Source organism: Gemmobacter aquaticus (genome assembly GCF_007859075.1).
In the GTDB taxonomy this organism is placed as follows: domain Bacteria; phylum Pseudomonadota; class Alphaproteobacteria; order Rhodobacterales; family Rhodobacteraceae; genus Gemmobacter; species Gemmobacter aquaticus.
Window position 1 is genome coordinate 112,329 of the sequence record NZ_VOAK01000021.1, and the last position, 55,906, is coordinate 168,234.

At 64.8% G+C, this 55,906-nt stretch carries 52 protein-coding genes and 1 tRNA gene (2 of these 53 only partly in view); 26 read left to right on the forward strand and 27 right to left on the reverse strand.

The features are described 5' to 3' along the window. The 5 genes from FQU74_RS12255 to FQU74_RS12275 form a co-directional block, all read left to right on the forward strand. On the forward strand, positions 1–303 hold the final stretch of the coding sequence (locus FQU74_RS12255; protein WP_170246238.1) for an NAD(P)/FAD-dependent oxidoreductase. The gene continues 1,095 nt to the left of window position 1, outside the view; 303 of the gene's 1,398 nt are visible here — the last part of the coding sequence; its start codon lies off the left edge, out of view; the stop codon is at positions 301–303. A gap of 24 nt (positions 304–327) precedes the next feature. After that, entirely contained in the window at positions 328–2,109 is a 1,782-nt protein-coding gene (xsc, locus tag FQU74_RS12260) for a sulfoacetaldehyde acetyltransferase (RefSeq protein WP_146286760.1), read from the forward strand. Between the two features lie 65 nt (positions 2,110–2,174). Then, a complete protein-coding gene (locus FQU74_RS12265; RefSeq protein ID WP_146286761.1) occupies positions 2,175–3,185 on the forward strand; it encodes a YeiH family protein in 1,011 nt (336 codons plus the stop codon). Between the two features lie 3 nt (positions 3,186–3,188). Next, on the forward strand, positions 3,189–4,190 hold the full coding sequence (pta, locus tag FQU74_RS12270; protein WP_146286762.1) for a phosphate acetyltransferase: 1,002 nt from the start codon (positions 3,189–3,191) through the stop codon (positions 4,188–4,190). Next, complete coding sequence (locus tag FQU74_RS12275) at positions 4,187–4,909, forward strand: sulfite exporter TauE/SafE family protein (protein ID WP_146286763.1); 723 nt, start codon at positions 4,187–4,189, stop codon at positions 4,907–4,909. The genes pta and FQU74_RS12275 overlap by 4 nt, the downstream gene beginning before the upstream one ends. Positions 4,910–4,917: 8 nt before the next feature. Here FQU74_RS12275 and FQU74_RS12280 read toward each other — a convergent pair whose 3' ends face one another. Next, entirely contained in the window at positions 4,918–5,604 is a 687-nt protein-coding gene (locus FQU74_RS12280) for a GntR family transcriptional regulator (RefSeq protein WP_146286764.1), read from the reverse strand. Positions 5,605–5,777: 173 nt separating this feature from the next. Between FQU74_RS12280 and FQU74_RS12285 the strand changes: the two genes are divergently transcribed. Then, positions 5,778–6,413, forward strand: a complete 636-nt coding sequence (locus FQU74_RS12285) for a flavin reductase family protein (protein ID WP_146286765.1) — start codon at positions 5,778–5,780, stop codon at positions 6,411–6,413. Between the two features lie 3 nt (positions 6,414–6,416). After that, a complete protein-coding gene (locus tag FQU74_RS12290; protein ID WP_146286766.1) occupies positions 6,417–7,142 on the forward strand; it encodes an aspartate/glutamate racemase family protein in 726 nt (241 codons plus the stop codon). A gap of 162 nt (positions 7,143–7,304) precedes the next feature. Here FQU74_RS12290 and FQU74_RS12295 read toward each other — a convergent pair whose 3' ends face one another. The 8 genes from FQU74_RS12295 to FQU74_RS12330 all read right to left on the reverse strand — a co-directional run bounded on the left by FQU74_RS12295 (position 7,305) and on the right by FQU74_RS12330 (position 16,913). Then, positions 7,305–8,324 carry an ABC transporter ATP-binding protein gene (locus tag FQU74_RS12295; protein WP_146286767.1) on the reverse strand — a complete coding sequence of 340 codons (1,020 nt, stop codon included), beginning with the start codon at positions 8,322–8,324 and terminating at the stop codon, positions 7,305–7,307. Next, entirely contained in the window at positions 8,321–9,307 is a 987-nt protein-coding gene (locus tag FQU74_RS12300) for an ABC transporter ATP-binding protein (protein WP_146286768.1), read from the reverse strand. The genes FQU74_RS12295 and FQU74_RS12300 overlap by 4 nt, the downstream gene beginning before the upstream one ends. Further along, positions 9,285–10,793: an amidohydrolase family protein gene (locus FQU74_RS12305; RefSeq protein WP_146286769.1), complete on the reverse strand. Its 1,509-nt coding sequence runs from the start codon at positions 10,791–10,793 to the stop codon at positions 9,285–9,287. Before FQU74_RS12305 ends, FQU74_RS12300 begins: the two co-directional genes overlap by 23 nt. Then, positions 10,790–11,992, reverse strand: a complete 1,203-nt coding sequence (locus FQU74_RS12310; RefSeq protein ID WP_146286770.1) for an amidohydrolase family protein — start codon at positions 11,990–11,992, stop codon at positions 10,790–10,792. The genes FQU74_RS12305 and FQU74_RS12310 overlap by 4 nt, the downstream gene beginning before the upstream one ends. 3 nt (positions 11,993–11,995) lie before the next feature. Then, positions 11,996–12,928 carry an ABC transporter permease gene (locus FQU74_RS12315; protein WP_146286771.1) on the reverse strand — a complete coding sequence of 311 codons (933 nt, stop codon included), beginning with the start codon at positions 12,926–12,928 and terminating at the stop codon, positions 11,996–11,998. Between the two features lie 3 nt (positions 12,929–12,931). Further along, positions 12,932–13,903 (reverse strand): ABC transporter permease, encoded by a 972-nt coding sequence (locus FQU74_RS12320; protein WP_146286772.1) that lies wholly within the window; start codon positions 13,901–13,903, stop codon positions 12,932–12,934. A gap of 69 nt (positions 13,904–13,972) precedes the next feature. Continuing rightward, the gene (locus FQU74_RS12325) at positions 13,973–15,535 is read right to left on the reverse strand and encodes an ABC transporter substrate-binding protein (protein ID WP_146286773.1); all 1,563 of its coding nucleotides are present in this window, start codon (positions 15,533–15,535) and stop codon (positions 13,973–13,975) included. 355 nt (positions 15,536–15,890) lie between these two features. Beyond that, positions 15,891–16,913, reverse strand: a complete 1,023-nt coding sequence (locus FQU74_RS12330; protein WP_146286917.1) for an AbrB family transcriptional regulator — start codon at positions 16,911–16,913, stop codon at positions 15,891–15,893. Between the two features lie 90 nt (positions 16,914–17,003). Here FQU74_RS12330 and FQU74_RS12335 point away from each other — a divergent pair, with 90 nt between their 5' ends. Beyond that, the gene (locus tag FQU74_RS12335) at positions 17,004–17,672 is read left to right on the forward strand and encodes a GntR family transcriptional regulator (protein ID WP_146286774.1); all 669 of its coding nucleotides are present in this window, start codon (positions 17,004–17,006) and stop codon (positions 17,670–17,672) included. Positions 17,673–17,713: 41 nt separating this feature from the next. Here FQU74_RS12335 and FQU74_RS12340 read toward each other — a convergent pair whose 3' ends face one another. Then, entirely contained in the window at positions 17,714–18,103 is a 390-nt protein-coding gene (locus tag FQU74_RS12340; protein WP_146286775.1) for an acyl-CoA thioesterase, read from the reverse strand. A gap of 369 nt (positions 18,104–18,472) precedes the next feature. On the opposite strand from FQU74_RS12340, the gene FQU74_RS12345 reads away from it, so the two are divergent. Next, complete coding sequence (locus tag FQU74_RS12345) at positions 18,473–19,366, forward strand: CPBP family intramembrane glutamic endopeptidase (RefSeq protein WP_229704392.1); 894 nt, start codon at positions 18,473–18,475, stop codon at positions 19,364–19,366. A 107-nt stretch (positions 19,367–19,473) separates the two neighbouring features. Here FQU74_RS12345 and FQU74_RS12350 read toward each other — a convergent pair. The 3 genes from FQU74_RS12350 to argE all read right to left on the reverse strand — a co-directional run bounded on the left by FQU74_RS12350 (position 19,474) and on the right by argE (position 22,942). Then, positions 19,474–19,550: transfer RNA gene (locus FQU74_RS12350), tRNA-Met, on the reverse strand. An 84-nt stretch (positions 19,551–19,634) separates the two neighbouring features. Beyond that, positions 19,635–21,641 carry a hydantoinase/oxoprolinase N-terminal domain-containing protein gene (locus FQU74_RS12355; RefSeq protein WP_146286777.1) on the reverse strand — a complete coding sequence of 669 codons (2,007 nt, stop codon included), beginning with the start codon at positions 21,639–21,641 and terminating at the stop codon, positions 19,635–19,637. Between the two features lie 152 nt (positions 21,642–21,793). Further along, complete coding sequence (gene argE, locus FQU74_RS12360; protein WP_146286778.1) at positions 21,794–22,942, reverse strand: acetylornithine deacetylase; 1,149 nt, start codon at positions 22,940–22,942, stop codon at positions 21,794–21,796. A gap of 128 nt (positions 22,943–23,070) precedes the next feature. On the opposite strand from argE, the gene FQU74_RS12365 reads away from it, so the two are divergent. Continuing rightward, the gene (locus FQU74_RS12365; protein ID WP_146286779.1) at positions 23,071–23,679 is read left to right on the forward strand and encodes a hypothetical protein; all 609 of its coding nucleotides are present in this window, start codon (positions 23,071–23,073) and stop codon (positions 23,677–23,679) included. 16 nt (positions 23,680–23,695) lie between these two features. Here the strand turns inward: FQU74_RS12365 and FQU74_RS12370 are convergent, their stop codons facing one another. After that, entirely contained in the window at positions 23,696–26,209 is a 2,514-nt protein-coding gene (locus FQU74_RS12370; RefSeq protein WP_146286780.1) for an ABC transporter permease, read from the reverse strand. Then, positions 26,206–26,892 carry an ABC transporter ATP-binding protein gene (locus tag FQU74_RS12375; protein ID WP_146286781.1) on the reverse strand — a complete coding sequence of 229 codons (687 nt, stop codon included), beginning with the start codon at positions 26,890–26,892 and terminating at the stop codon, positions 26,206–26,208. The genes FQU74_RS12370 and FQU74_RS12375 overlap by 4 nt, the downstream gene beginning before the upstream one ends. On the opposite strand from FQU74_RS12375, the gene FQU74_RS12380 reads away from it, so the two are divergent. Next, positions 26,891–27,583, forward strand: a complete 693-nt coding sequence (locus FQU74_RS12380) for an arylesterase (RefSeq protein ID WP_146286782.1) — start codon at positions 26,891–26,893, stop codon at positions 27,581–27,583. The genes FQU74_RS12375 and FQU74_RS12380 overlap by 2 nt on opposite strands. A gap of 31 nt (positions 27,584–27,614) precedes the next feature. Here FQU74_RS12380 and FQU74_RS12385 read toward each other — a convergent pair whose 3' ends face one another. Together FQU74_RS12385 and FQU74_RS12390 are read right to left on the reverse strand one after the other, a co-directional pair. Continuing rightward, positions 27,615–29,198, reverse strand: coding sequence for a D-alanyl-D-alanine carboxypeptidase family protein (locus FQU74_RS12385; protein WP_146286783.1), 1,584 nt, complete (start codon positions 29,196–29,198; stop codon positions 27,615–27,617). Between the two features lie 213 nt (positions 29,199–29,411). Then, positions 29,412–30,116, reverse strand: a complete 705-nt coding sequence (locus FQU74_RS12390) for an HAD family hydrolase (RefSeq protein ID WP_146286784.1) — start codon at positions 30,114–30,116, stop codon at positions 29,412–29,414. A 136-nt stretch (positions 30,117–30,252) separates the two neighbouring features. Between FQU74_RS12390 and clpS the strand changes: the two genes are divergently transcribed. From clpS to FQU74_RS12415, 5 genes are read left to right on the forward strand one after another with little or no spacing between them, the layout of a single operon-like run. Further along, entirely contained in the window at positions 30,253–30,573 is a 321-nt protein-coding gene (gene clpS / locus FQU74_RS12395; RefSeq protein WP_170246243.1) for an ATP-dependent Clp protease adapter ClpS, read from the forward strand. 23 nt (positions 30,574–30,596) lie between these two features. Further along, positions 30,597–31,589 carry a class I SAM-dependent methyltransferase gene (locus FQU74_RS12400; protein WP_146286918.1) on the forward strand — a complete coding sequence of 331 codons (993 nt, stop codon included), beginning with the start codon at positions 30,597–30,599 and terminating at the stop codon, positions 31,587–31,589. A 3-nt stretch (positions 31,590–31,592) separates the two neighbouring features. Continuing rightward, complete coding sequence (locus FQU74_RS12405; protein ID WP_146286786.1) at positions 31,593–32,399, forward strand: SDR family NAD(P)-dependent oxidoreductase; 807 nt, start codon at positions 31,593–31,595, stop codon at positions 32,397–32,399. Between the two features lie 30 nt (positions 32,400–32,429). Further along, the gene (gene hemF / locus FQU74_RS12410) at positions 32,430–33,284 is read left to right on the forward strand and encodes an oxygen-dependent coproporphyrinogen oxidase (protein WP_146286787.1); all 855 of its coding nucleotides are present in this window, start codon (positions 32,430–32,432) and stop codon (positions 33,282–33,284) included. 10 nt (positions 33,285–33,294) lie between these two features. Beyond that, entirely contained in the window at positions 33,295–33,636 is a 342-nt protein-coding gene (locus FQU74_RS12415; RefSeq protein ID WP_146286788.1) for a hypothetical protein, read from the forward strand. Between the two features lie 3 nt (positions 33,637–33,639). On the opposite strand, the gene FQU74_RS12420 is transcribed toward FQU74_RS12415, so the two are convergent. The 3 genes from FQU74_RS12420 to FQU74_RS12430 form a co-directional block, all read right to left on the reverse strand. Continuing rightward, positions 33,640–34,845 (reverse strand): aminotransferase-like domain-containing protein, encoded by a 1,206-nt coding sequence (locus FQU74_RS12420; protein ID WP_146286789.1) that lies wholly within the window; start codon positions 34,843–34,845, stop codon positions 33,640–33,642. 93 nt (positions 34,846–34,938) lie between these two features. Then, positions 34,939–36,267 (reverse strand): sigma-54-dependent transcriptional regulator, encoded by a 1,329-nt coding sequence (locus FQU74_RS12425; protein ID WP_146286790.1) that lies wholly within the window; start codon positions 36,265–36,267, stop codon positions 34,939–34,941. Further along, entirely contained in the window at positions 36,264–37,907 is a 1,644-nt protein-coding gene (locus FQU74_RS12430; protein WP_146286791.1) for a sensor histidine kinase, read from the reverse strand. Before FQU74_RS12430 ends, FQU74_RS12425 begins: the two co-directional genes overlap by 4 nt. Before the next feature lie 200 nt (positions 37,908–38,107). Here FQU74_RS12430 and FQU74_RS12435 point away from each other — a divergent pair, with 200 nt between their 5' ends. Next, entirely contained in the window at positions 38,108–39,472 is a 1,365-nt protein-coding gene (locus FQU74_RS12435; RefSeq protein ID WP_146286792.1) for a dicarboxylate/amino acid:cation symporter, read from the forward strand. 72 nt (positions 39,473–39,544) lie between these two features. On the opposite strand, the gene hemE is transcribed toward FQU74_RS12435, so the two are convergent. Continuing rightward, positions 39,545–40,585, reverse strand: a complete 1,041-nt coding sequence (hemE, locus tag FQU74_RS12440; RefSeq protein WP_146286793.1) for a uroporphyrinogen decarboxylase — start codon at positions 40,583–40,585, stop codon at positions 39,545–39,547. 126 nt (positions 40,586–40,711) lie between these two features. On the opposite strand from hemE, the gene hemC reads away from it, so the two are divergent. Continuing rightward, positions 40,712–41,656: a hydroxymethylbilane synthase gene (hemC, locus tag FQU74_RS12445; protein ID WP_146286794.1), complete on the forward strand. Its 945-nt coding sequence runs from the start codon at positions 40,712–40,714 to the stop codon at positions 41,654–41,656. Positions 41,657–41,668: 12 nt separating this feature from the next. Here hemC and FQU74_RS12450 read toward each other — a convergent pair whose 3' ends face one another. Next, complete coding sequence (locus tag FQU74_RS12450) at positions 41,669–42,223, reverse strand: YqgE/AlgH family protein (protein ID WP_146286795.1); 555 nt, start codon at positions 42,221–42,223, stop codon at positions 41,669–41,671. 139 nt (positions 42,224–42,362) lie between these two features. Between FQU74_RS12450 and FQU74_RS12455 the strand changes: the two genes are divergently transcribed. Further along, a complete protein-coding gene (locus FQU74_RS12455) occupies positions 42,363–43,163 on the forward strand; it encodes a protein-disulfide reductase DsbD domain-containing protein (protein ID WP_146286796.1) in 801 nt (266 codons plus the stop codon). Here FQU74_RS12455 and coaBC read toward each other — a convergent pair. Together coaBC and FQU74_RS12465 are read right to left on the reverse strand one after the other, a co-directional pair. Then, positions 43,127–44,347 carry a bifunctional phosphopantothenoylcysteine decarboxylase/phosphopantothenate--cysteine ligase CoaBC gene (gene coaBC, locus FQU74_RS12460; RefSeq protein WP_146286797.1) on the reverse strand — a complete coding sequence of 407 codons (1,221 nt, stop codon included), beginning with the start codon at positions 44,345–44,347 and terminating at the stop codon, positions 43,127–43,129. The genes FQU74_RS12455 and coaBC overlap by 37 nt on opposite strands. Before the next feature lie 81 nt (positions 44,348–44,428). Continuing rightward, positions 44,429–45,304: an RNA polymerase factor sigma-32 gene (locus FQU74_RS12465; protein WP_146286798.1), complete on the reverse strand. Its 876-nt coding sequence runs from the start codon at positions 45,302–45,304 to the stop codon at positions 44,429–44,431. 57 nt (positions 45,305–45,361) lie between these two features. Here FQU74_RS12465 and cobU point away from each other — a divergent pair, with 57 nt between their 5' ends. From cobU to FQU74_RS12485, 4 genes are all read left to right on the forward strand, one after another. Further along, the gene (gene cobU, locus FQU74_RS12470; RefSeq protein ID WP_146286799.1) at positions 45,362–45,910 is read left to right on the forward strand and encodes a bifunctional adenosylcobinamide kinase/adenosylcobinamide-phosphate guanylyltransferase; all 549 of its coding nucleotides are present in this window, start codon (positions 45,362–45,364) and stop codon (positions 45,908–45,910) included. Further along, positions 45,907–46,470, forward strand: a complete 564-nt coding sequence (locus FQU74_RS12475) for a histidine phosphatase family protein (protein WP_146286800.1) — start codon at positions 45,907–45,909, stop codon at positions 46,468–46,470. Before cobU ends, FQU74_RS12475 begins: the two co-directional genes overlap by 4 nt. An 84-nt stretch (positions 46,471–46,554) precedes the next feature. After that, the gene (locus tag FQU74_RS12480; RefSeq protein ID WP_146286801.1) at positions 46,555–47,427 is read left to right on the forward strand and encodes a glutathione S-transferase; all 873 of its coding nucleotides are present in this window, start codon (positions 46,555–46,557) and stop codon (positions 47,425–47,427) included. A gap of 44 nt (positions 47,428–47,471) precedes the next feature. Beyond that, on the forward strand, positions 47,472–48,992 hold the full coding sequence (locus FQU74_RS12485) for a YifB family Mg chelatase-like AAA ATPase (protein WP_146286802.1): 1,521 nt from the start codon (positions 47,472–47,474) through the stop codon (positions 48,990–48,992). Between the two features lie 3 nt (positions 48,993–48,995). Here FQU74_RS12485 and gshB read toward each other — a convergent pair whose 3' ends face one another. Genes gshB through rsmI form a run of 3 tightly spaced genes read right to left on the reverse strand, consistent with a single transcriptional unit; the run spans position 48,996 to position 51,223 of the window. Next, a complete protein-coding gene (gene gshB / locus FQU74_RS12490) occupies positions 48,996–49,940 on the reverse strand; it encodes a glutathione synthase (protein ID WP_146286803.1) in 945 nt (314 codons plus the stop codon). Positions 49,941–49,994: 54 nt separating this feature from the next. Next, the gene (locus tag FQU74_RS12495; protein ID WP_146286804.1) at positions 49,995–50,357 is read right to left on the reverse strand and encodes a YraN family protein; all 363 of its coding nucleotides are present in this window, start codon (positions 50,355–50,357) and stop codon (positions 49,995–49,997) included. Next, complete coding sequence (gene rsmI / locus FQU74_RS12500) at positions 50,357–51,223, reverse strand: 16S rRNA (cytidine(1402)-2'-O)-methyltransferase (RefSeq protein WP_229704380.1); 867 nt, start codon at positions 51,221–51,223, stop codon at positions 50,357–50,359. Before rsmI ends, FQU74_RS12495 begins: the two co-directional genes overlap by 1 nt. A 93-nt stretch (positions 51,224–51,316) precedes the next feature. Between rsmI and FQU74_RS12505 the strand changes: the two genes are divergently transcribed. The 3 genes from FQU74_RS12505 to murJ all read left to right on the forward strand — a co-directional run. Further along, entirely contained in the window at positions 51,317–52,495 is a 1,179-nt protein-coding gene (locus tag FQU74_RS12505; RefSeq protein WP_146286805.1) for a penicillin-binding protein activator, read from the forward strand. 61 nt (positions 52,496–52,556) lie between these two features. Further along, positions 52,557–55,286: a [protein-PII] uridylyltransferase gene (locus FQU74_RS12510; RefSeq protein ID WP_229704381.1), complete on the forward strand. Its 2,730-nt coding sequence runs from the start codon at positions 52,557–52,559 to the stop codon at positions 55,284–55,286. Positions 55,287–55,295: 9 nt separating this feature from the next. After that, positions 55,296–55,906: the start of a murein biosynthesis integral membrane protein MurJ gene (gene murJ, locus FQU74_RS12515; RefSeq protein WP_146286807.1), read on the forward strand. The gene runs 946 nt beyond the window's last position; only the first 611 of its 1,557 coding nucleotides appear in the window; the start codon lies at positions 55,296–55,298; the stop codon falls past the right edge of the window.

The following is a 55,906-nucleotide window of genomic DNA, read 5'->3' on the forward strand; positions in this document are numbered from 1 at the left end:
ATCGATCTGGACTACAGTTGGTGGGGCTGGGTCGATGTCAGCCATGACATGATGCCGCGCATCACCGCCGTGCCGGGCCTGCCCAATGCCTTCTACGCGATGGGCTATGGTGGCAACGGGGTGATGTACTCGGCGCAGGCCGGGCGCCGGATGGCCCAGCTTGTGGCCGGACGCGCGGCCGACGTGCCGCGCCTGCCGATCTTCCATCAGGAACTGCCTCACGAGGGCTGGAAGACACCGTTCCGACGGCTCGGCCAATGGGGCCTCTACAAGCTTTACCACTTTCAGGACGAACGCGGCTGACCCCCGCGAACAAGGAGACATGCAATGAAAATGACCACCGAAGAAGCCTTTGTGAAAGTGCTTCAGATGCACGGGATCGAACATGCCTTCGGCATCATCGGTTCCGCCATGATGCCGGTTTCGGACCTGTTCCCCAAGGCGGGGATCACCTTCTGGGACGTGGCACATGAAACCAACGGCGGCCTGATGTGCGACGGCTTCATCCGCGCCACCGGCAAGATGGCCATGGCAATCGCCCAGAACGGTCCTGGCGTGACCGGCTTTGTCACCGCCGTGAAAACCGCCTACTGGAACCACACGCCCATGCTGCTGGTGACGCCGCAGGCCGCCAACAAGACCATCGGTCAGGGCGGTTTCCAGGAGATGGAGCAGATGCGGCTCTTCGCCGACAGCGTCTGTTACCAAGAAGAGGTCCGCGACGCCTCGCGCATCCCCGAGGTGCTGAACCGCGTGATCCTGCGTGCATGGCGCAACTCGGCCCCGGCGCAGATCAATATCCCGCGTGACATGTGGACCCAGGTCATCGACGTCGACCTGCCGCAGGTCGTGCACTTCGAGCGCCCCGCCGGCGGCGAGGATGCCGTGGCCGAGGCCGCGCGGCTTGTGTCAGAGGCGCGCTTCCCTGTCATCCTGTCGGGCGCGGGCGTCGTGCTTTCGGGGGCGATCCCCGATGTCGTGGCACTGGCTGAACGACTGGATGCGCCGGTCTGTTCCAACTACCAGCACAACGACAGCTTCCCCGGCTCGCACCGTCTGGCCATGGGTCCCCTGGGCTACAACGGCTCGAAAGCCGCGATGGAGATCATCGCCAAGGCCGATGTGGTTCTGGCGCTTGGCACCCGTCTCAATCCGTTCTCGACCCTGCCGGGCTATGGCATCGACTACTGGCCGCGCGAGGCCAAGATCATTCAGGTCGACATCAATGCCGACCGGATCGGATTGACCAAGAAGGTCTCTGTCGGAATTCAGGGCGATGCGGGCAAGGTGGCACGCGGGATCCTCGCGCAGCTTTCCGGCACCGCGGGCGATGAAGGCCGGACTGAGCGTCGGGATCTGGTTTCGCAGACCAAGTCTCGCTGGGCACAAGAGCTTTCCAGCCTCGACCACGAGCAGGACGACCCCGGCACCGTCTGGAACGAAGAGGCCCGCGCCCGTGACTCTGGCCTCATGTCGCCCCGTCAGGCCTGGCGCGCCATTCAGGCGGCCATGCCCAAGGATGCGATCATCTCGTCCGACATCGGCAACAACTGCGCAATCGGCAACGCCTACCCGGCCTTCGAGAATGGGCGCAAATACCTCGCTCCCGGCCTCTTTGGTCCCTGCGGCTACGGCTTCCCCGCGATCCTCGGCGCCAAGATCGGCTGCCCTGATACCCCGGTGATCGGCTTTGCCGGCGATGGCGCCTTCGGTATCTCGATGAACGAGATGACAGCCTGCGGCCGCGAGGACTGGCCTGCCGTCACCATGGTGATCTTCCGCAACTACCAGTGGGGTGCGGAAAAGCGCAACACGACGCTTTGGTACGCCAACAACTTTGTCGGCACCGAACTTGATCGGGACACGAGCTACGCCGGTATCGCCCGCGCCTGTGGCGCACATGGCGTGCAGGTCCGATCGACCGAAGAACTGACGACCGAGCTGCGCCGGGCAGTCGAGCGTCAGATGAAGGATCGCGAGACCACCTTCATCGAGGTCCTGCTCAATCAGGAACTGGGCGAACCCTTCCGCCGTGACGCGATGAAGAAGCCTGTTCCGGTTGCGGGGATCAACCGCGAGGACATGCGTCCGCAGCGCGGCGCGCTGTAACCGCCCGACCGGCGCGGCCCCGTTAACCGGGCCGCGCCATCCTTCTGCTTCCCGAGGTTGATCCCATGCTAGCCACCGTTACGCGCGCACCATCGCAGATCCGGCTGTTGTTTCCGGGCCTCATCACAGCCACGCTGGTCGGGGTGACGGCACAGTTCCTGTCGGAACACTACGGCGCACCCGCCATGCTGATGGCGCTGCTGCTTGGGCTTGCGCTCAACTTCCTGTCAGAAGAGGGCAGCCGCACTGCCCCCGGCATCGCGTTTACCGCCCGCACAGTGCTGCGCCTTGGGGTTGCGCTTCTGGGCGTGCGCATTTCGGTCGAGATGCTGGGCGCGCTTGGACCGGGGCTGATCGCACTGACCGTGGCCGGGGTTGGGGCAACCATCCTTTGCGGGCTGGTGCTGGCACGGCTGACTGGTCGCGACTGGCGCTTTGGCCTTCTGACCGGCGGATCGGTCGCGATCTGCGGCGCCTCTGCTGCGATGGCGATTTCGGCTATCCTACCACGGCACGAAAAGTCCGAGCGCGACCTGGTCTTTACCGTGCTCGCAGTGACCGTGCTGTCGACCGTCGCGATGGTGGTCTATCCGATGATCTCCAACGCCATGGGCTTTACGGCGCTGGAAAGCGGGGTGTTCCTTGGCGGCACCATCCACGACGTCGCCCAGGTGGTTGGCGCAGGTTTTTCGGTCGGACAAGAGGCGGGCGAGACCGCAACGCTTGTCAAGCTGATCCGTGTGTCGATGCTGGCGCCGGTCGTGCTGGTGGCGTCGCTTGCAATCCGCGCGCGCGGCGCCGCGACTGAAGAGGCCCGCCCGCCCCTGCTGCCGGGCTTCGTGCTTGGCTTCGTGGCCCTTGCCGCGCTCAACTCGATGGGTCTGATCCCGGCCGAGGTCGCGCTGGTCGCATCAGGCCTCTCCCGCTGGGCACTGCTCATCTCGATCGCCGCGGTGGGCATCAAGACCTCTCTCGCCCGGATGCTTGAGGTGGGCCCCCTCGCCATCGGGCTTCTGGTGGCCGAGACCCTGTTCATTGGCAGCTTCGTGCTGACCGGCTTGCATCTACTGGATTAAGACATGAAACCGCTGGACCGTATCTTCGAAGCCTGTCGCGCTGCCCCCCGCCACATCCTTCTGTCTGAAGGCGAGGACCCGCGCGTGCAGACCGCCGCTGCCCGCGCCGTGGCCGAAGGGCTGGCGCGCATTACCCTGCTGGGTGATCCGGCCCGTATACTTCCTGCACTTGCCGACCTGGGCAGCACGCCCGGCGCAGTGTCAGTGATCGATCCCGTCCACGCCCCCGATCTGGATCTGCTGGCGGCGGAATGCCACCGGCTGCGCGCCCCCAAGGGCGTGACACTGGACGAGGCACGCAATCTGGTGCGCGATCCCCTGGTGCAGGCGGCACTGCGGGTGCGTCTGGGCCAGGCCGATGGCACGGTCGGCGGCGCGGTTGCGACCACGGCCGATACGGTGCGGGCTGCGCTGCACTATATCGGTCGCGCCCCTGGCATCACCACGGTGTCGAGCTTCTTCCTCATGCTGTCTTGCGCCAAGGATGCGCCGATCAAGGGCGGCATGGTCTTTGCCGACTGCGGCCTGGTCATCACGCCGACCGCTGCCGAGCTGGCCGACATCGCCCGCGCCTCTGCTGCCTCGGCACGCGCCCTGTTGAAGGAACCGCCGCGCGTGGCGCTTTTGTCATTTTCGACCGCCGGCTCGGCCGAGCATGACAGCCTTGCCCGCATCCGCGAGGCGCTGGAGCGTATTCGCGAAAGCGACCCGGAACTGGAGATCGATGGCGAAATCCAGTTCGACGCGGCGATTGACGATGCCATCCGCAGCCGCAAGGCGCCCGGAAGCCGGCTGTCAGGTCGACCGAACGTCTTCGTCTTTCCTGACCTCGCATCCGGCAACATCGGCTACAAGATCGCGCAACGCCTTGGCGGGCTCACGGCAATCGGCCCGGTGCTTCAGGGCCTGAACCGCCCGGCGAACGATCTGTCGCGGGGCTGCAGCGCCGATGATGTTCTGGCAGTGATCGCCGTCACCTCGGCCCAGTGTGAGGCAAAGGCGTGATCACTGTGCTGATCCTCGGGGCCATTCTGGTCGCGGGGTTGGCACGCGCCGTCACCGGATTTGGGTTTGCCTTGCTGGCGGTGCCACTTCTGGGTCTGCAAATGCCCTTGCCACAGGCGGTGGCACTGACGATCCTGTTGCAGGTCGCGATGTTCCCGCGCGACATCGCGGCGTCGTGGAGGCATCTGGACCGGGGATACCTCATGCGCCTTCTTGTGGGCGCGCTGCCCGCGATCCCACTGGGCCAGATCGCGCTTTTGACCATCCCGCCCGATCAGGCGCGGCTCGCGCTGGCAGCCCTTGTGGTCGTGGCCATCGCCATGCGCGCCGCGCCCGCGCGGGTGGCCGGTCTGATCGGGCGCGCGCCTGCCCCGCTCGCCGGGGCGATCGCCGGGCTGATGGCGGGCCTTGCGGCCATGCCCGGCCCCCCGGTCGTGCTACATGCGCTGGCACGACCGCTGAGCCCCGATCAGGTCAGGGCGACGCTGGTCATGTTCTTCGGAATCCTGTCCATCATCTCGCTGCCCGCTTTGATCCACGGGGGCGCGGCAGACAGGTCAACCATCCTTCTGGCCGTTTCCTCCCTGCCTGCCCTCATCGCCGCCGATTGGGCCGGCCGATGGGTCGCGCGACGTCTGCGGTCATCGGTCTTTCGCCAGCTGGCAAGCGGGCTTCTGCTGTTCTCGGCCTGTATTGCCGCCTATCCGATCCTGGTCTGAGCGGCCGTTCAACCCAATGCCTGCCGCAGATCGCGGGTCGTCGGCACTTCCTCTGTCAGATCCAGCTCATCCTCGACGTGCTGCAGGTGCGCCTGCATGATCCGCATCGCCCCCGCCTTGTCGCGTTTGCGGATACATTCGATCAGAGACGCATGCTCATCCGGGCCACAGTTGTGCAGATGCCGCCCGCGATAGATCGCCGTGATCAGCGAGCTGCGTGAAATCAGGTCGCGCAGGATCCCGAACAGAAAGCTCGACCCTGCAAGCTCGGCCAAGAGAAGATGGAACCCGCCGGAAAGCCGGATGATCGCCGAGGTGTCACCGCGCTGGTCGGCCTCGCGCTCATTGTTCAGATGGTCATCGAGAAGCTGGATTTCCTCGTCGGTGATCCGGTCGATCAACCGCTCTATCACGCGCGCCTCGATCTGCTTGCGCACATGAAAGACGTCGCGCGCCTCGTCGACGCCGGGCTCGGATACAAAGGCACCGCGATTGGGAACGATGGTCACCAGACCGTCGCTTTCCAGCACCGCAAGGGCCTGACGCACGCGCGCACGGCTGACATCGAAGATCTCGGCCAGCTGTTCTTCCTTAAGGCGCGCACCCGGTCTGAGCCGCTTTTCGGCGATGGACAGCCAGATACGTTCGCAAATCTCCGCTGTTGCGCCGGTGACCGTTTCCTTGCTGTGATACATAGGGGCTCCTTAGCTTCAGCGCATTTTTGCTGCCCGCCTCAAAAAGTCAATCTGAGGGCTATCAGATGTTGACTACAGAAATGTAGACAATATTGTCGAGTAAAGCAACCAAGTAGGTCCGGACGGATTCTCGCGTCTGTCGCCGGTCTCAGCAAAAGTCGACAGGAAGGCCGATGGATTTCGATTTTACCCAGATCACGGCGCAGGATCGCTACCGCCTGCTGACAAACTTCATCGGCCCACGGCCTATCGCGCTGGTCTCTACCCTGTCCGAGAACGGGCAGGACAATGCGGCCCCGATGAGCTTCTTCAACGTCTTCTCGCATGATCCGGCCATCGTCATCCTTGGCATCCAGACCCGCCCCGACGGGCAGGAAAAGGACACCGTCCGCAATATCCGTCGCAGCCATGAATTTGTGGTGAACATGGTCGATATGGCGATAGCCGATGCCATGCTGATCTGCGGGCTAAGCGTTGCGCCGGATGTCGACGAGATCTCGCTCGCAGGTCTGACCGCCCTGCCGAGCGAGAAGGTGGCTGCGCGCCGTGTCAAGGAAAGCCCCTGTGCGATGGAATGCCGGGTCGAACGACTGATCGACTTTGAACGCCGCGTCATTGTTCTGGGTGAGGTCGTGCACATGCATGTGCGGCGCGATTGCCTGGATGCCGAGGGGCGTTACGTCGACCCTGATCGCTACCAGCCGATCGCCCGGTTGCACGCAGACAATTACATCACCTCGGATCGGCAGTTCCACATGCCGGGCCCCAGCCTCTCCTCGGTGCTGGACCGTCAGGAAAGGAGCGCCTGAGCCATGAAGATCCTTGTGATCAACCCGAACTCGACAGCATCGATGACGGCGCTAATCGGTGAGAGCGCGCGGCTCTGCGCCTTTCCCGGCACCCAGATCGAGGCCGTCAATCCCTCTGGCACGCCCGCCAGCATCGAAGGCCATACCGACGAGGCGCTTTCGGTGCCCGCCATGCTCGACCTGATCCGCACGGGCGAGACGCGGGGTATAGACGCCTATGTGATCGCCTGTTTCGATGATCCCGGCCTTTCCGCCGCACGCGAGATCGCGGCCGGACCGGTGATCGGCATCTGCCATGCCGCCGTGCAGGTGGTGACGACGATCGCGACCCGCTTTTCCATCGTGACCACCCTTCCCCGGTCGGTTCCGATCATCGAGGATCTGGTCGCCTCTTACGGCGCGGGGTCGCGGTGCCGGGCGGTGCGATCGGTCGATCTGCCGGTGCTGGCGCTGGAGGCTGATCCCGCAATCGCCGAGGCTCGCCTGATCCGCGAGATCGAGGCCGCGCGCGACATTGATGGCGCCGAGGCTGTGGTGCTGGGCTGCGCGGGAATGTCCGACCTCTGCGAGCGGCTGCAAGCGCGCACCGGGGTGCCGGTCATCGACGGGGTCCGGGCTGCGATCAAGCTTGCCGAAGGACTTGTCGGTGGCGGCTATGCCACTTCGAAGATCGGCGCCTACGACTATCCGCGTGCCAAGGGCACCTGCGGCCTCGCGCAAAGCGCCTGACCCTTACTCCCGCCCTCTCCTGGGACACCTGACCGCGCCAGTCGATCGGCGCGGTTCTTTTCTGCCGCCATGGACCCTTCGGCATGGGCACTTCGGCAAGCCGGGCAAAACAAAACGGGCCGCGCCATCCCCAGGACGCGGCCCGTTCATCGCCCGTCCCGGTCAGGCCGAGAGGCGTTGTCCAGTTGAATTCCCGACAGTGGGAACGGCCAGTGCGGCCATGGCTTCGGCCACCCGATGGCAGGCAACACGGCTGCCATCGCCATAGGCCTGCATCTCGGGTCGCTCTGCCGCACAGCGCGCATCCGCCTGCGGGCAGCGCGGATGGAAGGTGCAACCCGATGGCGGGTTCATCGGACTTGGCACCTCGCCCGATTGCGGCACGCGATCCCGGCGCGGATCGGCGACGTTCGGGATCGTATCCAGCAAAAGCTGCGTGTAGGGGTGCTTGGGATCGGCAAACAGGACCTCGGTTTCGGCCTGTTCGACGATGCGCCCCAGATACATCACGGCGATCTGGTCCGACATGTGGCGGACCACGCTCATGTCATGGCTTATGAACAGATAGGTCAGCCCCATCTCGTCCTGTAGCTTGCGCATCAGGTTCAGGATCTGCGCCTGCACCGACACATCCAGCGCCGAGGTCGGCTCGTCGCAGACCAGAAACTCCGGCTCGGTCGCAAGCGCACGCGCAATCGAGATGCGCTGGCGCTGCCCGCCGGAAAACTCATGCGGGAACTTGCGCCCGTCGCGCGGAACCAGTCCCACGGTCGTCAGAAGCTCGCCCACACGCTCGGCAATCTCGGCCTCGGTATCGCGCAGTTTCAGCTCGCGCAGCGGCTCGGCGATAATGTCGAACACCCGCCAGCGCGGATTGAGGCTGGCATAGGGGTCCTGAAAGATCATCTGTGCCGCCAGCGGCTTGCCATCCTTGCCCATGGCAAACTGCATCTGGCCCGAGGTCGGCTGGTAAAGCCCGGTGACCAACCGCGCCACGGTGGATTTACCGCAGCCGCTCTCGCCCACAAGGCTGAGACAGCCGCCCGAGGGCACGGTGAAGCTGATGTCGTCGACCGCCCGCAGGAAGGCCATGGGCTTGCGTTCGATCACGCGGTTGAGCCATGGCGCCGAGACGTTGAACAGCCGCGTCAGATGGGTGACGGTAAGGGCTGGAGTGGTCATGCCGCACGCTCCTGTGCTTGGGTGTTCAGCCAGCAGGCACTGAGGCCAGAGCCACTGGGGCGAAGTTCGGGCCGCTCGGTCTGGCAGCGCGGCATCACATGGGGGCAGCGGGGGTTGAAGGCACAGCCCTTCGGGATCGCATCGAGACGAGGCATCGAGCCATCGATCTGCTGCAGGCGCGGCACGCGTGCGCCAAGTGTGGGGATAGAGCCCATCAGCCCGCGCGTATAGGGATGGCTGGGCCGCGCGATCACGTCGGCCACGGGGCCGATCTCGACCAGCCGCCCTGCATACATGACGGCCACACGGTCGGCGGTTTCGGCGATCACGCCCATGTCATGGGTCACCAGCATCACTGCGGTGCCATGCTCTTTGCAAAGCTTGCGCAAAAGTGAGGTGATCTGCGCCTGGATCGACACGTCGAGCGCGGTGGTCGGCTCATCCGCGATGATCAGTTTGGGACGGGCCGCCAGTGCCAGCGCGATCACGACCCGCTGGCGCATGCCGCCCGAAAACTGATGCGGATAATGGTCAACCCGCTCTTCCGGTCCGGGGATGCCGACCTCGGCCAGAAGCGCGATGGCACGCTGTCGCGCCTCGGCCCGGCCAAGCGGCAGGTGCAGGCGGATCGTCTCGATCAGTTGCCGCCCGACCGAGAACAGCGGATTGAGCGAGGTGAGAGGGTCCTGAAAGATCGCGCCGATCTCGCGGCCGCGGACATGTTGCATCTCGCGTTCAGAAAGTGTGTCGATGCGACGGCCATCCAGCCAGACCTCACCGCCCGCGATATGGCCCGGCGGTTCCAGCAAGCCTTGCACGGCAAGCCCGGTCATCGACTTGCCCGCACCGGATTCGCCGACCACGCCCAGAATCTCACCGGCTGCGATCGTCAGTGATACCCCGTCCAGCGCGGTTACCGAGCCGTGGCGGCCCGGAAACTCCACCCGCAAGTCGCGGACATCAAGCATGGGCATGCTGGTCATGGGTGAGCTCCTGTCGAATGGGAAAGCTGGGGGGGAACAGTTCGCAAACCGGCCGGTGCTGCCAACTGCGTTCAGGGTACCTGGCAACCAGCCCGTCGAACTGGGCCTGCGCGCGCGCCTGAGCGGCATCCATGTCAATGCCGGCCACACGGCCCTCGCACATGGACAGCCGCCCGGCGACAAAGGTCGCCTGCGTGACCTTGCCAGAGCCTCCGGTGACAAGGGTGGTGATCGGATCGATTGCCGGGGTCATCACGGCATCATCCAGCCGGAAAACCGCAATATCGGCGGCCGCACCTGGTGCGAGGCGCCCCAGATCGTCGCGGCCAAGCGCCCGCGCCCCACCCAGAGTGGCTGCCTCCCAGAAGTCGGCGCTGCGCTGGTGCGGGGCTTCCGCATCGGCGATACGTGCGGCCATCAGGCCCGTAAGCAGGTTCAGAAGCATATCTGCCGGGGCCGTATCGGTCCCCATGGCGATGTTGATGCCGCGCGCGCGCAGGCGCCCGAACGACCGCAGGATCGACCCGCCCCGCGCCGATACCAGCGGACAATGCACGACGCTGATGCCATGGGCGGCATAGTGGGCCAGGTCGGTCTCGGTTGCATTCGTGGCATGCGGCGCAAGAATGCGGTCGTTCAGAAGCCCCTCGCGTGCCAGCCAGTCCGGCGCGGTGGTCCCGTGCAGCGCCTGAACGGTCCTGACCTCCATCTCGCCTTGCGCCATATGCAGGCGCACCCGGCAATCCAGATCGCGCGCGGCCTCCATGGTGCGACGTAGCAGCGGTGCAGTGCAGGTTTCGACCCGGTCAGGTGCCAGTATCCCGCGCACCAGCCCGCCAAACCGCCCCTCATGCGCGCCGATGAACGCTACGGCCGCATCGAGCCCTTCCATGCCGCGGGCCTCGTCGAAGACCGGCACCATCTGCCCCGGCCCCTCAAGCACCATACCGCCAGAGCGATACGCGGGAGAGAGATAGACCCTGAGCCCCATCTCACCCGCGGCTTCGACCGCCGCGTCGAACTCGGCCACGGTCTCACCCCATGCGCGATAGAACAGCGAGGCGATGGGCGCGGCGGTGGTGATCCCGTTCCGCAAGAGTTGTGCGAAGGCAAAGCGCTTCTGAAAGGCCAGCTCTTCGGGAGAATACATCTCGTAGGGGCCGCGCTCGACATAGCTGCGCGGCCAGACGCGTCCTTTGGCCCATCCGGGAGTATGGTCGATGGTCAGGATCGTGGTGTCGAGGTCAGAGAGTGCATCGAGGTCGATCAGGCCGGGCGATATCAGCGCGCGGCCAAGGTTGATGCGTCGGGCAACGTCACCCGGAAATGTCTGGCCGACATGCAGGACGCGGCCGGCCTCAAAGACCACCTCGCCATTCGGGATCAGGCAGTGTCCGCCCCGGTCGTGGCCCAGCACCCAGTCGGCGCAAAGGGCGGTGCGGCCCTGCGGATGCGCGCCAAGCGTCAGATCGCGAAGCCCGGTCATGGCATGGTGATCCCGGCAAGGGCCAGCGATCCGTTGCGCGCGACAACCCGCCCGCCCTTCACCACCAGCGGGCGTGGGGCCTCTTCAACCACGGCATGCGCCAATGTCTCGCCCGCGACCAGCGTCAGATCCCCGGCGGCGCCGACAACCAGCCCGCGCGCCTCGATCCCCATCGCCTCGGCCCCGCCGCGCGAGGCTGCGTCAAGCAGAAGCTCCAGCTCGTCATCACGGCGCATCCGGTTCTTCATGCCAACGATACGGGCGCGGTGCAGCATGTCAGGCTGCCCCCATGGGCCCCAGGTATCGCGGATACCGTCGCAGCCCAGTCCGACCTTGATGCCGGCTGCGCGCATGTCCTGCAGCGACGGAACCTCGGCCGAAGGGTGGCCGGTCGTGAAGATGCGGATATCCTCACGCGCAACCTGCTCCATCAGCGGGCCGACGCGATGCGGGTTTGGCGCCCCAAGGCAGAAGCAATGCGAGACGCCGACCTTGCCCTGCATCCCATGCGCGCGCGTCCGGGCGATGATCTCCTCCAGCGTGAAGGCACCGAGTTCGCCATATTCATGCAGATGGATGTCGATGGGCTTGCCGTGCTTTTCCGCCAGCCGGAAGATGGCATCCAGCGAGGCCTTCGGATCACGGTCCATCGACGAGGGATCGAGCCCGCCCACGACATCGGCGCCCATGGCCAGCGCCTCGTCGAGCAGATCATAGACGCCCGGACGGATCATAAGGCCTGACTGCGGGAAGGCGACGATCTGGATGTCAACCGCCCCCCGCAACGCCTCACGCGTGCGCAACTTGCCTTCCAGAAGCGTCAGCTTGTGGTCGTGGTCCACATCCACGTGGCTGCGGATATGGCCCGTGCCATTCGCGATCAGTTGCAGGGCGTGGCGCATCGACTGGCGATGGACATCAAGACCCAGCGGGATGCGCGCGTTCCGCTCGTTGTCGATCAGGTCCTGCAGGCTGCCACCCTTGCGGCCCTTATACCAGCCCATGCCCCAAGTGGTCTTGTCCAGATGGGTATGCGCGTCGACCAGGGTCGGGATGGCGATGGCGCCCTGCCCGTCCTCGACCGCAACGCCGGTCGCCGAAAGCGCGGCCCCGATTGCGGCAATGCGCCCGTCGCGGATCAGAAGGTCGGCGGCCGCGCCACCCATCGGGCGGATATTCCGGATCAGAAGATCGCTCATCACTTACCTCAGTTTCGGGTTCAGCGCGTCGCGCAGCCAGTCACCCAGCAGGTTGACCGAGACGACAAGCAGACAAAGTTGCATCACAGGGAACAGAACGATCCACCACATGCCCGAGAACAGGAACTGGTTGCCCAGCCGGATAAGTGTGCCAAGGCTTGGCTGGCTGGGCGGCATCCCGATCCCGAGAAACGACAGCGTCGCCTCGGTCAGGATGGCCATGCCAAAGTTCAGCGTCGCCGCGACAAGGATCGGTGTCAGGGTATTGGGCAGGATATGCCGAAACATGATGCGCCGCGCCGGCACCTTGAGGAGTTGCGCCGCCTGTACATATTCCTTGCGCCGCTCGACCGCTGTTTGCGCGCGCACGGTCCGGGCATATTGCACCCAACCGCTCAGCACGATCGCCAGCACCAGGACCCCGCCTGCCCCCACATCGCGCAAGGAAGGTGGCAGCAATTCCCGCACGATGGCGCTGACGAGGATTGCGATCAGGATGGTCGGGATCGACAGAAGGATGTCGCCCACCCGCATCAGCGCGTCTTCGACGATACCGCCATAATAGCCTGCAACCAGGCCGGTTCCGATCCCGATGATCAGCGCCAGCACGACCGAGGCGATGCCGATCAGGATCGAGATGCGCGAGCCGTAAAGGATGGCCGAAAGAATATCGCGGCCCTGCGTATCGGTGCCCAGAAGATAGGGCCATTGCCCGCCCTCCAGCCAGATCGGCGGGATCTCGGCATTCCACAGTTCCAGCTGAGCCGGATCATAGGGGTTCTGCGGGGCATAGAGCGGAGCAGTAAAGGCGCTCACGATCAGCACGGTCAGCAGGATCGCCGCAAGGACCGCGCTGCGCTGATGGGTGAACGACCACCACAGATCGCTCTGCCGGATACGGGTCAGCAATCCGGGGGATGTGAGATTGACTGTCATGGCTTAGGCCTTGCTGTTGCGCAGGCGCGGGTCGATCAGCGCATAGGTGATGTCCACCAGCGTGTTCAGCGCGACAAAGATGAACGAGACGATGCAGAGGTAGGCGGCCATCACCGGGATATCGACGAAGGTCACCGCCTGGATGAACAGAAGCCCCATGCCCGGCCACTGGAACACGGTCTCGGTGATCAGCGCGAATGCGATCAGTGAGCCGATGTTCATCGCCGTCATTGTCACCACCGGCATCAGGCAGTTGCGCAGGGCATGGCTGTAGTGCACCCGCCAGGCCGGAACGCCGCGGGCACGGGCAAACTTGATGAAATCCGATCGCAGCACCTCGAGCATCTCGGCCCGCACAAGGCGCATGACCAGCGTGATCTGATAGAAGGACAGCGCGATCGACGGCAGGATCAGGGCGGCGCGCCCCGACGGTGTCAAAAGCCCGGTTGTCCACCAGCCGATACTGACCACATCCCCCCGGCCAAAGGCAGGTGCGATGTTGAGCATGACGGAAAACACGAGGATCAGCAGGATACCGATCACGAAACTGGGCAGCGAAACCCCGATGATCGAGACGAACTGCAAGGCCTCGGAATACCACTTCCGGCGGTGAATCGCGGTGATGACGCCAAGTGGCACCCCCACCACCAGCGAAATGATCGTGGCCATCAGCACCAGTTCGATCGTCGCCGGAAAGCGCTCGGCGATGAGGCTCATCACCTCTTGCTGGTTGCGATAGGAAATCCCGAAATCGCCCTGCACTGCGTTGCCGACAAAGCGCAGGTACTGCATGACCACCGACTCGTTCAGGCCAAGCCGCTCGCGCAGCGCGTCACGCTCGGCCTGCGAGGTCTGCTCGTTCACCATGAGCTGAATGGGGTCTCCGACGAAGCGGAAGATCATGAAGGCCATCAGCGCCACGACAAGCATGACAAGCGCCGCATTGGCCAGCCGTTTGATAAGGAAGACTATCACGTTACCAGCTCCCGTTGGATGCGTTGGCCCGGCGCGCTTGGCGCCGGGCAAGGGATTGGTTCAGCGCAATCACTCTGCCATGCGGGTCAGCCAGTGGCGGCCCTTGTTGTCCGAAAGCTGGACGACACTCTCCACCTTGTCAGAGGTGGCCCAGGCCATCGGCTGCTGATGGAACGGCAGCATGATCGACTCGTCCTTCACGATCTTGAGCGCCGCGCTTTGCAGGGCCAGACGCTTTTCGCGGTCAAGTTCGGTCGAGGCCGCGATGATCAGCTTGTCCATCTCAGGATAGGACCAGCCCCCCCAGTTGAACACCCCCGCGTTTTCCGACTTGGTCTGGAAGGTCTGCAGCAGGATCGAATAGCTGTCGAGCATCGGCTCGTTGGCCCAGCCAAAGGCGAACATGTCCGCCTCGCCATTGGTCAGCTTGACCTGCTGGACGGCGTTCGGGGCGATGTTGAGGCGCGGGGCAAGACCCACGCGCGTCAGCATTGACACCAGCGCGTTGCAGATCTCTTCCTCGTTTACCCAGAGGTCGTTGGAGCACATGATCTCGAAGGCATAACCTTCGGCACCCAGTTCCTTGATCATCGCTGCGGCCTTTTCCGGATCATAGGCCGGCGGCGTGTCGAGGGCAGGATCGTAGCCCGGAATCGCGGGGGCGACGACCGTCCCGGTCACGCGCGACTTGCCACGCATCACCTTGTCGCGGATCAGGTTCAGGTCGATGGCAAGGCCCACCGCCTCACGCATCTTCTTGTCCTTGAAGAGGTTCGGCTCGCCGTTGTGCAGCTTGTCCTGGAAGTTGAAGCCGAACATGATCGTGCGCAGTTCGTTGCCTTCCATCACCTTGACGTTCGGCGCAGCGGCGAGGCGCGGCAGATCCTGCACAGGCGCTTTTTCGGTAAAGTCGATCTCACCCGAAAGCAGCGCCGCAACGCGCGTCGCCTCGGACGAGATCGGGGTGAACTCGATGCGTTCCAGATTGTGCTTGGGCGCATCCCACCACCCGGTATTCGCAACAAGAATGGTCTTGCTGTCGGGCACGCGGCTTTCCACGATGAAGGGACCCGTGCCATTGGCGTTGAAGGTCGGATAGCCCTCGACCTTCTTGGCCACGTCGGTCGGGACTTCGGCGTTGTGCTCTTTCAGCCAGCCTGCATCAAACATGTGGATGTTCGTCAGGTCATTGAGCAGCAGCGGATAGGTGCCGACCAGTTCGATATCGACGGTGTAGTCGTCGACCTTGGTGGCGGATTTGTAGGCCGGCAGGTTGCCCTTCAGGGGCGAATCCGGATGGCTGACCCGCGCGAGCGAGGCTACAACGTCGTCGGCGGTGAATTCGGCGCCGTCATGGAACTTGACGCCCTGGCGCAGCTTGAAGCGCCAGATGTTGTTGGGCATCACTTCCCATTCGGTCGCCAGCGCCGGTTCGATCTTCAGATCGGCATCATAGCGGACCAGACCTTCATAGACGTGGTTCAGGAAGCTGATGGTGAAGGTGGAGCCATAGGAGTAGGGGTCCAGCGAGTTGATATCGCGTGCGGCACCCCAACGCAGGGTCTGCGCGGTTCCGGTCGTGGCGAGGCAGGCGAGGGCTACGCCGGCAAGCAGGGTGGTTCTCAAGATCATGGTCGGTCCCTGTTGAAGGCCCGTCTCCTCCCGGTCTGGTGCCGGGACTTGCGAGCTGGTGATGGACGAAGGCTTTGCGGTCGTTCGGTCCTGTCTTCACTGTCAGAATTGCGGACCTTTTTGTCAATCATTTTGTCGACAATTTTTTCGACACCTCGATCCAGCTCTTTCGACGGTGCTTGCCAGAATGGCCATTATTGCCATCGCAGCCACATTTTTCCGCAGTTTGCGGTCAAATATACCACGAGAAGAGGCAGGGTTGCACTATGCCAGCCACATCACGGCGCTGGTCAGCGACAGGGCCGATCCGATACAGAAGGCGACTGGCACCCGTGGAATCACGCAGATCTGCGGTCTAGGAACCCGGTCGCCCGATGCCGATCAGGCGGGCCGCGACCGGCGCGCCAAGGATAACCACCACCATGCGCGTCAGGTGATGCAGGATCACAAAGCCAAGGTCGGCACCCGCCACCAGCGCAAGTACCGTCATCTCTGCCTGCCCGCCCGGCGCGAAGGCCAGAAATCCCTCAACCGGATTTGCGAGCCCCGTCAGGGTGACAAGTTCGGTAAAGGCAGCGGCAAGAACCGCCAGAATGGCGACAAAGGCGAGGCCGGACAGGACAAAGCCCCGCAGTTCGCGCAAGGTGACGCCCACGTACTGGACCCCGATGCTGATACCGATGAAAAGCTGCGCCGCCAGAATGGCCTCGGCGGGCGGGCGGGCGTGGATCAGCCCAGACAGGGAGAGCGCGGCGGTCACGATCATGGGCCCAAGGATCGAGGCTCCAAATAGGCCGAGCCGTTCGGCGCCTTTCCAGCCGATCAGGGCGGCGGCGGACATAAGGATGATCTCTGAAACCGGAAGATCGCGAAGCGGCGCACCTATGGCACCGGTCAACCCCGCGCCGTAAAGCCCCGAGAGGATCATCGGGGCGGCGGTCACAATCACCAGAACCCGGGTCGCGTGGATCAGGGACAGGGCGCGCACATCGGCACCGGCCTCCTGGCCGAAGGTCACCATGTCATGCAGCCCGCCGGGCATTGCGGCATACCACGACGTCACGGGATCAAATCCCAGGCGTCGAAAGAACGGCACGCCGACGAGGCCGATCAGCACCACATAGATTGGGACCAGCGCCACGCTGCCCGCCATCTGCGGGATGCGCCCCACCACCTCGGGCGTGATCGATGCGCCGATCGCGACCCCCAGAATGGTCCGCGCCAGGGTGGAGAGGAGCCCCACCCCCTTGAGCGGCATTCCGGCCAGAGCCGCGAGCAGACAGACGGCCATCGGTCCGAAGAGGAAGGGCAGCGGAAAACCGGCCAATTTGAACAGGACGGCACCCGCGAACGCAATTCCGAATGTCACAAGCCGCATGGACAGCGAAGAAAACACAATCCTGCTCCTTGCCGATTCTGCATCCAGTTGTATACATATGGATACTATAATGGCAAGTGAGGTGTCTGCATGGCTGAGGACAGCGACCTTTCCCAAGGGCAAGGCGCCTATCGCCAATTGCTTGAAGAGGTGCGCGCTGGCAGGCTCGGCCCAGGAACGCGCCTGCGCGAAACCGATCTGGCCGCGCGTCTGGGAATCAGCCGAACGCCCGTACGCGAGGCGATCCGTCAGCTAGAGGCCGATGGGCTGGTCGTGCATTTGCCGCGCCAGGGCGCGACAGTGCGCAGCCTCGATTATGCCGAAGTGATCGAGCTTTATGAGATGCGGGCGGTGCTGGAGGGGACGGCGGCGCGGCTTGCGGCACGGGCCGCATCCGAGATCGAACTGGCAGAGCTTGCCGCACTGAACACTGACCTGGCCTCTGCCCCACCGGGCCCCATTGCACGCGAGTTGAACCGGCAGTTCCACCGCACCCTGCTTGACGCCGCGCGCAACCGGTTTCTGGTCAAGGCGGTCAGCGCGCTGCAAAAGACGCTGCTGATCCTTGGGCCCAGCACGCTCACCGACCCTGACCGCGTGACGGCCTCTCTGGGCGAACATGCAGCAGTCCTTGTGGCGCTGCAGGCCCGTGACGGGGTTGCGGCAGAGGCGGCGATGCGGGCCCATGTCGAAGCGGCCCTTTCAATGCGCATCCGCGCCATGCGCGGTCGCGAGATCCCACTGCACGACGAGGCGTAGACCCCCGTCGCAGAGGGACAAAGCGCAGAGCGGTCAGGCGATCAGTCCTGCAGTTCGGACAGGGGACGGGGGCGCCCCTCGCTGTCCAGTGCGACGAAGGTGAAGATGGCATCGGTCACCTTCACGCTTTCTTCGGCATATCTGTTGCGCCGCCATGCTTCGACATGGATGCGCATCGATGTCCGGCCGGTGGAAACCATGTCTGCGTAAAGCGACACTTCATCCCCGACCTTTACAGGCTTGTGGAAGGTCATCCCCTCGACCGCGATGGTGGCCGAACGGCCCCGCGCCACCCTCGCGGCAAGATTGCCCGCCGCAAGGTCCATCTGTGCCATCAGCCAGCCACCAAAGATATCGCCCGACGGGTTGGTGTCGGCGGGCATGGCGATGGTACGGATGACGGGCTCGCCCGCGGGCTGATCAGAGGACATGGCCACAAGCGGATGCGGGCGGTCGGGTATCCATGTTGTGTCCCTCGTTCAGATAGTCGCCAGTTTCGGCGGCAGCGGCCCATCATGCGACCGAAAAGGAACATGGTAAAGGCCGTGGTTTCCAACCACCGCCCACACGTGCGCACCCGACCAATCCAGCGTCAATGCACCATCAATGACAGCGTGGCAACTTTCGCAAAATGGATAGCGTGGCTGCAACGGGGTACCTATCAACAAACCATAGGGCGACCAGGATTGCCGGCACATACTTTGGAACCGGGTCGATCAATGTAGGGGCCCAATTGATACCGCAGGCTGACTGTCAGCCCGGAAGAACGGATCGGGTATGCCGACACACTGACCGTGTCCATGCGCACAAGAAACTTAGAAAGGTCGTCCATGACAGAAACAAGTGTCGCCGCTCAACCGATGTGGCTTCGGATTCTGCAGTCGCCGCTGACGCGCCTGATCGTTCTGGGCGCCGCCATGTTCCAATTCATGGGATGGGCCCAGGCCCGCCTGGAGCAATTCCACGATACTCCGCTACTGGGCGTGCCCATCCAGATCGCTCTGGGTCTGGCGGCGATTGCCCTGTACGTGGCCTATGGAAAGTTCATCGAACGTCGCGACGTGACCGAACTGTCAACGCCGGGTCTTGGCCGGGAATGGGTCATTGGCGCCCTCATTGGGGCAGGCCTCTATACCGCTTGCGCCGTGATCTTGATGGTGCTTGGCATCTACAAGGTCGAGGGGCTTAATCCCTTGGCGTTCCTGATCCCCAACCTGGCCCTGGCGATCAAATCGGGGGTCTTCGAAGAACTTCTGTTTCGCGGCGTCCTGTTCCGGTCGGTCGAGGCCATATTTGGCAGTTGGGTCGGAATTCTGGTCTCATCGCTCGTGTTCGGTCTGCTGCATCTCCTGAATCCGGACGCCACACTCGGCGGGGCCATCTACATTAGTATCGAAGCGGGGCTGCTGCTTGCCGCTGCCTATCTTGTCACGCGCCGCTTGTGGATCTGCATGGGGTTTCACATGGCATGGAACTATTTCCAGTCGGCCGTCTTTTCCGGTGTCGTCTCCGGCGCCGTCAGCGACCCTGGGCTGCTCAAGGCTAAAATTGAAGGGCCTGAACTGCTGACAGGGGGCAGCTTCGGGATGGAACATTCGGTGGTCGCGCTGGTGCTGTGTACGACGACCGGTGTGATCCTGCTGATGATCGCCATCCGCCGCGGCCACATCATGCCGCCGATGTGGAAGCGCTGAAATGCAACGGGGGCGAGCCAGACAGGCATGCCCCCCAAGTCCTTGGGACAGGCTTGCTGTGGTGTCGCCGAACGACAGGTTATCGCAGGCGGTCCAAGAGGAGAAAGTGGTGGCGAGGGGGGGACTCGAACCCCCGACCCCGCGATTATGAGTCGCGTGCTCTAACCAGCTGAGCTACCTAGCCACTGGCGCGCTACTTAGTGAAGCGCGTCGGGGGGGTCAAGCGGGAATCGCACATTTCCCAATGCCGTATTCCGCAGCCATGGGTCTAGCGGACATGGGCCGCACGCGGCCGGCCTGCGGCAGTGGCAACCACATTTGCCTCGATGACCATCCGGCGGCCCTCAATCTCGACCTCGCGGATGTCACGCTTCAGTTGAACCTCGGCGTCTTCGGCCCCGGCACGGGCGGCGCGGGACAGCACTTCCGCAGAGAGGCTGGCTTCAAGGGCGGCGAGTGCGTCCTCAAGCCTTGGGAAAGACTGGTTACCGTCGGGCAGATGCGCAACAAAACGACCTTCACCGGGACAGGAGACAAGGCCCGTGGCTGTCTGGCGAACCTGCCCCACAACGGCACCAATCGCGTTTGCGACATCGGCGTGATCGGGAAGGATCATCTCGGCGCCGAGGAAGATGCCGACCGCACCGTAGTATGAGGGCGCCGACGCCCCCAACCCGATCACCGGAACGCCAAGGCGCAGCGTGGTCTGCACGACACCCCTGTGCCCCGCAATGCCAAGACGCGTCAGGACATGCCGGGCCAAAGCACCCGGGTCCTCATCCCCAAGGGCGGGGTCTTCGGCGAATGCAGCCTCCAGCAGGCAATCGGCTGTCTGATGGGTCAGCTGATCGATGATGCGTTGCGCAAGATCCTTGGGGTCGGTCGCGAAACGCTCACCCTTGCCGGTGCGGCGGCGGCCCATCAGGCGCAGGGCCTTTTCCGCGGCCGCCCGGTCCCAGGCATCAAGCCGGCCCAGAACATGGCTTGCGTCTGATGGCGTGACGCCGGCGATCATTACAAGGCCGCGTGCAACCAGCCGGTCCATCGCCGCAACCTCAAGCCGCGAGGTGATGGGGCGGGCCATGGGCATGGGTTCGGTGATCCGCGCCAGGAGGGCCTCTTCCCGCGCCGAAAGCCCACCCGACGATCCGGGCATCGGCACGACAAAGCGGCCGTCGAATTCGCCGGCAACCTCGGTCGAAAGCGCCCGATCAAGGGCGGCATGGACCATCGCCCCGTGATCCTGCGCCAGAAGCGACACCGGGATCAGACGACGCGGTCCAAGACGCAGACCTCCGTCCAGACCGGACTGGATCAGATGCACCTCGGAATCGCCGCCAAGCCCGGTCGTGCGCATCGCCACCGCCTCGACCATCGTGCGGAAGCCGCCGACGCGGGCGCCTTCGGGGTCGATCTCGGGCAAGCCATCCTTCAGAAGTGCGACATCGGTCGTCGTCCCCCCGATGTCCGAGACCAGCGCATCGCTTTGCCCCGTCAGCCAGCGCGCACCCACGATCGAGGCGGCAGGTCCCGAGAGGATCGTCTCGATCGGACGCTCCCGCACCATGGCAGCCGAGATCAGCGCCCCATCACCCCGCACCACCATCAAGGGCGCGTCGATCCCCACGGCATCAAGGTGGCTTTCGCAGGCCGCAACCAGACGGTCGATCATCCCGATCAGACGGGCGTTCAACACCGCCGTCAGCGCGCGCTTGGGGCCGTTCAGCCCGGCCGACAATTCATGCGAGCAGGTCACAGGCCGACCCGTCGCGGCACGGATCGCCTCGCGCGCGGCGACCTCATGCGCGGGATTGCGGGTGGCGAAACGGGCGGCGACGGCAAAGCCCATGACCTCGGGCGCAAGGCGCGCCACTTCGGCGGAAAGCCGGGCGAGATCCAGCGGTGCGGCCTCGGCCCCCGAATGTTCGTGCCCACCAGCCAGCAGCAGAACCGGATCACCCCCAAGCGCCTCGGTCAGGCCGCCCCTTTCAAGATCGGCCTCGTCGAAGCCGATGAAGATCAGCGCAACGCGTCCGCCCTGCCCTTCAACCAGCGCATTGGTTGCAAGCGTCGTTGACAGCGAGACAAGTGCGATCTGCGATGGCGCGACGCCTGCGGCGGCAAGCGCCGCATCGACCGCACGGCCAATCCCTTGTGACAGGTCGGCCCGTGTGGTCAGTGATTTTGCCTTGCCCAGCACATGCGTCGCCGCCTCATCCACGATGACTGCGTCGGTATAGGTGCCGCCGGTATCGACACCGAGGAAATAAGCCATGGTCCTGCCCCTGTTCGCTGGCATCCGGTTTAGGGCGCCGGGAGGGAAAGATCATCCCCCATGGCGACCAGAACTTGTGCGGTACCGGCAGATCGGGGGCGCTGCCCCCGCCCGTTCCGGGCTCCCCCGGGATATTTGGAAAGGAAAGCGGATCAGAGGCCGGACTCGAGCCGCGCAAGCAACGCCTCGAGCATCGCCTCGCAGCGTGCCATCTGCTCGACCGTCACGAATTCGTCGGGCTTGTGGCCCTGCGCCATCGATCCGGGGCCGCAGATCACCGTGGGGATGCCAAGCCGCTGCGAGAAAAGGCCGCCTTCGGTGCCGAAGGCCACCTTGATCGTGCCATTGGCGCCCGTCAGCGATTTGACAAAGTTCACCACCTGCGCATCGCTGGGCGTGCCGAGGCCGGGATAGTCCCAAAGCCGCTCCACCCGGATCTCCGCCTCGGGGAAGGCGGTTTTCAGCGGCGCGGTGATCCTGTCAGCCGCCGCGCGAAGGGACAGGATCAGCGTCTCGGGGTCATGCTCGGCAAGGCTGCGGATCTCGAAGTCGAGCGTGGCGGTGTTGGGCACGATGTTGACCTGAACACCGCCCTGCATCTTGCCGACGTGGATCGTCGAATAGGCCACGTCATAGTCACCATCGAACGGACCTTCGGCCGCCACCTGCGCCTGAAGGGCGCGCACCTCACCCATGAAATCCGCTGCCAGATGCAGCGCGTTCAGTGCAAGGGGCGCAAGGGCCGAATGACCCTCGCGGCCGATGCAGGTAGCCCGCAGCGCGATCTTGCCTTTGTGGCCGGTCGCAACCTGCATGTTGGTCGGCTCTCCGACGATACAGAAGCGCGGTTTGACGGGGGCTTTCGCCAGCATGGCAACAAGCGAGCGCACCCCCATGCAGCCGATCTCTTCGTCATAGGACAGTGCAAGGTGCAGCGGCACTTTCAGCGGGCGCTTCGCCGCCTTCAGCATGGCGTCGATCGCAAGGGCGCAGAAGCCCTTCATGTCGGCCGCGCCCCGACCATAGTAGCGGCCATCCTCTTCGGTCAGCGCAAAGGGCGGTTTGGTCCAGGCCTGGCCTTCGACCGGAACGACATCCGTGTGGCCCGAGAGCATGACACCCCCCTGCCCTTCGGGCCCGACTGTCGCATAAAGGTTGGCCTTCTGGCCCTCTGCATCAGGGATCAGCGTCACGGCGATGCCCGCGTCCTCAAGCCGCGCCTTGATCCAGTGCATCAGCTGCAAGTTCGGTCGCGCGCTGACCGTATCGTGGCGCATCAGTTGCTCGAAGATATCTCGCATTGCCTCATCCCTTCTTATGTCTGCACAAATAGCGCCAAGTCAGCGTCGGGGAAAGTGGCTTTGCAGGGCAAGGTCTTTCCTTTCGGCGCCCGTGCTGTCAGGTTGCGCCAGCTTTTGACGGAGTCCGCATGCGCCTTGCCTTCCTCATGCCCGCCCTGATCCTTGGCGGCGCCGCCTCTGCCGCGCCCGACGGCCCTGTGGCGCGCGCCGTGATGGCGCAGCAGCTGTTTGATGCGGGCGTCACCACACGCGACGGGCTGACTCAGATCGCTGCGGCCCGGCTCGCTGCGGGCATCACCATGCAGCCGATCCCACGCGAACTAAAGGTTGAAGGCAAGGGCAAGGCCGAAGATGCGCCCCTGCCTCTGGATGCAGCGCAGATGCTGGCGGCGGCGCGTGCGGCTGTGGCGATGGATGAAACTCTTGGCATTCTGATGACCTCGACCGAGGCAACGGCCGAGGTTCTGCCCAAGGACAGCCTGCGCATGTCGGAAGCTGCGCTGGCCCCAGGCCAGTCCCATCTGTACGAAATGCCCGCCGAAGGGGGTGTTGCGCTCGATATCGGTGTGCTGGCAGCATCTGGCACGCGGATCGCGCTGGAGGTTGCTCAAGGTGAGCAGATCCTCTGCCGCGCCGAGCGTCTGTGCAGCGTGACCCTGACGGAAAGCGCGCAGATCACCGTCACCCTGCACAATCCGGGCGAAGGCGCGGCGGGCTATCGGCTGCTGACCAACTGACCCGCCGCCACCGAGGTCAATCCTGCGGCCGCAACACCCGCGCCGGGCGGGCGGCAAGTGGTCGCAGAATGAAGACGACGCTGGCAACAAGGCTGGCTGCAATGCCCACAAGCACGACCGAAAGGGCCGAGAGCGGCTCAAAGCTGTAGCTTGCCTCCATCACCCAAACCATGACGACCCACCCGGAAATGGCCCCTACCAAGATGGCAACCAGTCCCGCCGCAGCCCCCATCAGCGCCTGTCGCATGAGGAAGCCGCCAAGGATTTGCCGACGAGTCGCGCCCAGCACCTTGAGCACCGCCGATTCGTACACCCGCGCAGGCTCACCGGCGGCGGCGGCACCGATCAGCACAACAAAGCCGGTCAGAAGCACCGCACCGGCCGACCAGACCGTGGCGGTCGCAATCGCATCCAGCGCCTCGGTCACGCGGTCGATCACGTCACGCACGCGGATCGCGGTGATGTTGGGCCAGTTGTTGGAAAGGGTGCGCAGGAACCGCGCCTCGGATTCGGGCGGCGTATAGACCGTCGCGATATGGGTATGGGGTGCGCCCGAAAGGGCGGCTGCGTTCAGCGTCAGCACAAAGCCCATGCCCCCCGTCGCGAAATCGACCGCACGAAAGCTGGTGATCCGTGCGGTGATATCGCGGCCCAGCACGTTGATCGTCAGACTGTCGCCCAGCTTCAACCCCAGCTCCTCAGCCTCGGTCGCCGAAAAGCTCACTTGCGGCTCGCCGGAGTATCCCTCGGGCCACCAGGTGCCTTCGGTGATCGTGGTGCCCTTGGGCAAGGCGTCGGCATAGGTGATGCCCCGATCGCCACGGACGACCCAGTGATCACCGGCAACCTCTTTGGCCGGGCGGCCGTTGATCTGGGTGATGACCCCGCGCAGCATGGGCGCCGTATCGACCCGGCTGATCTCGGCATCACCGTCTGTCAGCGTTCGGAAGGGTTCGATCTGATCGGGCTGGATATCGACAAGAAAGTAGGCCGGCGCGCGGTCCGGAAGGTCGCGGTCGATGGCGCTGCGCAGGTTGGTGTCGATCTGCCCGACTGTCGCCAGCACGGAAAGACCCAGCCCAAGAGACAGGATCACTGACACCGTCTCGCCGCGCTCTGCACCGATGGCGCCAAGAGCCGCGCGCAGCCGCATCCGCCCCCGTAGCCTGCGGGCGACACGCCGGGCGAGGTGGCGCAGGCCTATTGCGACCGCGACGAGCAGGCCCAAGGTCGCCGTGACCCCGGCAAGCGTGCCAAGCGCAAGCTGCCATGCGCCCGACATCAGGACCGCGCCCCCGATCAGCAGAAGCGCCAGCACCCCGACCCGCAAGACCCTGCCCGCGCGCGGCAGCACACTGCGCCCCGCGCCGCGATAGAGTGCCGCCGCACGCACCCGCTCGGTCTGTGCAAGCGGCCACATGGCAAAGATCAACGCGGTCAGCAGGCCGTAAAACGCGGCCTCGGCCATCGGGCGGGCATAAAGTCCAAACGCTGTGGGAAATGGCATGGCAGCAGAAATCAGGGGGGCCGTAAGCAGAACGCCCACCGCACCAAGCGCCAGCCCGGCCAGAACACCCACACCCGCCAGCAGGCCCACTTGGATGAGGTAGATGCGAAAAACGAGGCCACTTTCGGCGCCCAGCGTCTTCAACGTCGCAATGACGGGCACCTTGCCCTCTAGCCACGCCCGCACGGCGCTTGAAACGCCAACACCGCCCACTGCGAGCCCTGCGAGACCGACCAGCACAAGAAAAGATCCGATCCGCTCGACAAAGCGTTCGGTGCCGGGGGCTGCGTTGCGCGTGTCACGCCAGCGAAGGCCCTTGTCGGTGAATGTCGCCTCGGCCTGCACTTGAAGCGCCGCAAGATCGGTGCCCGGCGGCAGATCCAACCGGTATTCGCTGTCATAAAGCGAGCCCGCCATCAGAAGCCCCGACCCTTCAAGATCTGCGCTGCGCACAAGCATGGGTGGCCCAAGGCCAAAGCCGGCGGCCGCACTGTCTGGCTGACGCAACAGCGCGGCAGTGACACGGAAATCCCGCTCTCCCAACCGAACCGTGTCGCCCGGCGCAACGCCCAGACGCTCCAGCAGCACCGGATCGATGACAGCACCCGGAAGTCCATTTTTGTCGACGCCGAGCGCCTCGTCGAGCGGGATCGGCGGATCAAGCTCTACCGCGCCGAACAGGGGGTAAAGATCATCGACTGCCGTCACCTGTGTCAGCGCCCGCGCCTCGCCCGCACCGACCATCGATCGGAACTCGATCACTTCGGACACGCGTTCGGCCACCTCGGCCATGAAGGCGCGCTCATCAGGATCAGCCCGCCGGTAGGTGAACTCCATCTGGGCGTCTCCGCCCAGAATCACGGCCCCCTGCGAGGCAAGTCCCGCCCCGATCGCTGCACGCACCTGCCCGACGGCGGCAATCGCCGCCACCCCAAGCGCGATGCAGGTCAGGAAAATGCCAAAGCCGCGCAATCCGCTGCGCAGGTCGCGTCGTGCCAGACGCCACGCCAGCGTCCAGCTCATGCCGCCACCCCGTCCGCCGCAATGCGTCCGTCGAGCAGACGCACCACACGGTCGCAGCGCGCCGCAAGCTCGGGCGCGTGGGTGACCATGATCAGGGTGGCGCCATGCCGGTCGCGCAGGTCAAAGAGCAGATCCATCACCGCAGCGCCGTTTGCGGCATCGAGGTTGCCCGTCGGCTCATCCGCAAGAAGGATCTCGGGGCGCGAAACGACGGCGCGGGCAAGCGCCACGCGCTGCTGCTCGCCCCCCGACAGTTGCGCAGGCACATGGTCAAGCCGGTGGCCCAGCCCCACCGCTCGCAACTCGGCCTCGGCCCGGTCAAAGGCATCTGCTGCGCCGGCCAGTTCCAGCGGCAGCGCCACGTTCTCCAGCGCCGTCATGGTCGGGATCAGGTGAAAGCTCTGGAATACCACGCCCATGCTGCCGCGCCGAAAGCGGGCCAGCGCGTCCTCATCCATTGCGCCAAGGTCATGTCCAAGCGCGCGGACCGTGCCTGCCGTTGGACGCTCCAGCCCGCCCATCAGCATCAGAAGCGAGGACTTGCCCGACCCGGACGGGCCGATCAACCCGACCGACTGGCCCCGTTCAACTGTCAGTGTGATGCCCCGCAGCACCTCGACCGGGCCGGCGTTTCCCGCCAATGTCAGCTGCGCCCCGTCAAGCGCGAGAATCGGTTCAGCCATGCCCATTGCCTCTTGTCTCTGCCCGTCACGTGTTTCTGCATTTGCATATGGGGTGCGCCGGCATTCCGGCAACGCCTTCATCGCATTGATTTTGTCGACCACCGCCGTCGCGGCCGAACCCGTGACAGTGGTCGCACTGGGCGACAGCCTGACCGCGGGCTACGGCCTGCCGGAGGGCGAGGGATTCGTTCCGCAGCTTCAGAAGTGGCTCGATGCGAAAGGGGCCGAGGCGGTTGTGGTCAATGCCGGCGTGTCGGGCGACACCAGCGCGGGGGGACTTGCGCGGCTCGACTGGTCCCTGACACCCGATACCGATGCGCTGATCGTGGCCCTTGGCGGGAACGACCTTCTGCGCGGGCTCGATCCTGCGATTACGCGCGACAATCTGGATGCGATCCTGACGAGCGCCGACGGGCGCGACCTGCCGGCTCTGCTGATCGGCCTGCCCGGTCCCACCAACTATGGGATCGAATGGAAAGAGCAATTCGACGCGATCTTCCCCGACCTTGCGAAAAAGCACGGCGCGCTGATCGAGCCGAATTTCATGGCCGGGATCGGTGGCGGCGAGCCCGAGGCGATGCGCCCCTATCTGCAGGCGGATGGCATCCACCCCTCTGCCGAAGGGGTCAGCCGCATCGTGGCGCAGCTTGGCCCACGCGTTCTTGAGTTGATCGAGCGCGCCAAGCCCTGAAGCAGGCGACGTGATGCGGGCGTCGGGCCGCTTACGGCCCGATCGTGAAGCACTGCGAGCCGCGCGCCTGCAGGCGCAGACAGGCCAGCTCTGCCTGTTTCTGGCTCAGCCCCATGAAGTTTGCATCATACCCCGACGACCGCTGAACGATCTTGCGCAGCGATTCGTCAAGCGTTGCGCTTTCTTCAAGCATGGTTTGCATCAGCGCACGCTCTGCCGTCATCCGGCTTGCAAAACGGCCAATGTTGATGCCCCAGTGACGCCCCCCCGAGGTGGAGATCCGGGTGACAACTTCCGGCTCGGTCGGGACCGGCTCAACCGACGCGATCTGCTCGCCCGACGAGGTATGGATCACTGTCGGCACATGCGCGGGCTCGGGTGCGGGTGGTGCGGGGGTCGCCGCGATCGAGGCCAGCGAGACCACGCTTCCCGCATCGGGTTGCGGAGCCGCGGCGAAGGCAACCGAGTCTGCACCGCCGCCCGTCGCTTCGGCCAGCGCGCCGGCAATGTCGCCCTGCATGGCGTTCACGGCAACCTCTGCGGCAATCATCTCGGCCAGAGGGTCGCTTGCGGCATCAAGTGAAGCCGGGGCGGGCGCGGCTGCCACCGGAGCAATCTCTTGCGCGGCCGTTGCAACCATCAACGCAGGTGCTGCAGAAACAGCCGGGCGCGGGCGCGGCCGGAGTGAACTGCGCACCGCACCGCTGACGCGCACAACCTTGGCGCCTGCCGTCGGATCGTTCTCGGCCATCAGCGCCGGGTCGCCATCGGCGGCCGGGTCGATCGCAGGGGCAATCGGAGCAGGCGGGATCACGGCCTTGCCCGGTTTGACCTTGGCAAAGCCCAAATCCAGAAGCTCGGCCACCTTGGCATTGCGCTGCGCGGTCGAGGTGCCGCCAAAGACGGTCGCGATGATCCGCACGCCGTTGCGCTCGGCCGAGGCCGTCAGGTTGAAACCCGCCGCGTTGGTGAAGCCCGTCTTGATCCCGTCGGCGCCCCGATAGGCATCGAGGAACTTGCGGTTGGTCGAGACCACATCCGTCACGCCGGCATCCGTCTCGCGGCGCGAGAAAATGTTGTAGTATTCAGGGAAGTCGTAGAACAGCCGGCGGCCCAGGATCGACATGTCATGCGCCGTCGACAGGTGCCCTTTCGAGGTCAGCCCGTTGCAGTTCACGAAGGTCGAGTTGTTCATCCCGATCTGCTTGGCCGTGCGGTTCATCCGCTTGGCAAAGCCCGCCTCGGACCCACCAATGGCCTCACAGATCGCTGTCGCGGCGTCGTTGGCCGATTTGATGGCAGCAGCGCGGATCAGGTGGCGCAACGCGATCTTCTGCCCCGGCCGCAGGCCCAGACGAGAGGGCGCCTGACCGGCCGCGTATTTTGTGACCGTGACCATCGAATCAAGGCTGATCTCGCCGCTATTGACCGCCTGGAAGGCGATATAGAGCGTCATCATCTTCGTCAGCGATGCCGGATGCAGCCGCGTGTCGGCGTTGTTGGCGTAGATCGTCTCGCCAGTCCGTGCATCCATGACATAGGCGGCATATGGCGCAGCGGAAGCCGGGGTCGGCTTGGTGGCCGAACAGGCTGCCGCCGCCAGAAATGCGGCCATCAACGTAATATTACGGACGAATTGCCCAAGTCGCGAAACCACGTCGCTGCCCCTTGCCTTCGTTTCTGCCTCAGCGCCCCTGTTTCCGGGGCTTTGGATCGAGCCTAGCACAGCATCGCGCCGGGCGAAAACCCCGTAAATTCCGTGGGGTTAGCCTGTGACATTCATGCACTCTCGCATATCTTGTGGTTCATTTTATGCCGCAACACCATATCAAGCAGTGAAACCGCGCAGCAAGGCCGCAAATCCGGAAAGATCGGGCAACTCGGCAAATCTTGGGTGGCCGTGCGGCGGATCTGCGCGCTCCAGTGCCCATGTCAGCTGATGGGGAACATGGACACCCCAGCCACCGGCCTCGATCACCGGAAGCACGTCGGATTTCAAGGAATTGCCCAGCATCATCGCCTGCCCTGACTGAACCCCGTGGCGCGAGAAGATGCGCGCATAGACCTCGGGGCGCTTGTCAGAAACGATCTCGACCGCGGTAAACAGATCTCCAAGACCCGATTGCGCCAGCTTGCGCTCCTGATCCAGCAGATCGCCCTTGGTGATCAGGACGACCTGCGCGCCATGCTGGGCGGCAGCCACCACCGCCTCGCGGGCATGGGGCAAAAGCTCGATCGGATGTTCAAGCATCTCGCGCCCCGCCGCCATCAACTCGGCGATCACCGATGTCGCAACGCGGCCATCGGTCACCTCGATCGCGGTTTCGATCATCGAAAGGACAAATCCCTTCACGCCGAATCCATAGTGGCCGATATTGCGTCGCTCGGCTGCCAGAAGGCGCTCGTGCAGGTGCTCGGGTGCGACATGATCGGCCAGAAGGCGCTCGAACCTGTCTTGCGTCAGGCGGAAGAAGGCCTCGTTCTGCCAGAGCGTGTCGTCGGCGTCGAATCCGATGAAGTTGATCTCGTTCATGGCGCGAACCTGCCCAATGCAAGGAATGAACGCCAGCCCTTTTGATTCCACCTCGTTGCGCGCTATACTTCGCGCTCTGATCCGCCCCGCGATTCCGCCCAGCCCGGAGAGTGCCGTGCCCCTTCATCCAGTCATGATGTCCGAACAAGTTCCGGGGAATGGTCCCGAGACGTCGATCATGACGAAGGCAAAGCCGCGCACGCAGCGACCGCCGCTGTACAAGGTGCTGCTGCTGAACGACGACTACACCCCCATGGAATTCGTGGTCCATATCCTTGAGCGGTTCTTTGGCCTGAACCATGCGCAGGCGTTCGAGATCATGCTGACCGTCCACAAGAAGGGACTGGCGGTGGTCGGTGTCTTCTCGTTTGAGGTCGCCGAGACCAAGGTGGCGCAGGTGATGGACTTTGCCCGCCGCCACCAGCACCCGCTGCAATGCACCATGGAAAAGGAGTGACCCGGATCTCCGGGGCTGTCTCCATGCGCTCGACCCGCCTCTCTCTGGCGCTGGATTCCGGCGCAATTGCGCTGCCCGAAACGGGGCAGATTGCGGTTCTGTCTCCGCAGGCGGGGGATGACCTCTCGGCCCTCCCAAAAGACCGCATCGTTGTGGTCACGGGATTCAAGCCCGACCATGACCATTTCAACGCGCGCGGCTTTGTCTGTGCGACGGCGATGCCAGCGGATTGCGTGGCGGCACTGGTCTGCCTGCCCCGCGCCAAGGCCGGTGCACGCGCGCTGCTAGCCGCAGCCTGCGCCGCCCTGCCGTCTGGCGCCCCGGTCATCGTTGATGGTCAGAAGACCGACGGGGTCGATTCGATGCTGAAAGACCTGCGCGCCCGTGTCGAGGTGGGTGAGGTGGTCGCAAAGGCGCATGGCCGGATCTTTGCCTTTCCGGCAGGCGCCGCACTTTCCGACTGGGCCGCTGTGCCGCATGCGTTCGACGGATTCCAGACCCTGCCTGGCGTCTTCTCGGCCGATGGACCGGACCGCGGGTCCGAGATGCTGGCAGCCGCCCTACCGCGCAAACTACCCTCGCGCGTCGTCGATCTGGGGGCCGGATGGGGCTATCTCTCGCGCCGGATCCTGCAGTGCGATGGGGTCAAGGAATTGCATCTGGTCGAGGCTGACCTGACCGCACTCGATTGTGCGCGTCAGAACATCACCGACCCGCGCGCGCATTTTCACTGGGCCGATGCGACCCTCTGGCAGGTGCCGCATCTGGCAGGCGCGGTCGTCTGCAATCCGCCCTTCCACACCGGGCGTGAGGCCGATCCTGCGCTTGGCCTTGCCTTCATCCGCGCGGCAAGCCGCATGCTGGCGCCGGACGGAACGCTCTGGCTGGTTGCGAACCGCCACCTGCCCTACGATCCGCTTCTGCGCACGACCTTCCGCGAGGTCGAAGACATCGGCGGCGACGGCGTCTTCCGCCTTGTGCGCGCCGCCCATCCCAACCGACGTGCCGGAGGCTGACCCATGTCACTGTCCATTCAAGGGAAAACCGCCATCGTGACTGGCGCGGCGAACGGGCTTGGCCTTGCCATTGCGCGTCACTTCATCGACCGCGGCGCGAATGTGATGTTTGCCGACATTGACGAGGCGCGGCTGGAGGCTGAGATCGGCGACGAGGCCAAGGGCGAAGGCCCCCTGCGCATGTTTGCGGGCGATCTGTGCCAGAAGCTGACGATCTCGAACCTGCTTTCGGCGACGATGGACGCCTTTGGGCGCATCGATATTCTGGTCAATGCCGCCCGGCAGATCGCACTGTCCGATCCACTTAGCCCCGATAGCGACAATGTCGAGGCGCTTTTCAAACAGAACGTGATGACCGGGCTGCGTTTGAGCCAGCAGGTGGCCCGCCGGATGATCGCACATGCCGAAGGCGATGCGTCAGAGGCTCCGGGCGGGGTGATTGTCAACGTGACCTCGACCACGGCGCGGCAGTCCACACCCGATCTGCTGGGCTTTTCGCTTGCATCGGCGGGTGTTGAGCAGATGACCCGCGGACTGGCCCTGTCACTGGCACCCAAGGGCATCCGGGTAAATGCGGTGGCGGTAGGCTCTGTCCTGACCTCGACCTTGCAGGCGCAATTGAAGCAGCAGCCCGAACTGCGCAGCCAGATCCTTGCCGGAACCCCCCTTGGTCGCATCGCCCCCGCCGCCGAGGTGGCGGAAACGGTGCAATACCTCGCCTCGGATGCTTCTGCCTTCATGACCGGTCAGGTGCTGCGACTTGATGGCGGTCGCGGGCTTCTTGACGCCGTGGCGAGTGCCGCGCATTGACGCGGCGCAGCCCCCGAAGCGGAGTTTCCGATGACTGATGAATTCGCCCCCCGCAAAGATCGCGCCGCCGCCTGGTTCCGCGACTTGCGCGACCAGATCGTCGCGGCGTTTGAGGCGCTGGAGGCGAAGGCCGGCGGCAGCCACCAGTTCGAGGTCACCCCCACCACCCGCGAAACCGGCGGTGGCGGGGTGATGAGCGTGTTGCGCGGTGGCCGTGTGTTCGAGAAGGTGGGTGTGAACGTCTCGACCGTCTACGGCACGCTGGGCGAGCGGGCACAAAAGGCGATGGCTGCGCGCGGCGTGCCGGGCATGGGGGATGACCCGCGCTTCTGGGCCAGCGGCATCAGCCTTGTTGCCCATATGCAGAACCCGCACACACCGGCCGTGCATATGAACACCCGCATGTTCTGGACCCCGCATGCCTGGTGGTTCGGCGGGGGCGCGGACCTGAACCCGTGCATCGAATATGCCGAGGATACCGCGCATTTCCACGCGACGCTTCAGCAGGCCTGCGAAGCGCATGACGCGGGATACTATCCCCGTTTCAAGGCCTGGGCGGACGAGTATTTCTTTGTGCCCCATCGCGGCCGGGCACGTGGCGTGGGCGGCATCTTCTACGATGATCTGAACACCGGGAATTGGGAGGCTGACTTTGCCTTTACGCAAGCGGTCGGTCAGGCCTTCCTGCCCGCCTTCCTGCCCGTAACCGAGCGTCGCCTTGGCACGCCCGCGACGGGGGCCGACCGCGAGGCACAGCTTCTGCACCGCGGGCTTTATGCCGAATACAACCTCGTCTACGACCGCGGCACGAAATTCGGGCTGGAAACCGGGCACAATGCCGATGCCGTCCTGATGAGCCTTCCGCCTGTGGCAAAGTGGTACTGAGGACACGCGCATGAGCGATCTGGTGGTGAAGGCAGCCTATGCGAGTGTTGCCGAAGAAGACGGTCAGGTCTTCGTGGGCTTTGTTGATGCGCGCGACGAAAGCTACGCGCTGTTCCGGCAAGCCAAGGCGGGCGGACCGGTGTGGTTTGAGGTGAACGACGAGGATTTCGGCGCTGAAGACGCTGTGGAAAGCGCGGCGATCGGCCCCGGCGGGCTTGCGATCACCCTACGCGCCGCCAAAGCCGGTCGCTTTGGCTACGCGCGTCAGGTCGTGATCCGGTTGAAGGCCTGTGACAATGCGGAAGCCGCGCTTGCGCAGCTTGCCGCCATGGGAATTGCCATCGCGGGCTAGACGTCACGCCCGCAAAAGCCGGCCGAGCCGCTTTATCCCCTCGTCGATCTGCGCCTCGGACGCGCAAGAGAATGACAGCCGCAGCGTGTTGCGGTTTGATCCGTCGGCATGGAAGGCCCCGCCGGGCACGAAGGCCACACGTTCCTCGGCGATCGCACGGGCCAGCAGTTGCGCGCCGTCCATCCCCTCGGGCAAGGTCAGCCAGACGAACATCCCACCCTCGGGGCGGGTATACCGGACACCCTCGGGCATTTCGCGGTCAAGTGCGGCCAGCATCCGCAGGCGGCGCGCGTTATAGGTGCTGCGCAGCTTGGCGACATGGGCATCGAACAGATCACGCGCAACCATATGGGTTGCGATCTGGCTCAGGCTTGAGGAATGCAGATCGGCCGCCTGCTTCATCAGCACCAGCCGCCCGATCACCTCGCGCGCGGCGCAGACCCAGCCCACGCGCAGACCCGGCGCCAGCGTCTTGGAGAACGATCCGCAATAGACGGTCCGGGTGTTTTCGATGCTGCCATTGCGGCGGATATCCAGCGCGAGGATCGGGGGTACGTCCTCACCCTCATAGCGCAGCGATTGATAGGCGGCGTCTTCGATCACTGCACAGTTCAGGGCCTCGGCCTGATCGAGCAGCGCCTCGCGGCCGCGCTGGTCCAGCGTCTCGCCGGTCGGGTTGGCGAAATCGGACGACAGATAGGCAAACTTCACCGCCCCACCCGCAGCCTTGGCCTCTGCCCTGACCGCCTCCGGTGCTGCGTTCGACAGCGGGTCCAGTCGCACATACCGCGGCTCATAGGCGTTGAAGGCGCCGAGCGCTCCCAGATAGGTCGGCCAGCCCACCATCGCGGTGTCGCCGGGCGACAGGAACAGCTTGCCCAGATAATCCAGCGCCTGCTGCGAACCTGAGGTGATCAGGATGTTGTCCGCCGCGCACGGGATCCCGATGGCCGCCATGCGACCGGCAATCCATTCGCGCAGCGGCAGATACCCTTCGGACACCGAATATTGCAGCGCTTGTGCGGCCTTTGGTCCAGACATCGCCTCGGCGAAGGCCTGCGAAAAGGCATCAGACGGGAAAAGGGCCGGGTCAGGAATACCACCTGCGAAAGAGATGATGTCGGGCTGGTCCAGAAGCTTCAAAAGCTCCCGGATCTCCGAGGCTTTCATCCGCGTGGTCCGCGAGGCCAAAACGTCCGTCCATTGCATCCCGAGTCTCCCCCATTGTCGCGGGCCCATTGTCGCGGGGCGGAGCCTGCTTCGCACGCAAGAGAAAGTCAATAAGGCTGACCTAACCTTTGGTCATCGTCGATAGTCCTTTGCACGGATTCCGTGCCGGATCAGCTTGTCATAAAAGGTCTTTCGCGGCACATGGAGGCGCGCCATCGCCGCGGTGACATTGCCGCGCGCGATCCGCAAGGCATCGCGGATGACCTCGGCCTCATAGGCGGCAGTCATGTCGGCGAGGCTTTGCTGCACCCCCTCCTCGCCCGCGTCATCCGCAAGCCCCAGGGCATGGCGCTCGGCGAACTGCTGCAACTCACGCACGTTTCCGGGCCAATCATGCGCCGCGAGCCGCACCTTCACACCGGGCGTCAGTACAGGGACCGGAACCTTCAGCCGCGCACAGGCCGACAGCAGGAAGTGCCGAAACAGCAGCGGCACATCCTCGCGCCGGGCGACAAGCGGCGGCAAGGTCAAGCTGACCGGTGAAAGTCGATAGTAAAGATCGGCGCGGAAGCGCCCTTCGCTGACACGCACCGCAAGATCCGCCTGCGTGGCACCGATGACCCGCAGATCGAGCGGGCGGGCCTGTTCAGCCCCCGGCACCCAAAGTTCAGCCGAATCGATCAGCGCAAGGATACGGGCCTGAAGGGCAGGCGACAGGGCCTCAACCTCGTCCAGAAACAGCGTGCCGCGATGGGCTTTCTCCAGGCGGCCCGGACGCCGGGGCCGGCCAGCCACCGCCTCTGCGCCCAGAAACTCGGCCTCAAAGCGCGCCTCGTCAATGGCGGCACAATTCACATGCAGAAAGGGCCGCGCCCGCCGGGACGAGGCACGATGCATGACACGGGCCAGCGCCTCTTTTCCCGCGCCCGAAGGGCCGAGGATAAGCGCATCCGCCCCGGCCTCGGCCACACGCAACGCGGTTTCCCGCAGACGCACCATCGCCGGGCTTTCGCCCAGAAGCTGCGGGCCGCTGTCGCGCGCCGTCTGCATCTGACGCAGCATCCGGTTCTCGATCACCAGCGCGCGGGCGGCACTTGCGCGGCGCAAGGTGGAAATCAGGTCGTCCACCCCGACGGGTTTCGTCAGAAAGTCCCATGCACCATCCTTCAGCGCCTGCACCGCCATGGGCACATCGCCATGCCCGGTCAGCAGGATCACGGGCAGGTCCGGGTCCAGCACGCGCAACCGCGCCAGAAGCTCCAACCCATCCATGCCGGGCATCCGCACGTCGGTCAGCACCACACCCGGATAGTCGCGTGTCAGCCCGCGCAGCGCATCGGGTGCCGAGGCGAAAGGCTCTGCCGTAAAGCCCGCGATGCGCAGGGACTGCACCTGCGCGGCCAGAAGATCGGCGTCATCATCGACAAGTCGAACGAGGGGCGCTTGCGGGGCATCGCTCATGCGCGGCGCAGCTCCAGCCGGAAGCACGCGCCCTGCCCCTCAACAGCCGGGTCGGCTGACAGGCTGCCGCCAAAGTCACGGGCGATATCGCGGGCGATGACTAGGCCAAGGCCCACGCCCTGTTCCTTGGTCGTGGCGAAGGGAATGAACAGCTGTCCTGCCACCTCGGGCGCAATTCCGGGGCCGTTGTCCGAAACGGTCAGCGTCACCCGGTCATCAGCCAAGGCCATCGCGATGCGGATCTCCGGGTCGGGGCGGCCGTCCAGAGCCTCATGCGCATTTTGCAGCAGGTTGACCAGCACCTGCTCCAGCCGCACCGCCTCGGCCATGACCCTCAGGTCCGGCGGGATCTCAGGGCGGATGATCCGCACCGGCGCACTGCGCATCCGGCTGGCCGTCAACAGAAGCGAGGCTTCAAAGGCATCCGCCAGCGAGGTGGGCTCGACCAACCCGCGTGCCTTGCGCGAAAAGCTCCGCAATTCGGTGGTGATGCGACCGATGCGGTCGGTCATACGCAGGATGGAGCCCAGGTTCCCCGAGACATCCGGGGGCGCATCTGCGGGCAGCAGGTGGCGCGCGTTTTCCGACAGTAGCCGAATGGTCGCAAGCGGCTGGTTCACCTCGTGCGCGACGCCAGCGGCAATCTGGCCAAGGGCTGCCAGCTTGTTGGCCTGCACCAGATCGGCCTGCAGCGTCGCAAGACGCGCCTCGGCAGCCACCCTCTCACCCATCTCGGTCGAAAGCTCTTGCGTGCGCAGCGCGACCTCGCGCTCCAGATCGGCGCGATAGCGGCGCTCGGCCTGCTCGCGTGCCTCGGCACGGGCCTTGCCGCGCAGGACGAAACCGGCGCCGCCAGCCAGCGCGGCAAGCACCAGCGCCACCGCCAGTGTCGCCAGCATTGCGGCCTGTTGCGCCGGGGCTGTCGGCGCGAAAACCGTCAGCCGCCAGCCGATCGAGGGCAGCTCTGCCACCGAGGCGAGCTGCCCTTTGCCCGGCGCAGGCATGGCACCAAAACGCAGGCCCGGGGTGCTGGACAGAACCACCCGCCCCTCTTCATCGGTGACATGGGTCGCACCGGCCCCATCGGCCCATGCGGCCTCCAGCGCGTCAAACTCAACCTTGACGACGACCACGCCCAGGACATCCGCCCCGCGCAGCACACTATGCGACAGGTACAGCCCCGGCTTGTGGCTGACCGTGCCAAGCGCGAACTGCTGTGCGGTGGTGGCGCGCAGGGCATCCGTGAAGTAACGGCGGAAGCTGTAGTCGGCACCGACAAAACTGTCTGGCGCGTCCCAGTTGGACGCCGCAAGCGCCGTGCCAGTGCGATCGAGCAGATAGATCACCGCCCCATGGGTTTCGTCGCGCAGGCGATCAAGCTTGCGCGAGACAGGTTCTGTTTCGCCGGGATTGGCCAGAACTTCGGCCACGAGCGCGTCATCTGCGAGGATCGCAACCACCGCGCGCTGCTTGGCAAGCTCTGCCTCCAGCGCCATGGCGCGCACGCGGGCAGAGACGCCGGCCTCTACCTCAAGCCGCGAAAGGGCGGCGCGATGCGACAGCGCAAAGACCTGCGCCAGAAGCAAAAGCCCCAGCAGGGCAAGCGCAAGACCAGCAATGCGCCGATGCGACAGTGCCACGGCACGGCACTCCACTGTGTTTCATTTTTCGCACTATTACATATTCAATGTGTGTTATTCCACACATTTCTCCCAGACACGCCACATCAATACAGCCAATAATCAATGCGTTACACGCAATGCCGCCAAAACGTGCGAACAGACCTTCGCTGACTATCATGCAGTCACAGAACTGACATCAGCAGGTTGGAGGAGGCCTCATGCATATCGATTCGTCGGCAAACCCGGCGGTGCACGCACCGCGACCCTTTTACAGACATCTCTATTTTCAGGTCCTGATTGCGATCGTGGCAGGGGCACTGATCGGGCATTTCCAGCCTGATCTTGGCGTCAACCTCAAACCGCTCGGGGATGGCTTCATCAAGCTGGTGAAGATGATCATCTCGCCCGTGATCTTCCTGACCATCGTCACCGGCCTTGCCGGGATGGGCAGCCTGCGCGGGGTCGGTGCCGTCGCGGGCAAGGCATTCGCCTATTTCTTCTTCTTCTCGACCCTCGCGCTGATCGTGGGCCTGATCGTGGCCAATGTCGTGCAGCCCGGCTCGGGCATGAACATCGACCCGGCCTCGCTCGATGCATCGAAGGTAACCGACTACGCCACCAAAGCGCATGAGACGACGCTGACCGGCTTTGTGCTCGACATCATTCCGACCACCTTCACCTCGGCCTTTGTCGAGGGCAACATCCTGCAGGTGCTGTTCATCGCCATCCTCTTCGGCATCGCGCTGATCCTGGTGGGCGACAAGGCCAAGCCTGTCGTGGACATGCTGGAGGCCATCAGCTTTGCGGTGTTCCGTGTGGTCGACATCCTGATGAAGGCCGCGCCGATCGGTGCCTTTGGCGCCTTTGCCTTTACCATCGGCAAATATGGTATCGCCTCGATCGTGAACCTTGCGGCACTGGTGGGCACGTTCTACCTGACCTCGGCGCTGTTCGTCATCGTGATCCTCGGCACCGTCTGCACGCTGACCGGCTTTTCGATCTTCAAGCTGATCGCCTACCTCAAGGCCGAGCTGCTGCTAGTTCTGGGTACGTCGTCTTCGGAATCGGCTCTGCCGAGCCTGATGGAGAAGATGGAGCGCGCCGGATGCGCCCGCCCGGTGGTGGGTCTGGTCGTTCCGACCGGCTATTCCTTCAACCTCGACGGCACCAACATCTACATGACGCTGGCGGCGCTGTTTATCGCGCAGGCCACCAACACCGACCTCACGCTGCAACAGCAGATCCTGCTGCTGGCGGTGGCGATGCTGTCGTCCAAGGGGGCTGCGGGTGTCACGGGTGCGGGCTTCATCACGCTGGCCGCGACGCTTTCGGTGGTGCCGACCGTGCCGCTGGCAGGTATGGCGCTGATCCTCGGCGTTGACCGCTTCATGTCGGAATGCCGCTCGATCACCAACTTCATCGGCAATGCGGTTGCAACCGTGGTGGTCAGCCGCTGGCATGGCGCGCTGGATGTCGAAAAGTTCAACGCGGCGCTTGACGGCAAGGTGACGGCGCGCGGCGGCAAGCCCGAGCTGCACGGCGCACCCGCGGGCCTGCAACTGGGCGAGGCCAGCGCAGACTGATCGCGCCTTCGGACAGAATCAAAGGGGCGGCTGCTGGATGCGGCCGCCCCTTCTGCATGGCGGGTCGGACGATCAGGCGCCGCGCACGGTGTCGATCATCAAGCGCACATTCTCGGGGTCGGCATCCGGGGTGATGCCATGGCCAAGGTTGAAGATATGCGGCCCCTTGCGGAAGGCCTCAACCACGCGGCGTGTCTCGCGCACCAGCGCCTCGCCCCCGGTGACCATATGCCCGGGCGCCAGATTGCCCTGCACGCAGCCATCGACCTGCACATGAGCGGCCGCCCATTCGGGGGTCACCGAATTGTCGAGCGCCACGCAATCGGCCCCGGTCGCACGCGCAAATCCGACGTAACCCTGCCCCGCCTCACGCGGGAAGGCGATGATCGGAAGGCCGGGGTGGCGCGACTTCAGCTCGGCGATGATCCGGGCCACAGGCTTTACCGCGAAATCGGTGAAGTCCGGCCCTTTCAGGCTGCCGGCCCAGCTGTCGAAGAGCTTGACCACCTCGGCCCCGGCCTTCACCTGTTCCGACAGGTAATCAATCGTCGCATCCGCAATCAGATCAATCAGCGCGGCAAAGGTCGCCCGATCCGCAGCCTTCAACGCGTGCGCAGGCCCCTGATCCGGCGTGCCGCGCCCGGCGATCATATAGGTGGCGACCGTCCAGGGCGCGCCGGCAAAGCCGATCAGTGTGGTTTCCCGTGGAAGTTCACGCGACAGTATCCGCACGGTTTCATACACCGGTGAGAGGCGGTCATGAATGGCTGTCGCGGGCTTCAGCGCCGCCATATCCGCAGGCGTGGTCACGGTCGAAAGCCTCGGCCCCTCGCCGGTTTCAAACCAGAGATCGGCCCCAAGTGCCTGACAGATGAGCAGGATGTCGGCAAAAAGAATGGCCGCGTCAAACCCATAGCGGCGGATCGGCTGCAGCGTCACCTCGGCCGCAAGGTCGGGGTTGTAGCACAGCTTCAGAAAATCCCCAGCCTGGGCCCGCGTCGCGCGATACTCCGGCAGATAGCGCCCGGCTTGCCGCATCATCCAGATCGGCGGCGTGGGCAGCACCTCGCCCCGCAGGGCGCGAAGGATGGTTTTCTGGCTTTGATCGGTCATCGGGCGCCCTTTCCTGTTGCCCCTGACTTGCCCCTTAAGGGGATGAAGTCAAGCGCGGCAGGGTGTCGCCCACCTGCGGCACAGGCGACAGTTGAAAGCCGGGCGCACCAAGGCTAGAGCTTGGCCATGACCCAGATGCTCCCCTCCCTTGCAGCGCCGCTGAAGATCGGCACCCGTGGATCGCCGCTGGCGCTTGCGCAGGCGCATGAAACGCGCGACCGGCTGATGGCGGCCTTCGACCTGCCGCAGGGCGCATTCGAGATCGTGGTGATCAAGACGACCGGCGATCGGGTGCTGGATCGCCCGCTGAAAGAGATCGGCGGCAAGGGCCTGTTCACGCGCGAGATCGAGGATGCACTTCTGTCTGGCGGCATCGACATTGCCGTTCACTCGATGAAGGACATGCCGGTGGCGCAGCCGGAAGGGTTGTTGCTGGACACCTATCTTCCGCGTGAGGATGTACGCGATGCTTTTGTCTCGCCTGCCGTTGCCCGCCTCGCCGATCTGCCGCAGGGCGCAACCGTCGGATCGTCAAGCCTGCGTCGCCGGGCGCAGCTGAAGGCACGCCGCCCGGATCTGCAACTGGTCGAGTTTCGCGGCAATGTGCAGACACGCATGAAGAAGCTTCAGGATGGGGTCGCGGTCGCAACCTTTCTGGCCATGGCGGGCCTGAACCGTCTGGGCATGGCGGATGTCGCGCGATCGGCCATCGCGCCGGAAGAGATGCTGCCCGCCGTTGCGCAGGGCGCCATCGGGATCGAGCGGCGGGCCTCAGATGACCGCGCGGCTCGGATGCTGGCCGCGATCCATCACCGCGAAACCGGAGAGCGGCTGGCGGCCGAGCGCGCCTATCTCGCAGCGCTCGACGGGTCTTGCGAGACGCCGATCGCAGGGCTTGCGGTGATTGAGGGCGGCAGCATCTGGCTGCGGGGCGAGATTCTGCGCCCTGACGGGTCCGAATCGATCACGGGAGAGATACGCGGCCCGATTGCCGATGGCGCGGCCATGGGCGAAAGCCTTGCGCGGGATTTGCTGGCGCAAGCACCCAAGGGTTTTTTCGACTGGCGCTAAGTCAGTATGGCGCTAGGCCCGCCCCCCGACAGCCGACAGGCTGATCGGATCAATACCCATGATGCGCAGCGCAGCACCCCATTTGCCGGCCTGATCGGACCCAAAGATCAGGGCGTGTGTCGGCGTCGCGGTCAGCCAGTCGTTGCGGGCGATCTCTGATTCCAGCTGCCCCGGCCCCCAGCCGGCATAGCCAAGCGCAAGAAACGCCTCACGCGGGCCATGCCCTTGCGCAAGTTCCTGCAGGATATCCAAGGTTGCGGTCATGCCGTAGCCGCCAACAACCTCCAGCGTTCCCTGCTGTGCGAAGTAGTCGTCGCTGTGCAGCACGAACCCGCGTCCACGTTCGACCGGTCCGCCGAATTGCACGCGGATATCGCGTCCCTCTGGCCCGCGCGGGATTTCGAGATGCTCCAGAAGCCCCGCAAAGTTCAGATCGTTCGAGGGTTTGTTGATGATCAGCCCCATTGCGCCTTCGGGCGAATGGGCACAGATCAGGATGACGCTTTTTTCAAAACGCGGATCACCCATGCCCGGCATGGAGATGAGGATAGAGCCACTAAGGTCCATGAGCGTCTCCCTTCCTGCAATTATATGATCCTGCTTCTGCCGCTTCTCAAGGGTGCGCGCGCCACATCGCGCGACTTCGTCATCAATCGTCGCCCGAATGTGATTTCCCTATTTCCCCGGCATCCGTATTTTTCGGGGGATGAAACACCTTGTCGCGCCACTTGTCCTGATGCTCTCGGTTTCGGCCGCCATCGGCCAGACCCCCGGTCAGGATGACATCCTTCGGGCCGAGCTTCGCCCTGGCTGGCGCGAGGCGGACGGGCGGCACATCGCCGCGCTGCACTTGCAGCTTGCACCGCATTGGAAGACCTATTGGCGCAGTCCCGGCGACACCGGCGTGCCGCCAGAGTTTGATTGGGGCGGGTCCCAGAATGTCGGTGCCGTCAGGATCCACTGGCCCCGACCCGAGATCTTTGAGTTTCAGGGCATGAAAACCATCGGTTATGCCGATGAACTGGTCCTGCCGGTCGAAATTACCCCCAAGGATCCCTCACGCCCGGTCTGGCTGGCAAGCGATGTCTCTCTGGGCGTCTGCAACGACATTTGCGTGCCCGCGATGATCGCGCTGTCGGGCGACCTGCCTGCATCCGGCGCGCCCGATGCGTTGATCAAGGCCGCACTTGGCGCGGTTCCCGTCTCGGCGGCGGCGGCCGGATTGGCCGATCTGGCCTGTATCGTCGAGCCGCTGGCCGATGGCGTGCGCCTGACCGCACGAATGCGCCTTCCCGCCGGCACCGGGCCTGAGATGGTGGTGCTGGAGCCTTCGGAACCCGCCTGGGTTTCCGAGGCGGAAGTCACGCGTGAGGGCGATGTGCTGATCGCGATGTCGGACATCGTCCCGCCCGAGGCCGCACCCTTCGACCTGCGGACCGACGCGCTGCGAGTGACGGTGCTCAGCGACGGTCAGGCGGTCGAGGCGACGGGCTGCCCGGTCAACTGACCCGCGATCCGCGCGGCCAGCTGGCGTGCGACGGCATCCTTGCCCATGCGGGGCCAGCTTTCCGCGCCCTGATCCGTGATCAGCGTCACCGCGTTTTCGCTTCCGCCCATGATGCCGGTCTCGGGGCTGACATCATTCGCCACGATCCAGTCGCACCCTTTGCGGGCCCGCTTGGCCGTGGCGTGTTCGACAACGCGCTCCGTCTCGGCAGCAAAGCCCACGACGAGCCCCGGCCGCCCCTCGGCCATGCGCGCGATCGTGGCAAGGATGTCGGGATTTTCCGCGAATGACAGGGCGGGGGGCTGGCCTGTTCCGTCCTTCTTCATCTTCTGGCCTGCCGCATTGGCCACCCGCCAATCCGCGACCGCGGCGGCAAAGACCGCCGCATCGGCGGGCAGGGCTGCGGTGACTGCGGCCAGCATCTGCGCGGCAGTCTCGACCCGCACGACGGCAACGCCCTCGGGCGGCGGCACGCTGGCCGGACCGGTGACAAAGGTCACGCGCGCGCCCAGATCACGCAGTGCCGCGGCCAGCGCCGTGCCTTGCGCGCCAGACGAGCGGTTGGCGATGTAGCGCACAGGATCAATCGGTTCATGCGTGGGGCCTGACGTCACCAGAACGTGCCGCCCGTTGAGCGGCCCGTCGGCGAGCGCGCCCTCGATTGCGGCAACGATCTCCAAGGGTTCGGACATCCGACCGGGGCCATATTCGCCGCAGGCCATCTCGCCCTCATTCGGGCCGACGATACGCACCCCATCACCCCGCAGCACCGCCAGATTGCGCTGCGTCGCCGGGTGGGACCACATCCGTACGTTCATCGCGGGCGCCAGCAGCACCGGGGTATCGGTCGCCAGCAGCAGCGTTGAGGCCAGGTCATCCGCCCGCCCCTGCGCGGCCTTGGCCATCAGATCGGCAGTTGCCGGTGCGACCACGATCAGATCCGCCACGCGGCTGAGCTGGATATGGCCCATCTCGGCCTCTTGCGTCAGATCAAAGAGGTGTTCATGCACCTTCTCTCCCGCCAACGCGGAAACCGAAAGGGGGGTCACGAACTCCGCCCCTGCCCGGGTCAGGACTGGCGTCACCGCCGCGCCGCGTTCGCGCAGACGACGGATCAGGTCAAGCGCCTTGTAGGCCGCAATCCCGCCGCCGATGACCAGAAGTATCCGTTTGCCGGCCAGCATTCCCACACCTCCGCGCACCTTGCACGTAGAAAGCTGTAGGGGCGGCGGCGGCGAAACTCAACCTTTGGGCCGGTACAGGGGCTACAAAAGCGACAGCACCTCGGGCGCGTCGGTTTCGATCGCGCGGCGCAACTTGGCAAAGGCCGCGCATTCCAGCTGCCGCACCCGCTCTTTCGACAGCCCCAGCTCGGTGGCGAGGCTCTCAAGCGTGCGCCCGTCACCACGCACCTTGCGTTCCAGCACGATATGGCGCTCTCGGGGGTTCAGCCGGGTCAGCGCGCGCGCCAGACGACTGCGCAGATGCGCGGTGTCATGCTCGGCCTCAACAAGCGCGCCGGGGCTTGCGCCATCGTCTTCCAGAAGGTCGATCCACTCGCGGCCATCCTCATCGGCGCCCTGCGGCGCGTTGAGAGAGAAGTCCATCCCCGCCAGCCGCCCCTCCATCATCGCCACATCCGCCAGCGGAACACCCAGATCCAGAGCCACCATCTGGCGCAACTGGTGGGCATCCAGCACCATACCTTCGGCTGCAGCCTCACGCTCCAGCCGGGCCTGCACGCGCTTCATGTTGAAAAACAGCGATTTCTGCGATGCGGTCGAGCCGGTCCGTACCATAGACCAGTTGCGCATCACATAGTCCTGAATGCCGGCCTTGATCCACCACACCGCATAGGTCGAAAACCGCACGCCCCGGTCGGGGTCGAACTTGTCGGCGGCCTTCATCAGGCCAAGGCTCGCTTCCTGGATCAGGTCGTTCATCGGTGCGCCATAGCGGCGGAACCGCGCGGCCATCGACACCGCAAGCCGCATATAGGCCTGCACCAGACGGTGCAACGCCGCCTCGTCGCGCCGATCGCGCCAGGCACGGGCCAGCGCAAGCTCGGTTTCCGCATCCAGCATCTCGGACTTCATCGCTTGGCGCGTGATCCGATGCTCGTTATATCCATCCAGCGCCATGGAACCTCCGTAAGCGGCGTTCATCCGGGACAACCGATTGGATTACGAGGCAACAGCATGACCGGATCACCGCGACCCGCAGGATCGCTTCCGCCGCTGACGCTGGTGATCGGGGGCGCGCGTTCCGGCAAGTCGCGCCATGCCGAGGCGCTGGTTGCGGCAACGGGTCTTCCGCGGACCTATATCGCCACGGCCGAGGCCTGGGATGACGAAATGCGCGCCCGCATTGCCCAGCATCGCACGGATCGCGGCGCGGGATGGCAGACGGTCGAGGCACCGCAGGATCTGGCGCCCGCACTATGCGCCGTTCCTGCCGGGCGGGTTGTGCTGGTCGATTGCCTGACGCTGTGGCTGACCAACCGGATGCTGGCGGATGCCGATCTTTCTGAGGACACCGCAGCACTTTTGCGGGCGCTGGACGCCTGCCCCGCACCGGTGGTCATGGTGACCAACGAGTTGGGCTGGTCGATTGTGCCGGAAAACGCGTTGGCGCGGCGGTTTCGCGATGCGCAGGGACGGCTAAACCAGACGCTTGCAGCGCGGGCGGATCGTGTCGTCACCGTGATCGCAGGGCTGCCGCTTGTCCTGAAGGGGGCACCGGCGTGACGCGTCGCTTGTGGCTGGTGCGGCACGGGCCGACCCATGCGAAGGCCATGATCGGCTGGACCGACCGCCCAGCCGATCTCAGCGATACAGACTGCCTTGCCCGGCTCTCTGCCGCCCTGCCCGACGTGCCGGTGATCTCGTCTGACCTGAGCCGGGCGATGGCAACGGCTGATGCGCTGCAAGGCGGGCGCACACGTCTGCCGCATGACCCACGCCTGCGCGAGTTGCACTTTGGCGCTTGGGAAAACCGCACACATGCCGAGGTAGACGCGACCGAACCCGCGCTTTTGCGGGCCTTCTGGGAACAGGCGGGCGACATATCCCCACCCGGCGGCGAAAGCTGGAACCAGATGGGGCGGCGCGTTCATGCCGCGATGGATGACCTGCCCCCGCAGGTCATTATTGTCTGCCATTTCGGCCCGATCCTTGCGATGCTGCAGCGCGCAATGGGGTGCGATGTGCAAGCCGTCTTCGCCCACCGCATCGAACCCTTGTCACTGACCGAGATCGCGGTGGAGGACGCGGGTTGGCAAGTGCTGCGGATCAATCACATTCTGTGATGGATCACGACACGAAACAGTGTTTGGCCACCCCACATCCCTTTGCTAGACCTGCGGAAAAGCTACAGGCAAAGGACATCGTGCATGGTTTATGAACTCGCAATCGGGGATCGCGCCTATTCCAGCTGGTCGCTGCGCGGCTGGCTTTTGTTTGATGCCTTCGGCATTCCGGTCAAACTAAAGACCGCGCGCCTTTACACCGACGAGGTGGCGCAAGTCCTGCAGGGCTTTTACCCTGCGCGGACCCTTCCCGCGTTGCGGCTGGCCGAGGGGCTTGCCATCGGCGAGAGCCTGGCCATCGCCGAGGAACTGGCAAGCCGTCACCCGGATGCGGGGCTCTGGCCTGCTGATCCCGATACAAGGGCCGTTGCACGTATGCTCGCATCAGAAATGCACGCAGGCTTTTTCGCCCTGCGCAACCACTGCCCGATGAACCTGCGCGTCAGCTATCAGGACTGCGCGCCGCCGGCCGAGGTTCTGGCCGATCTGGCCCGGCTCGAGGCGCTCTGGTCCTGGGCACGCAAGGCGACAGGGGCCACGGGAGACTGGCTGTGCGGCGCCTATTCGGCAGCGGATGTCTTCTTCGCGCCGGTTGCAACCCGGATTGCCACCTACAACCTGCCCGTGGGCGCCGAGGCTGCAGCCTATGTTGCAGCACATCTGGCGCACCCCTCGTTCCGTCGCTGGCGGGCCATGGGCATGGTCGATGGCGCCGATCAAGAGTTCTACCGCCGCGACTATGCCCGCCGCGAATGGCCCGGCCCGCGCCCGCTGGCCGCAAAAGCTGTCGAAGGCTTGCAGGCCGAAAATGCCACCTGCCCCTATTCCGGCGATCCGGTCACGCATGTGCTGGAGCTTGCGGGGCGCCGCTTTGGCTTTTGCAATGCCTTCTGCCGCGACAAGACCGTGGCCGACCCTGAGGCCTGGCCGAAATTCATGGCTCTTTACCAATCGTAAACCATTGCGCCCTACCCCGTTAACCAGAGTGAACGGGGCAGGGCATGGTCACACGCACATTCACCGTCGCCTTTGAAGGCGTCGAGGCACGTCTGGTCGAGGTGCAATGCGCGCTTTCACCGGGCCTGCCTGCCTTCTCGGTGGTGGGCCTGCCGGACAAGGCTGTGTCCGAGGCGAAGGAACGGGTGCGGGCGGCGCTCTCGGCCATGTCGATCGCGCTGCCCTCAAAACGGATCACGGTGAACCTCTCGCCCGCCGATTTGCCGAAAGAGGGCTCGCACTTCGATCTGCCGATTGCGCTGGCCCTTCTGGCGGCGATCGGCATTCTGCCCGCCGAAGAGGTGGAGCGGGTTGTGGCACTTGGTGAGCTGTCGCTGGACGGGCGGCTGATTGCGGTTGTGGGCGCCCTGCCCGCCGCCGTCGCTGCGGCCGAGGCGGATTGTGCGCTCATCTGCCCGAAAGCCTGCGGCGCCGAGGCGGCTTGGGTCGGCGCGGCACGCGTGTTCGGGGGTGGATCGCTCGATCAGGTCGTGCGCCACCTGACCGGCCAATCGCCCATTAGCCCGGCCGAGCCCGGAGAGGTCATGCGGCCTGCAACCACCCGCGACCTGCGCGAGGTCAAGGGACAGGAACGTGCCAAGCGCGCGCTGGAAATCGCTGCGGCCGGGCGGCACCACCTGATGATGGTCGGGGCGCCCGGTTCGGGCAAGTCGATGCTGGCTGCGCGCCTGCCCGGCCTTTTGCCCCCCTTGTCCGCAGCCGAGGCGCTGGAAACCTCGATGATCCATTCGCTGGCCGGGTTGCTGACCGAGGGCGGCATCTCGCGCGAGCGTCCGTTCCGAGAGCCGCACCATACCGCCTCGATGGCCGCGCTGGTGGGCGGCGGGCGTGGGGCCAAACCGGGGGAGATCAGCCTTGCCCATAACGGGGTGCTGTTTCTGGACGAACTGCCCGAGTTTGCGCGCGCCGTGCTGGAAACGCTGCGCCAACCCATCGAGACCGGCGATGTTGTAGTGGCCCGCGCCAATGCCCATGTGCGCTACCCCTGCCGGTTTCTGCTGATCGCCGCCGCCAATCCCTGTCGATGCGGGCATCTGGCCGATGCTGCGCGGGCCTGCGCCAAGGCCCCTGCCTGCGGTGAGGACTATCTCGGGCGCATCTCGGGCCCGCTGATGGACCGCTTCGATCTGCGCGTCGATGTGCCGCCGGTCTCGTTCACCGATCTCGATCTGCCTGCAACCGGCGAATCTTCGGCACAGGTGGCCGCGCGGGTGGCAGAGGCACGCGACCGCCAGGCCCGGCGCTTTGCCGCGCACCCGCAGGTGCGCGCCAATGCCGATATCGAGGGACGGCTTCTGGATGAGGTCGCAAACCCCGATGCCGAAGGCCGCGCGTTGCTTGCCCGCGCGGCAGAGCGGTTTGGCCTTTCCGCCCGCGCCTACCACCGCGTTCTGCGTGTCGCGCGCACCATTGCCGATCTGGACGGGTCCGACACGGTGCTTAAGCCACATGTGGCCGAGGCGGTGGGCTACCGCCTGTCACTGGCGCAGGGCGCGCTGACCTGAGCTTCAGCCCGCGCGCTTGGCCTCGATCACTTCCCAGATGCGGGCGGCGGTATTGGTTCCATCGAACCGCTCAAGCTCCTGGATGCCGGTGGGCGAGGTCACGTTGATCTCGGTCAGCCAGTCGCCGATCACATCAATGCCAACGAAAACCTGCCCCTTTTCCTTCAGCACCGGGCCGATGGTGCGGCAAATCTCAAGGTCACGCTCTGTCAGGCCCACCGGCTCAGGGCGGCCACCGACATGCATGTTCGACCGCGTCTCACCGGCCTGCGGCACGCGGTTGATGGCGCCAACGGGCTCACCATCCACAAGGATCACCCGCTTGTCGCCCTTGGCCACCGCCGGCAGGAACTTCTGCACGATCATCGGCTCACGGCTCATCGAGGTGAACAACTCGTGCAGCGAGGCAAGGTTGCGGTCATTCGGGTCCAGCCGGAACACACCCGCCCCGCCGTTGCCGTAGAGAGGCTTCAGGATGATGTCGCCATGCCGCGCCTTGAAATCACGGATCGTTTTCAGATCGCGCGCGATGGCGGTGGGGGGCGTCAGATGCGGGAAGCGCAGGACCAGAAGTTTTTCGGGGCTGTTCCTGACCCAGAAGGGATCGTTCACCACCAGTGTTTTCGGATGGATCATCTCAAGCAGGTGGGTGGTGGTGATATAGCCCATGTCGAAGGGTGGGTCCTGCCGCAGCCAGACCACATCGAATTCTCCCAGATCGACGTCGGTTTCAGGGCCATAGGTCACATGGTTGCCCTGCTCGCGACGCACCTCTATCGGGAAGCCGCGCGCCATGACCCGGCCTTCGACAAAGGCCAGATGGTCGGGCGTGTAGAAGAACAGCTCATGCCCGCGGGCCTGCGCCTCTAGCGCGATGCGAAAGCTGCTGTCGGCGTTGATGTTCACCGACCCGATCGGGTCCATCTGGAACGCAACCTTTAGACGCATGTCATATCCCCTGTGCTAGCGCCCCTTCCTGCCAAAGCGCGGCGGGCGATGCAATCACGCAGCAAAGGCGTTCTCAAGGATTTCGACCGAGCCACATGCGTCGACAAGCGCGACGTCGAACCTGGCAGGGGTGAGTTGCCCCTGCGGCTCATGCCCCAGAAACTCGGCTGCGGCGCTGGCGATCCGCGCCATCTGCCGCATGTCAAGCCGTTCGGCCGCCTGGGCATGGGTGGCGCTGCACTTCACCTCGATGAAGACGACCGTCGCACCGTCACGCGCGATCAGGTCGATCTCGCCCCCCTTGCCGCGCCAGCGACGGGCGGCGATGTGCAACCCCGCCCGCCCATAGTGGCGCGCGACCGCCTCTTCTGCCGCGACCCCGGCATGGTACGATGTCACCCCGCGCGCCTTGCGCATCACTCCTCCATCAACTTTAACGCGCGCTGGTAAACCTCGCGGCGCGGCAGGCCCAGTGCCTCGGCCACAAGGCCGGCTGCATCCTTGACACGGTGCTCGCGCATCGCGTTGCGCAGGGCGGTGTCCAGATCCTCGGCGGCGGCGGGCCGGTCGGGGGCCCGGCCGATCAGCACGACGATCTCACCCTTCACCTCACGATCTTCCAGTTCGATGCGCAACTCTGCCAGCGTCCCGCGCAGCGTCTCTTCGAATCGCTTGGTCAGTTCCCGGCAGATGACCACCTGCCGGGTCTCTTCGATATGGTCGGCCAGTTCCCCTAACAACTTGTTAAGGCGCTTTGGGCTTTCGTAAAGAATCACCGTCGCCTCCTGCCGGGCGATCCCGGCAAGGAACGTCCCGCGCGCCGCACCGGACGAGGGTGGAAAGCCCGCAAACAGGAATCGGTCGGACGGCAGGCCCGAAACGGTCAGCGCCGCCAGCACGGCCGAGGGTCCGGGCGCGGCCAGCACCGGATGCCCCGCCCCGATTGCCGCGCGCGCAAGTTCGAACCCCGGGTCAGAGATCAAGGGCGTTCCGGCCTCGGATGCATAGGCCACCGATTTGCCCTCGGCGATTGTCGCCATCAGCCGGGTGATCACCCCCTCGCCGCTGTGGTCATGCAGGGCAACCAGTGGCCGGCTGTTCACCGGAATGCCGTGGATCTCCATCAGGTGACGCAGGGTGCGGGTGTCTTCCGCCGCCAGCACATCGGCCGAGGCAAGGATATCCAGCGCCCGCAAGGTGATATCTCGCGCCGCCCCGATGGGCGTGGCCACAAAATGCACGCCGGCAACCAGCGGCCCGAGCCTTGGCCTCATCTCGCTCATTGCCCGTAACCCCTTCGCTGGCAAGTTTACTTCCTTCATCCGTCTGCGTATTCTCGGCCCTGACCGTCACGCCGACGAGGATGAGGAAGCCCGATGTTCTCTGTTTTTGACAGGGCCCGCAAGACGCTGGGCCGTGCCACCGCTGCGCTGACCGCGCTGATACTCGCCGCTTGCGTCCCGGCAGGGGGTCCCGGAGGCGGCGGGCCATCGGTCCGGCCGGGCGAAACGGTGCAGGTGGCCCTGCTGGTGCCCTCGGGGTCGGGACAGGCGACTGACGAATTCATGGCCCGCAGCATGCAGAATGCGGCGCGGCTTGCGATCTCTGACCTGGGTGGCCAGCGGATTGATCTGCGTGTCTACCCGACCGGCGCAAGCCCGGCGATGGCGAGCTCGCAGGCGATCAAGGCGGTGGACGAAGGCGCCAAGATCATCCTCGGCCCGCTGTATGCGCAAGAAGCGAATGCCGCAGGTGTGGCTGTCGCCAGCCGTGGCGTGAATGTGCTGGCATTGTCCAACAACGCCGACATCGCCGGGGGCAATGTCTTCATCCTCGGCCCGACCTTCAGCAATATCGCAGAACAGCTGGCCCGCTATGCCGTCTCGCAGGGCAAGGGCCGGGCGCTGATTGTCCACGGTCAGGGCATCGCTGGTGAGGCAGGGCGCGACGCGCTGCAGGCCGGCATCAGCCGCGCCGGAGGGGACATCGCCGGGATCGAGGGCTATGAGGTGTCGCAAAACGGCATCGTCGCCGCGACCCCCCGCATCGTGGCACGCGCCCGCGACACCAGCGCGCAGTCGATCTTCATGACCGCGAACCTTGATGCCGACCTGCCATTGCTGACGCAACTGCTGCGCGACAACGGCATCGCACCGCCCTCGACCGCCTTTGTCGGCCTGGGACGCTGGGATACGCAGACGCAGGCCCTGACCCTGCCGGGCCTGCAGGGCGGCTGGTTTGCGCTGCCTGATCCGGCGCTCTACAACCAGTTCGTCGCACGCTATCAGGCGGCCTACGGCGAGGCGCCGCACGCGACTGCCGGGCTGGCATATGACGGGATCGCCGCGATCGGGGCGCTTCTCAACCGCGGGGGCAACAATCCGCTCTCGGCCAATGCGCTGACGCAGGGTTCGGGCTTTGCGGGGGTGAACGGCATCTTCCGTCTGCGGCGTGATGGCACCAACGAGCGCGGACTGGCAATTGCGACCATCCGGAACAACCAGATGGTCATCCTTGAACCCGCCCCGCGCAGCTTCCGCGGCGCCGGGTTCTGATCTCAGCGCCCCGGAGTTACCGCAGTTGCACCGCGCCGCCGTTTCTGCCCATGATTTGCTGATGCCGGGGGTCGAGATCATCGACCCCCGTGCGCTTTATGCCGCCATCACCGATGCGATCGCCGCCGAGCCGGATCCCCGCAATGGCCGGGCCATCGCCGTGCGCGAGATGGCGCGCGTCAAGAACGCCGCGAATGCCCTGCTGGCGGAGGCCTTCAAGGAAAGGCCACTTGAAGCGCGGGCGCTGACCCGGACGCAAAGCTATCTGACCGATGGTCTGGTGACGGTGGCTTTCGATCTGGCGCGCAATCATTTTCATCCCCTGCCAAATCCGACCGAATCCGAAAGGTTGAGCGTGCTGGCCGTGGGCGGCTACGGCCGCGCCGAGATGGCGCCACATTCCGATGTGGACCTGCTGTTCCTGACACCCTGGAAGGTCACGCCCTGGGCCGAAAGCGTGATCGAGACCATGCTCTACATGCTGTGGGATCTGAAGCTGAAGGTCGGCCACAGCTCGCGCACGGTGCGCGACTGCATCCGTCTGGGGCGAGAGGACATCACCATTCGCACGGCGCTTCTGGAAAGCCGCTTCATCGCGGGCGAGCAGCGATTGGCGCGCGAGCTGGATGACGCGCTGTGGAACGAGCTTTTCCGCAATTCCGGCCCCGAATTCATCGAAGCCAAGCTCAAGGAGCGGGCCGAACGGCATCGTCGGCAGGGTGGCCAGCGCTATGTGCTGGAGCCGAATGTGAAGGAAGGCAAGGGCGGGCTGCGCGACCTGCAGACGCTGTACTGGATCGGCAAGTACCTGAACCGGGTGTCCGACCCTGCCGGCCTTGTGACGGCGGGCCTCTTTACCCAAGAGGAATTCGATACGTTCAACCGTGCCGAGAACTTTCTCTGGGCCGTGCGCGGGCATCTCCACTACATCTGCAAGCGTCCGATGGACCAGCTGACCTTTGATCTTCAGGTCGAGGTTGCCTCTCGCATGGGCTATCACGACAGCGGCGGCAGGCGCGCGGTCGAGGTGTTCATGCAGGACTACTTCCGCCACGCAACCCGCGTGGGCGAGCTGACCCGCGTTTTCCTGACCCAGCTTGAGGCCCGCCACGCCAAGCCCGAGGCGGCGCTGATTGGGATGTTCCGCCGCAAGAAGAAGGTCCTGCCGATTTTCCGCGTGGTGCAAGGCCGGATCGACATTGCCGACACCCGCAAGTTCCTTGCCGACAAGCTGAACCTGCTGCGGGTCTTTGAAGAGGCACTGCGCACCGGCTATCTGATCCACCCCAACATCATGCGGATCATCGCGGCCAACCTGCATCTGATCGATGACGACATGCGCGACGACCCCGAGGCGCAGCGCATCTTCCTCGATCTGATGCTGAAGCATGGCAACCCGGAACGCGCACTCCGCCGCATGAACGAACTGGGCGTGCTGGGCGCCTTCATCCCCGAGTTCGAGCCGATCGTCGCGATGATGCAGTTCAACGTCTATCACCATTTCACGGTGGACGAGCACATCATCCAGTGCATCTCGACCCTGGCCCAGATCGAACGCGGCGAACTGGTCGAGGAATTGCCGCTCACCTCGGGCATCCTGAAAGAGGGCGTCAGCCGCAGGGTGATCTATGTCGCACTCCTCTTGCACGACATCGGCAAGGGTCGTCCTGAGGATCACTCGATCCTTGGTGCTCAGATCGCCCGCCGCGTGGCGCCGCGCCTTGGTCTGAATGAGGAGGAATGCGAGACGGTCGAGTGGCTGGTCCGCTATCACCTTCTGATGTCAGACATGGCGCAAAAGCGCGATATCGGCGATCCGCGCACGGTGCGCGACTTTGCCAAGGCGGTAAAGACGCGCAAGCGGCTTGATCTGTTGACGGTGCTGACGGTCTGCGACATCCGCGGCGTTGGTCCGGGGACATGGAACAACTGGAAGGCGCAGCTGATCCGGCAGCTCTATCAGCAGACAGCCGAGGCGCTGGACGGCGGGCTGGAGAACGTCAACCGCGAGCGGCGCGAGAACGAGGCCAAGCGCATGCTGCGCGAGGCGCTGCCTGACTGGGATGCGCGCGACCTGCGGACCGAGCTGGGCCGCCACTACGCCCCCTACTGGCAGGGTCTGATGACCGACACGCAGGCCACCTTTGCCCGCATGCTGCGCGACCTGCCCGACAACGAGATCCGCATCGACCTGCACCCTGATCCCGCGCGTGATGCGACACGGGCCTGCTTTGCGCTGGCCGACCATCCCGGCATCTTCTCGCGGCTTGCCGGTGCACTCGCGCTTGTCGGCGCCAACGTGGTCGACGCCCGGACCTATACCTCGAAAGACGGCTATGCCACGGCCGTCTTCTGGGTTCAGGACAGCGATGGCCACCCCTACGAGGTGACGCGCCTGCCGCGGCTGAGCCAGATGATCGACAAGACGCTGAAGGGCCAGGTGCTGCCCCGCGCCGCCCTTGCCGACCGCGACAAGGTGAAAAAGCGCGAACGCGAGTTTCGCTTTCCGACCCATATCACCTTCGACAACGAAGGGTCGGAAATCTACACGATCATCGAGGTCGATACCCGCGACCGCCCCGGCCTGCTCTATGATCTGACACGCACGCTGGCTGCGAACAACATCTACATCGCCAGCGCCGTGATCGCGACCTTTGGCGCACAGGTGGTGGATGCCTTCTACGTGAAGGACATGTTCGGCTTGAAGCTGCACCAGAAAAACCGGCAGGACGCGCTGGAAAAGAAACTGCGCCAGGCAATCGTCGAGGGCGCCGAACGGGCGCAGGCCTAAGGACCGGACATGAGCAAGGGGCTGATCCGCAATGTCGTGACGCTTGGCGGCTGGACATTGCTCTCGCGCGGCGCGGGCTTCGCGCGCGACGTGATGATGGCGAACTATCTGGGCGCGGGACCGATGTCGGATGCGTTCTTTGTCGCGCAATCCCTGCCCAACATGTTCCGACGGTTCTTTGCCGAAGGCGCCTTCAACCAGGCCTTCGTGCCGCTTTTTGCCAAAAAGGCCGAAGCCGGCGAGGACGCGCAGGCCTTTGCGCAGGACGCCTTCAATGGCATGACGGCGCTGCTTGTCGTCTTCTCGATCATCGGAACGCTGGCGATGCCGCTTCTGGTGTGGATGATGGCCGCCGGCTTTGCCGGGGATGACCGCTTTGATCTGGCCGTAACCTATGGCGAGATCGGCTTTTCCTACATCCTGTTCATCAGCCTTGTTGCACTCCTGTCTGGTGTTCTGGTCACCAAGGGGCGCTTTACCGAGGCCGGGTTCGTGCCGGTCCTGATGAACCTTGCCTTCATCGCGTCCATGCTGCTGGCCGACTGGCGTGGCTGGAACATGGGGCTGACGCTGGCCTGGACGCTGCCGCTGACGGGCGTTCTGCAATTCGGCTTCACATG

What these genes read in the sequence shown, in the direction of transcription:
- xsc (WP_146286760.1), top strand. Translation starts at nt 328, where the DNA reads ATGAAAATGACCACCGAAGAAGCCTTTGTGAAAGTGCTTCAGATGCAC.
- FQU74_RS12265 (WP_146286761.1), top strand. Translation starts at nt 2,175, where the DNA reads ATGCTAGCCACCGTTACGCGCGCACCATCGCAGATCCGGCTGTTGTTT.
- pta (WP_146286762.1), top strand. Translation starts at nt 3,189, where the DNA reads ATGAAACCGCTGGACCGTATCTTCGAAGCCTGTCGCGCTGCCCCCCGC.
- FQU74_RS12280 (WP_146286764.1), bottom strand. Translation starts at nt 5,604, where the DNA reads ATGTATCACAGCAAGGAAACGGTCACCGGCGCAACAGCGGAGATTTGC.
- FQU74_RS12285 (WP_146286765.1), top strand. Translation starts at nt 5,778, where the DNA reads ATGGATTTCGATTTTACCCAGATCACGGCGCAGGATCGCTACCGCCTG.
- FQU74_RS12290 (WP_146286766.1), top strand. Translation starts at nt 6,417, where the DNA reads ATGAAGATCCTTGTGATCAACCCGAACTCGACAGCATCGATGACGGCG.
- FQU74_RS12295 (WP_146286767.1), bottom strand. Translation starts at nt 8,324, where the DNA reads ATGACCACTCCAGCCCTTACCGTCACCCATCTGACGCGGCTGTTCAAC.
- FQU74_RS12300 (WP_146286768.1), bottom strand. Translation starts at nt 9,307, where the DNA reads ATGACCAGCATGCCCATGCTTGATGTCCGCGACTTGCGGGTGGAGTTT.
- FQU74_RS12305 (WP_146286769.1), bottom strand. Translation starts at nt 10,793, where the DNA reads ATGACCGGGCTTCGCGATCTGACGCTTGGCGCGCATCCGCAGGGCCGC.
- FQU74_RS12310 (WP_146286770.1), bottom strand. Translation starts at nt 11,992, where the DNA reads ATGAGCGATCTTCTGATCCGGAATATCCGCCCGATGGGTGGCGCGGCC.
- FQU74_RS12315 (WP_146286771.1), bottom strand. Translation starts at nt 12,928, where the DNA reads ATGACAGTCAATCTCACATCCCCCGGATTGCTGACCCGTATCCGGCAG.
- FQU74_RS12325 (WP_146286773.1), bottom strand. Translation starts at nt 15,535, where the DNA reads ATGATCTTGAGAACCACCCTGCTTGCCGGCGTAGCCCTCGCCTGCCTC.
- FQU74_RS12330 (WP_146286917.1), bottom strand. Translation starts at nt 16,913, where the DNA reads ATGCGGCTTGTGACATTCGGAATTGCGTTCGCGGGTGCCGTCCTGTTC.
- FQU74_RS12335 (WP_146286774.1), top strand. Translation starts at nt 17,004, where the DNA reads ATGGCTGAGGACAGCGACCTTTCCCAAGGGCAAGGCGCCTATCGCCAA.
- FQU74_RS12340 (WP_146286775.1), bottom strand. Translation starts at nt 18,103, where the DNA reads ATGTCCTCTGATCAGCCCGCGGGCGAGCCCGTCATCCGTACCATCGCC.
- FQU74_RS12345 (WP_229704392.1), top strand. Translation starts at nt 18,473, where the DNA reads ATGCGCACAAGAAACTTAGAAAGGTCGTCCATGACAGAAACAAGTGTC.
- FQU74_RS12355 (WP_146286777.1), bottom strand. Translation starts at nt 21,641, where the DNA reads ATGGCTTATTTCCTCGGTGTCGATACCGGCGGCACCTATACCGACGCA.
- argE (WP_146286778.1), bottom strand. Translation starts at nt 22,942, where the DNA reads ATGCGAGATATCTTCGAGCAACTGATGCGCCACGATACGGTCAGCGCG.
- FQU74_RS12365 (WP_146286779.1), top strand. Translation starts at nt 23,071, where the DNA reads ATGCGCCTTGCCTTCCTCATGCCCGCCCTGATCCTTGGCGGCGCCGCC.
- FQU74_RS12370 (WP_146286780.1), bottom strand. Translation starts at nt 26,209, where the DNA reads ATGAGCTGGACGCTGGCGTGGCGTCTGGCACGACGCGACCTGCGCAGC.
- FQU74_RS12380 (WP_146286782.1), top strand. Translation starts at nt 26,891, where the DNA reads ATGCCCATTGCCTCTTGTCTCTGCCCGTCACGTGTTTCTGCATTTGCA.
- FQU74_RS12375 (WP_146286781.1), bottom strand. Translation starts at nt 26,892, where the DNA reads ATGGCTGAACCGATTCTCGCGCTTGACGGGGCGCAGCTGACATTGGCG.
- FQU74_RS12385 (WP_146286783.1), bottom strand. Translation starts at nt 29,198, where the DNA reads ATGGCCGCATTTCTGGCGGCGGCAGCCTGTTCGGCCACCAAGCCGACC.
- FQU74_RS12390 (WP_146286784.1), bottom strand. Translation starts at nt 30,116, where the DNA reads ATGAACGAGATCAACTTCATCGGATTCGACGCCGACGACACGCTCTGG.
- clpS (WP_170246243.1), top strand. Translation starts at nt 30,253, where the DNA reads ATGTCCGAACAAGTTCCGGGGAATGGTCCCGAGACGTCGATCATGACG.
- FQU74_RS12400 (WP_146286918.1), top strand. Translation starts at nt 30,597, where the DNA reads ATGCGCTCGACCCGCCTCTCTCTGGCGCTGGATTCCGGCGCAATTGCG.
- FQU74_RS12405 (WP_146286786.1), top strand. Translation starts at nt 31,593, where the DNA reads ATGTCACTGTCCATTCAAGGGAAAACCGCCATCGTGACTGGCGCGGCG.
- hemF (WP_146286787.1), top strand. Translation starts at nt 32,430, where the DNA reads ATGACTGATGAATTCGCCCCCCGCAAAGATCGCGCCGCCGCCTGGTTC.
- FQU74_RS12415 (WP_146286788.1), top strand. Translation starts at nt 33,295, where the DNA reads ATGAGCGATCTGGTGGTGAAGGCAGCCTATGCGAGTGTTGCCGAAGAA.
- FQU74_RS12420 (WP_146286789.1), bottom strand. Translation starts at nt 34,845, where the DNA reads ATGCAATGGACGGACGTTTTGGCCTCGCGGACCACGCGGATGAAAGCC.
- FQU74_RS12425 (WP_146286790.1), bottom strand. Translation starts at nt 36,267, where the DNA reads ATGAGCGATGCCCCGCAAGCGCCCCTCGTTCGACTTGTCGATGATGAC.
- FQU74_RS12435 (WP_146286792.1), top strand. Translation starts at nt 38,108, where the DNA reads ATGCATATCGATTCGTCGGCAAACCCGGCGGTGCACGCACCGCGACCC.
- hemE (WP_146286793.1), bottom strand. Translation starts at nt 40,585, where the DNA reads ATGACCGATCAAAGCCAGAAAACCATCCTTCGCGCCCTGCGGGGCGAG.
- hemC (WP_146286794.1), top strand. Translation starts at nt 40,712, where the DNA reads ATGACCCAGATGCTCCCCTCCCTTGCAGCGCCGCTGAAGATCGGCACC.
- FQU74_RS12450 (WP_146286795.1), bottom strand. Translation starts at nt 42,223, where the DNA reads ATGGACCTTAGTGGCTCTATCCTCATCTCCATGCCGGGCATGGGTGAT.
- FQU74_RS12455 (WP_146286796.1), top strand. Translation starts at nt 42,363, where the DNA reads ATGAAACACCTTGTCGCGCCACTTGTCCTGATGCTCTCGGTTTCGGCC.
- coaBC (WP_146286797.1), bottom strand. Translation starts at nt 44,347, where the DNA reads ATGCTGGCCGGCAAACGGATACTTCTGGTCATCGGCGGCGGGATTGCG.
- FQU74_RS12465 (WP_146286798.1), bottom strand. Translation starts at nt 45,304, where the DNA reads ATGGCGCTGGATGGATATAACGAGCATCGGATCACGCGCCAAGCGATG.
- cobU (WP_146286799.1), top strand. Translation starts at nt 45,362, where the DNA reads ATGACCGGATCACCGCGACCCGCAGGATCGCTTCCGCCGCTGACGCTG.
- FQU74_RS12480 (WP_146286801.1), top strand. Translation starts at nt 46,555, where the DNA reads ATGGTTTATGAACTCGCAATCGGGGATCGCGCCTATTCCAGCTGGTCG.
- FQU74_RS12485 (WP_146286802.1), top strand. Translation starts at nt 47,472, where the DNA reads ATGGTCACACGCACATTCACCGTCGCCTTTGAAGGCGTCGAGGCACGT.
- gshB (WP_146286803.1), bottom strand. Translation starts at nt 49,940, where the DNA reads ATGCGTCTAAAGGTTGCGTTCCAGATGGACCCGATCGGGTCGGTGAAC.
- FQU74_RS12495 (WP_146286804.1), bottom strand. Translation starts at nt 50,357, where the DNA reads ATGCGCAAGGCGCGCGGGGTGACATCGTACCATGCCGGGGTCGCGGCA.
- rsmI (WP_229704380.1), bottom strand. Translation starts at nt 51,223, where the DNA reads ATGAGCGAGATGAGGCCAAGGCTCGGGCCGCTGGTTGCCGGCGTGCAT.
- FQU74_RS12505 (WP_146286805.1), top strand. Translation starts at nt 51,317, where the DNA reads ATGTTCTCTGTTTTTGACAGGGCCCGCAAGACGCTGGGCCGTGCCACC.
- FQU74_RS12510 (WP_229704381.1), top strand. Translation starts at nt 52,557, where the DNA reads ATGCCGGGGGTCGAGATCATCGACCCCCGTGCGCTTTATGCCGCCATC.